Origin of the sequence: Geomonas sp. RF6 (genome assembly GCF_021044625.1) — a bacterium.
Classification (GTDB): Bacteria; Desulfobacterota; Desulfuromonadia; order Geobacterales; family Geobacteraceae; genus RF6.
In genome coordinates this window covers 2,504,873-2,562,543 of record NZ_CP087999.1, presented here as the reverse complement: position 1 = coordinate 2,562,543, position 57,671 = coordinate 2,504,873, and the positions used below count along the sequence as shown (strand labels likewise).

Genomic DNA, 57,671 nt, shown 5'->3' with positions numbered 1-57,671 from the left:
TAGAGCTTCTCGTATTCCCGGGCGATATTCCCCCAGGTGAATCGCTCCTGCCAGGCAGCAAATCCCGCCTGCGCCATGCGGCCCCGCTGCGTGCCGTCACGGTAGAGTTCTTCAAGCATCGCGACGGAGCCTGCGATCTCGGCGTGGGAGCGTCCCTTCCGGTCCTTCGTCGTCGGCAGCACCCGCCCCCCACCAGACCACTCCACGATCTCGCGGGCGTTCCCGACATCTGTGGTGAGAAAGGGGGTACTAGAGGCCATGCATTCGAAGAGCACCAGCGGTGAGCATTCTATGTTCGAAGGGAACAGGAACGCATCGGCTGCCTGATAGGCAGCCACCGTCTCCTGGCGCGGCAGCGAAGTCACGATGATCCGCTTCCCGTCCTGGCGCCGTGGCGGCCAGGCATTGAAGAACCTGCGCTTCAGCTTGCAGGCGGTGGCGCACCCGCCGCCAAAATCGTTGGCGGCAACGAGAAGCGTCGCATTCCTGATCCTGGCGTGGGCGAAAATTCTCATCGCCTCGGCATGCCCCTTGAGACCAGTGTGAGAGCCGACGTGCAGGATCAGGAAGTGGTCGCGCGGAATTCCCAGCTCTGTGCGAATGTCGATCTTTGACGGCGGGAGGAACTCATCCTCGGATGCGCCGTTGGGGATGAGCCTGATCCGTGTGACCCCACAGTCGCGGGCAAAGTCGATATCCCTGTAGTCGTTGGAGAGAAAGACGTTCATGTCGTACTGTGTCAGCCACTGCCGCATGCCAGCGAAGTACGACTGGAACCGAGGGTGACTCAACTCGGAGAAACCTGTCGGGACAAAGACCTTTTTTGCGTCGATCTGATCCAGCATGGTGATCATTGCGTCCGTCGTCCACTGCTGCGCGGCAAAGTTGGTTACCACATCGAACCGGCTCTCGCGAACAAAGGTGCGGTACCGCTCCACATCGCCGGTGATTCCCAGCGCAAGCTTCCCCGCGACCGCGAACTCCTCTATGCGTACACCGTTCACCACCTTCTCGGTGCGACCAGCGAGGCTCGTGGTCGCCACTGTCACCTCGTGGCCGAGGCGGACCAAGCGCTCGGAGAGCTGCTTAACGACCTCCTGCATCCCCCCCACGGAGGGGTGGTAGAACTCCACAGTGTGCAGAATTTTCATGGCGCGGTGAGCCCTTCCTCGATAACAGAGACCATTTGGCGGCACATAGCATTGGGTGAGAAAGCCTCTCCGATCCGCCTGCGGTTCTCCTCGCCCGCTGCCTGGCGTAACTGAGGATCCGCCATAAAATCGACGACGAGTCGGGAGAGTGCCTCCGCATCACCTACTGGAAACAGAAATCTACCCCCTTGTCCGACGGCCTCTTCAATCCCCGGGACAGCGCTGCCGACGATCGGTAGTCCCGCTGCCATGCATTCCAGAAGAGAATTGGGAGATCCTTCCGACTTGGAGCTCATAATGCCCAGATCGCTGGCGGCGAGGAGGCCGGGGACGTCCGTGACCTGACCGAGAAAACGGACATGCTCCTCGATGTGGAGATCGCGAGAAAGCTGCCGCAGCTCTTCATAGCGGTTCCCGTGGTATCCCGCCATCACGAAGACAGGGGATGTCCCGGGCACTCTTCCCAACACCTTCTTCCAGGCGCGCAACACAGTGGCGTGGTCCTTGTCTGCGTGGAGGTTCGCCACCATCACCGCGACAAACTGATCTTTCGAAGCCTGCAGCTCAAATCTCCACTCCGCTCTCGTCCGGAGAGGAGCATCCAGCTGTATTCCGTTGTGCACGACACGGATCTTTTCCCGGGGTGCACCTAAAAAATCAGTGAGATACTTTGCTCCATGACCGGAATTGGATACGAACAGCGGAGTCTTGCGGACTGCCGCCTGCTGCCAGAAGAACCCCGGGGTGTGCCCCAGAGTGTCACGCTGGTTCCAAATTGAAAGAGAGGCACCAACCTTTTCCCAGAGGAGGCCGCAGATGAAGCTTGGCGTTACGGTAAAGGGGAGGAGGATGTCAGGTTTCGCCAGCGAGAGCGTTTCCTTGAGGGTTCGCACCGTCCTCAACCGCTTCAGCGGGCTCGTTTGCCAGGGGACAGGAACAATGCGCCAGGGGATGCCTTCCTTGTCGCAAAAAACTGTGCCGAGACCTTCTCCCGCTACCCCCCACACCTCGACCTTTGCACCACATTCCCTCTGGAGATAGGCCGCAAGGCGCAGTCCTTGACGCTCCGAGCCGCCCATTTCAAGACTGGGGAGATAAACGACAACTCTTTTGTCAAGAATAGAAGTCACCCCCGACCCGCTCGCGCTACCACCGCCAGGAAATCTTCGACCTGCGCTTCTTCCGGCCACATATGCCCCTCGTGCCAGTTCAGTTGCCTGTCCCAGTGCCCGGGACAGTTGAAAACTGCAGTATCGACAAAGGTGTAGCTGATCTCGCAGATTACAGGCTTCCCCGCCTTGTACAGGAAATCGTATGCCATCGTCTGGAACCCAGCTCTCTCTGAGACCTCGAAGGCAATATTTAAGCACGCCGGGTCGATTTCACCGGGGGCCCAGTCGATGTTTCCGCTCCCCGAGGCGCGGAAGTCGTTGGGGCGGTTCATGCGCCGAAACGCGAAGGCGCGATCTCCTATGACCGTCACGCGCGTATCGAAGGCATTTCCGGGGAGAAACTCCTGAAAGTAGACATAGCCCTTCTCGGGTTTCCACCAGAACTCGGGCAATCGTGGGAAATCGCCCGTTCGGGCGTATCGGAGAGCGTCTGCGACCCTCCGCACCCTCGCCTTGGCCTCCCGCCGTGTTCTTGGCAGAACAGGTCCACGGTACTCATTCATGGTCATTGGGAAGATTCCTTCACAGAACATCTTCCGGATCAGTTGCACCGCGTGGGCAGAACTATCTACTTTCAGCACGTTTGAGGCCCCCGCACCAGCCGCGAGTTTGAATACTGTCGGGTAAATAGCGCTGCGGGCCCAACTGATTGCAGCCTCTATGTCCCAGAATACTGACGCGTCCGGTTGTGGGGCATCAAGCGTTTTCAGGAGGTAGTATTGAGCCACTTTATCGTCGAAGTGCCAGGACATCTCCTCCGACGGAAAGACGGGGATGCCGAGGTACTTGTCGATGGTGTAGAGGATCATCTTTGCAGACTGCTTGTGATCCTGGGTGTGAAACCAGCGCCACATAATGCCGTCGCACTTATGAGCCTGCTCCAAAAAATCTGGCGCCAGCAAATCAAGGTCAACGATCTCCACGTTCTTTGCCATCAGGAACTCAATCCACCTGTCCGAGTAGCTTGAACCCCACATGTGATCTGGATGGATACCTATCCTCATTCCGCGTCTCCAGTCATCTCGATGTGCCCTCGCCAGCCAGCGGAAGGGTGGAAATCTTTACCGAACCATCGTGCCACGTCATGCAGCGTTATCTCTTCCCCCTCAAACAGCACACGGCAGTCTTCAGGTGCATGCGTTACCAAGGGATATCTGAATGCTCCAAAAGCTTCACGAACGGTGGGGATCTTCCGGTAGTCGAAGTGCATAAGACTAGCGCCTACCAAGTCGGAAAAGACGGAGGAATCAGAGAAAGTAAGGACTCCGAGCACGAGGGGAGACGGCGCGAGTGGCCCCTCGCCTTCGCCGGCAATCAAGGCGTCTGTCAATGAGTACACCTTTCGCAGAGGCGTGTCAGAGAGAGTCCCGTCGCTGCGGCCATAAAGCAACAGGCGATTGAGGTCCAGGGTCATTCTCCAGACCGTGTCGTTTCCATGCCACCCGCCCTCGATTTCTGGATTTCCGATAAGATTCTGAACCCGCTGAAGTTGCCCTGATCGCTTGAGCCATTTTGCACACTGGGGGGTTCCAATTCCCCGATTTGCCTCATCATAGCAACGCTCGATCATCCTTTTGATCAAGGACCACCCGGCATAACAATCGCCACCACTTGCACTCCCTCCGAGCCTGTGGTGCGGCAGGAACTCTTTGTTTCCATTGATGCCAACGAGGTTTTTCATCGCCCCGGTGAGACCAGCTTTCTTGTGAGCCTTAAGCTTCGGCATGTTAATGACAACGTCTGCTTCAAATGGTTCTTTGGCGACGAAGTATTCGTGCTTTCCCGGCCTGTGGTGCAGGGAAAGCAGGTCCGGGTGATAACACGTGATCCGGAAGCGGCTATCGGGAGTTGAAACAGGGTCTAGCAGGCTTTCCTTTCCCAAGTCGAACAGAATATAACGATCATCACCGCGAACTTCCAGATCCTGCCCCGCAACATATCCCCCTTTGCGGAGAATGGTGCGTCTCAAATCTATGACCTCGACAGGACACCCCGTCAGATCTGCCAAATCTTTTATTCGAAGGCGCAAGTCGGAAGGGACGAGCGCGGAAAAGTCGCACTGTTGTATTGGAGCATCCGCAATGATGACTCTGCTCGGTTTTGCTTTCAGGACTTCCTGAAGTGCAGCCAAGATGAGATTGGGGTGCGTCACGAGGCAGTCGTTGCCAAGCCCGCTAACATTTTGGTCGTGGACCCAGTTTGGTTTCAACAGAACAGACATCCCGGGTGAAACAATGTCTGAAAAAGGGGATTGCGCATCTGTCGCACCCCAGGCACAGAGGCAGTCGGAGATGAGGGTTCTGAGTCTTTCAACGTCGTACAGGTTCCCTTCTTCACTGCTGTGTACTGCGAGCCCGACTTTCTCTTCTGAACTAGTCATGCGCATCCTCGCTCGTACTCAAGACATACCGTCTGTATTAGATCCAGCATATGTGCCATCTGAGTCCGAGCGTCTTCATTCTTCTGCAGATACTCGTAGTTCGTTTCCCTCGTCGCATGGAGGTAGTCAGGGTCATGCAGATACGACTTCACTGCGTCGGCAATTTTCACAGGATCTGCGCTGCTTATCAGGCGGGCCATAAACCCACACCGAGTCATTTCCTGATACTCAGGATTGTCTACTATGACTGGTACAGCTCCAGCAGCAGCAGCCTGCAAAACACTCGAGGAGCGCATATCACCCCGCCCCAGTAACGATACGAATACATCCGCAATGGACATAAGGTCGGCAAATACTGTTATAGGGATATCTTCTTGCAGAATCGTAAACCGGCTTAGCAGTCCTCTCTGCTCTATTGCCAGCAGTGCACTCTCTACATGCGCCTCAGTCCCGGCACCACCGACCATGACAAAATGGAGGTCTGCCCGCTCCTCTGCCAGGGCCATAAAAGCATCCAGAGCTGCGAAACAGCCCCAAGCAGGGCGAAACCTACGGGGATTGCAGATGACAAAGGCGTCGGACGGGATGGAGAATCGCTCCAAGATATGCCTACGATTTTGTGCCGAGGCTCTTTGGAATAGAGAGAAGTCCGCGCCCCAGGAGACGGGGATAACTTTGTCGCTGGCCACCCCGAATCTAGCAGTTATGTGCTTAGCAGCTGTAACTGAAGAAGGAAGCACAAGATCCACATTGTGCAGAGCGTATCGGATTAGCCTGAAATAAACGGGCGAGGTTTCCGCAGACAGAAATACATCGGCCCCCCACGGAAAGAGGAAGGATGGAACATCCTTGCAGTATGCTGATGGCAATCCATAGCAGCCAGCCTCATGTCCAAAGACGAAACGAGGCCGTAGTGTTTTTGCTGCTTTTGCTGCGGCAAACGATTTAAGGACATTTTCTACAAAATACGGTTCCCACGGATCGGGTTCCTTCCGCCCGGTGCGCCGCCTGTAGTAGGGCTTGTAAAGGCGGACTAGGAGCATTTCGCCCCAGTGCAGGACACGGTAAAACTTCAGCAATACTCTTACTATCGCGGAGTGGAACCGCCTCGTGCTCACGATGGGGATGCCATCTTCTGTGATGGCATCCTGATCGAGGTCGTGAGTGACGATGGCCACAGCAATTCCTAAAGATCTCCAGTAGCGCGCCAAGTGAAGAGGGAATATGCTGGACGATGTTCCAAGGAGTACTGCAGGCCCCAGCGAATTATAGGAGGTGGCTCTTTTAGACATTTCCGAGAATTGCCCGTCTAATGATCTGACAAATTTTGCCTACTTCAGTGACGCCTACTGACGTTCCGTTCGGCAGTGACATGACCGTCTCTGATAGTCTCTCGGTGTTCGGCAGCAGCAGATGTGAATGAGGGAAGTAAGAGCGGTATGGCTCCATCCGGTGACATCCCGGATAGAAGTATCGCCTGGCCATGACGTTGTGGGAGTGCAGCACCTCCACCAGTTTATCCCTGCTTATTCCTGCGACGGCCTCGTCCACCTCAAAGACGATATACTGAAAGTTGCACTTTTCCGCCTCATCGTAGACTACCGGATGCAGTCCTGGCAGTCCGGCAAGGCCCTGGATGTAGCTTCTGTAGTTTCTACGATTAATCTCAATGACGTTGTCAAGGCTCTCCAGACATGTCAGGCCCATTGCAGCACATATTTCAGTCATCTTGCCATTGGTCCCAATGTAGATGACGTTATCGTAACCGGAGAACCCGAAGTTCTTCATCAGGCGGATCTTTTCCGCAAGTTCGTCGTCGTTAGTGGTAACGGCGCCACCTTCAAACGTGTTGAAAAACTTCGTCGCGTGGAAGCTAAAAACCTCAGCATTCCCGAACCTGCCTATCATCTTTCCCCCGTGGGAGCAGCCGAAAGCATGTGCGGCATCATAAATCAGCTTGAGGTTGCGGCGGTCTGCTATTTCCTGGAGTGCCTCGACGTGACAAGGCCGACCCCATACATGTACCCCGATTATCCCAGTGGTACGCGGAGTAATCATACGTTCAACGGAAGCTGGATCGAGAGTCTGCGTCTTCCGGTCAATGTCCGCAAAGACAGGAGTTATTCCCTGCCACTGCAGGGAGTGAGCGGTGGCGACAAACGTGAAAGAGGGAACGATTACCTCTCCATGAAGCCCCAGGGCTCGAGCCGTTATCTCCAGCGCAATCGTGGCATTGCACAACGCGATGCAGTGGCGCACCCCGAGCATCTCCGCGAGCTTCTGCTCGAGTTCCTGCACTAAAGGGCCATTGTTCGTGAGCCAGTTGCGATCGAACATGTCGCCGACACGGGCGAGAAAACGGTCACGGTCGCCGAGGTTTGGACGCCCCACATGGAGTTTTTCGGGGAAAGTAGGGGTAACGGGAGAAACGCTAATTTTCTCTTCTTCTTTCATCACAGTCCTTCTGCCTCACTATGTATTCGGGCGGGAACGCCGTAGGCAACGACCCCGTCCGGGACGTCGCGCAGCACGACAGAACCGGCGCCGACCAAGGCGCCGGCACCGATCGTTACTCTATCCTTAACAGTCGATCCGATTCCCACCCACGCGGCCCTGCCGATCACTACCCAACCGCCAAGAGTAACTCCAGGACAGATATGCGCTCCGTCGGCTATCACGCAGTCGTGGTCGACACTCGCACGAGTGTTGACGATGACATTCTCGCCAACGTTGGAGCCTGAATTAACTACCGCCCCTGCTGCGATGACCGTCCCTTCCCCTACCACTGCGTCAGCGGCCACTACAGCTTGCGGGTGGACTGCGGTGGCGATTGAGAAGCCTGCCTCACGCATTTCCGCCGATAGCTTGAGGCGTGCTGAGCAGTTGCCGAACCCGAAGATGACGTGCGTCACACCGCGCTCCTTGAGGGTTTGCACTATGCGGGTGCCGGTAAAAACGGGCAGCCCCAGAAACTGCCGTGGCTGCGGCTCAATGTTGTCAATGAAGCCTTCAAGGGTGAAGCGGCGCTCCAGTCTAACTATGTCAGCGACGACGCGCGCATGACCTGAAGCGCCCCATACGACTAATTTAGGTCTCGTCCCGGTCATAGCACATCCTTTGGCAGGCTTACCAGAATTTGGGCCACAAAAGTGCCCGTGTCATCATTTGCCCGCCCCTGCGGAGTGGCTTTATCAGGAAGCACACACCATGAGCCGACACCCAGTACGAGAGAAGTGAGGCGACAGCTGCCCCGGTCCCGCCGTAGTGCGGGATGAGGACCAGGTTGAGCGCTATGTTCACCACGGCAGCGACCGCATTCACACCCAGGAGTATCCATGTCCAGTTCATGGCGAAGAGGTACGCACCGCGTGCCATGGCCAGGTTGATGAAGAGGTCGCTCCAAATGAGAATGATGAGCATTGGCGCGGCGCCTGAGTACGCCTTGCCGTACAGCAGGTTGATCACGAATGGCCCGAGGAAGGTCACCGGGATTGCAACTGCGTACCCGGCGAAGGCGAGAAAGTTGAAGAGCTTTTGCAGCCTCTTGTAAAACTCCTCCTCGTCTACCTCTTTTGCCTTGATGATGTTCGGAAAGACCGACGCGATGATAGCGGAAGGGAGAAAAAACCAAAGCTCCGCTACCCTCACGGCCGCCGCATATACTCCGAGTTCTTTAGGGTTGCTGATCTGCCCCAGTATCACTTGGTCGACGCGGAGGCAAATCATGGAGACTATCCCACCCAGAAGGACGGGCCACCCGCTGTGCACCAGTTCCTTCGCCAGGGGAAGCCTTGCCTTCCACCTCCTGAGACAGCCGTTCTTCCGGTAGTAGGCATAGAGCAAGGCGATGGCGCCGATGCCAATTTCTACAAGGTTGGTAACCGCGAATGCGACGAGGGAGGCTTTGGCGAAAATCAGGACGAGCCTGACTAGCGCGGAGATGAGAAATCCTGCGCTCCTGGCATAGACCACGTACTTCGACATCACCTTCGACTGGAACCAAAGGTCCGCGGTGTCGAAGGCGCCGATGGTGAGGGTCCAGCCTATTATCGCCACGATGACATGGGTCAGCGTCTCCCCCGGCTTGATGGCGATGACAATGCCCAACATCACAAGGTAGCAGACAAGCCCAGAGAAAAAGCGCAACACAAATGCTGTACCGAGGAACTCATCGCTCCTTTCCGGATACCTCACGAGGTCGCGGATGACTATGCTGTCGATGCCGAGACCGGCAATAGCACCAGCAAGCCCTGCTACGGATCCTGCGTAGCTCATGATTCCGAACTGCGCGGGCCCGAGATAGCGAGCAACCCATACGCCGACAAGAAGGCCTATCCCCATCCGCAGGAGCTTGTCACCCACGAGCCACCCGCTATTCTCCACCGCCTCCTGAAAGACGTGTCGACTCTGGAATCGCTTGCGCAGGAAAAGTGGAAGATAACGGACCCACATCCGGTCGGACGCTGCTCCGCCATCCGTCTCGACACAAGCTTTCTGTTCCTCGTTCACATTTTCTCCGGTGCTGAGGCTTGCTTCAGAGCGGACATAGACCAATTCCGGCAGCCTCAGCAGCGTCCCTGCTATACATCCCTTTCACATCTACCAGCACCGGGTCATCCTCCGAAGAGTAACCTGAAGCCTGTACCTAAAGCGCGTCACCTAATCCCACAACGTATTGACTTTGTGCCCCCTGCAGTCGAGGAAGTCGTGCAGCACCTTTGCCTCGAATTCTGCGCGGAAGGCGGGGTTGTGGTCGTGGAGGACGATGCCCCTGTTGGTGATCTCTTCCAGAAGGAGAAGGTCGCCGGTGCCGTTCAGCACCACCAGATCCACATCCTTCCTGTCCAGCGCCTTGCAGCATTCGAGGTGAATCTCGTGACGCGGGTCGTGCCCCGCTTCCCACGCTTCCGGATGGAGCAGGACCGCGACGTTGATGTCGCTCGTCGCATCGGCCTTGCCGGTGGCCTGCGAGCCGTACAGGTAGCTGGCAACAACCCTCTCCCCTGCCTTCTCAAAAATCGGCTTCAGCGTCGCCTTTATTTCTGCTGCACCAAATTCCCCTTTGAAACTCATTTCACTACTCATGACATCCTCTCCTTCGAAATCGAAAAACATATTTGAACCGCAAAGACGCAAAGGACGCAAAGAAAAGCAAGGCCCTGGCTTATTTTCTTCTCCTACTCTGCCACTGCCGCCGAGGCGTCATAGATGGCGGCCGGCTCAACTCCCAGTCGCAACAACTCCTCGCGCAGTGCATCGCCGCGCTTGAGAGAGGTTATAACTATCTTTCCCGGCGCCGCGGCGAGACCTTCCCCAGGCGCGAGCACCGGCTGCTCGAAAAAGAGCTGCCCCGCGCCGCACTGGTCCATCACCAGCTCCAGTTCCAGTCCGACTTCCTTTAGCGAGAGGTAGGCGATCTCGGCGGTCTCGTCAACTCCGCAAAAGGCGACGCGGCGCGTTCCGTCCGCGGCGAGGCGGCGGAAGAGGCGCAGGTAGTCCTGGCGCGCAACGGTGTACAGGCCGGAGAAGTAGCTCAGGTGCTGGTAGGCGAGACGGCTTTTTTCGGCGAAGCCTTTCGGCGTGAGGAGGTAGGCGTAGCGGTTTTTCGGGAAGTTGGCGACGCGGACGTACCCTTTGGCCACGAGGTTTTTCAGGTAGGAGTTGACGAGTCCCAGCGCGATGCCGAGCCGCTTCGCCAGTTCCCTCTGGGAGAGCTGCTCTTCCCCCGAGATCTCTGACAGAAGCAGGAAAAATCGGTAGCTATCAAGGACCTTTTCATCGTCAGCGTTCATTCGCTGAACACTACAATAATCGATCTCAGGAATCAATTAAAAATGTAGACAAAACGGCGGTACACCCAACGCAAAAAAGGCTGAACACCCACCGCAAAGGCGCAAAGGACGCAAAGAACTGCGCGCAAAGGAAGGTCAGGTCTGAGGGGGCTTTTGTTCGGATTCCTCGAACGGTGTGATCTTCACCTCCCCTGCACTGATCAAGAATACATCAGCGATCAGCGGACCTGCGCAGACATCACTTTTTCCCCTGGAAGCCTACTTTGCGGATTTTCCTTTGCGGTCTTTGCGACTTTGCGGTGGGTGCTCCGAGTTTAGGCTTGGTTGGAATCGCCTCCGCCTTTTGAACACCCACCGCAAAGACGCAAAGGACGCAAAGAACTGCGCGCAAAGGAAGGATGATCCTGAAGGTGTGCTTCATCCGGGGTTAAGGAGAAGTGCCTAGAAGGGCAAATCCCCCCTGTCCCCCCTTCGCAAAGGGGGGGACGTTAGGCCTCCTGCAGTGCTTCGTGGCAATGTACCCACGCTCCACCGAATTCCGGAATGAACCTTCGCATGGAACGCTATAGCCTCGTTAGTCCTTCCCACTACATGTCATTGCCGGCTGAACCAGTGTGCACCCAAAAAGACCACCGCGGTCCGCCCACGCGACGGCGGGTTTCTTTGCGGATTTTCCTTTGCGCCCTTTGCGGCTTTGCGGTGGGTGTTCATGTTTTAGCTTTTGATTCCCGTGCAGGTGCCTTATCCCTTGTGCCTACTTTGCGGATTTTTCTTGCCACCCTTAAAAACCTGATCTTTCCAATCGCTCCTGCAGTAATCGTTGGATCCGTTGCCCATCCGTCGCTGTTACAACATGACAGGGTCCGTTGAACGTGCGAGATAATAATCTGCGCGAATCTGTGTAATCTGCGGATAAAACAAAAGCAGTGTACACTGGTGCGGCTTTGCGGTGGGTGTTCGAGTCGTTTCTACCGCACCGGGTGGGCGGGCTTTACTTCGGGCTCGTCTTTCGTGACAAACGCGGCTAGGGCCTTCGATTCCTTGCTGGCGGGCTCGGCCGCCCTGAACATCCGCAGACCGGCGACGCGGGGGACCTCTGCACCTACATCCAGTACGAGCGCCTTGCTCTTGTGATGCGCTACCAGCTGGGCCAGTTTCCAGAGAGGACCGCCGTCGGCTGCGCCGCCGGTGAGGGAGAGATCGGTGACGATGGGGAAGGAGAGATAGAGAGGGAGCACCCGCAGCGCGTTTGGCACGCTGTGCACGTACACCATGGAGGCCTTTGCGGCGATGGAGAGAATGTACCAGAAATGGAGGAAGAGGTTCACCCGGTGCACGATGACGCCGGGGCTGACCTCCTCCCATTCGGGGAAGATGTGCCCCTTGAGGCTGATGTCGAGGTACGCCCTGCTGTGGCCGGCAAGGACCATGTCCACGATGGCGATTCGCTCCATCGCGCCGTCGGCCTCGATGGACTCGTCAGGATATGCGGAAACGACAAGAATCATTCCCCACCACCCTACCGCTGCAATGTCTTCCGGTATACCGCCACCAGCTCGCGCCCGCGGGCCTGCCACGAGTGCTCGGCTATGGCCTTTTCCCGGGCCAGCTCACCCAGCTCGGCTCGCAGCTCCCGGTCGCCGGCAAGCCTCCCGATCGCCCCCGCGAGTTCCGCCGCATCCCCGAGCCGCGCGTAGAGCGCCGCGTCCCCCAGAATCTCCCGGTTCACCGGGGTGTCGAAAACGACCGTGGGGAGCCCGCACGCCATGTAGTTGAAGAGCTTCCCGTTCGCCTCGGTGAGGGAGACCTTTGCGGAAACGGCGATGTCACCGGCGCACAGATAGAGGGGCGCTTCGTCGTAGGGGACCCTTCCAGTAAAGGTTACCATGTCGGCGACCCCCAGCGAGTCCGCCTTCGCGGGGTATCCACCTTCCGGAAAGCCCATGATGAGAAAATGAATCTTCGCCCCCGCCTGCTTCAAGAGCGCCGCCGCCTCCAGCAGGAGGTCGACACCCTGGTACACGCTCAGCACCCCGAGATACGAAACGATTGGACGGTCGTCAGGGAGGGAAAGCCTCTTTCTCACGATCTCCTTCGGCTGCGGTGCGAAAGTGTCGGTGTCGACGCCGTCCAGGAGCGGTTGCAGCCGGTCCGGCCCCACCCCTCCCTTTGCCAGGAGCCTGGCTGTCGGGGTCGAGCTGGTGATCACGTAGTCGGCGCCGTGGTCGATGCGGCGCTCCAGGAAGGAGAAGAAGCGCTGCAGGAGCGACCCTTCCTTCACAAAACCGTGGTCGACGATCTCTGCGGTAAGGCTCCCCTGGCAGTCGAAGACGAGGGGGATCCGCAGGATCTTCTTCAGGAAGATCCCGATGAAGGCGCCTTCGTGGATATGCGCGTGGATGAGGTGCGGACGGAAGGAGCGCGCGACCTTCAGCGCCTTCAAAAGGAGGAGGATGTCGAGGTACGGCTTGTGCCACGACGGCCCCGCCGCGAGCTTGCGGTACCAGGGGATCTGCGGGATGCGTTCCGTAGGGATCCCCGGGATGTCGCGCCCGATGTGGTAGGTGACCAGGCGCAACTCCACTCCGCAGCCGATTGCTGCGCGCGCCTCCTCCAGGATGCGCACATGACAGCCGCGATCCGCAAAGAAGGGGGTCGGTGCCAGCACCAGGACGCGCAGCGCGGACTCAGACAAAGTTGATCTTTTCCTTCACGTTGTAGATCTGCTTCCCCTGCGCCTCGTAGTAGGTGCGCGCGGTGAGCTCCCCCAGGAGTCCGAGCACCAGGAACTGCACCCCCATGAAGAGGAGGAAGGCGGTGAGGATGAGGAGCGGGTTGCGGTTCATATTTACGTGCTCGAAAAACTTCATGTACATCGTCACGAGGCCCGTGGCAAAGCCCGCGCCGAACGTGTAGATCCCCCACCGGCCGAAGAGCTGGATCGGCTTCGTCGAGTAGGAGAGGAGAAACTTGACCGTCAGGAGATCGAGAATGACGCGGGTGGTGCGGGAGATGCCGTACTTGCTCTGGCCGTGCAGGCGCTCGTGGTGGCGCACCGGCATCTCGGTGACCTTTGCGCCGACCTGGTGGGCGAGGGCCGGGACAAATCGGTGCATCTCGCCGTAGAGGTTCACGTCCTCCAGCACCTCCCGGCGGTACGCCTTCAGGGTGCAGCCGTAGTCGTGCAGGTGCACGCCGGTCATGTGCGAGATGAAGCCGTTGGCGAGGATCGACGGCAGCCTGCGGTTGATGAAGGTATCCTTGCGGTCCTTGCGCCACCCCGAGACGACGTCGAAGCCGTCGTGCATCCGGTCGAGGAGCAGCGGGATGTCCAGGGGGTCGTTCTGCAGGTCACCATCCATGGGGACGACGACGTGGCCGGTGGCGCAGTCGAAGCCAGCGGACATGGCGGCGGTCTGGCCGAAGTTGCGGCGGAAGCGGATGACTTTTACCCGCTTGTCCTTCGCGGCGAGGAGCTTCAGCTGCGCGAAGGAATTGTCCGCAGAGCCGTCGTCCACGAGGATGAGCTCGTAGTCGATGGTGGTAGGGGCAAGGGCGTCGGTGACGCGCTGGTAGAGAACCGGGATGTTCTCCTCTTCGTTGTAAATAGGTACTACTACACTAAGATCCAAACCAGACTCCAATCTATAAAATCTTTAACTTCCACCGCAAAGACGCAATGGAGAAAACAAAGTCAGAATCAAAAGCAGATTGAACCGCAAAGACGCAAAGGGCGCAAAGAAAGGCTTTAAAGGCTTAAGAAAACCAGAAGGTGGTGCATGGAAATTCGGGACTGCAGTTTTGGTTTTCCTTTGCGTTCTTTGCGCCTTTGCCGTTACCGTTTTACGCCTCTATGCCTTCGGTTTTCCTTTGCGGATTTTCCTTTGCGCTCTTTGCGTCTTTGCGGTGGAAGTTTAGCCTTTGATCTCCGCACCAAACGGCTTCACCGTCCGCACCTCGACCGGAGGCGCCTCTCCGGCTGCCTTCCTGAACCGCGGCGTGAAGAGTCCGCGCCAGATCCCCGCTCCGTACAAAAGATGCAGCGTCGGGAAGACCCCGATCAAACGCCAAAAGAGCGCCAGCTCTCCGCGCGACACGACAGCCGCTGCGGCAAGGCACCCTGCGAAATAAAGAAGCGCCGGCGCGAACCAGATCCCCGTCAGGAAAAAGGGCGCCGCCAGGAGATACAACAGAAAAAACGCGGGAGCCATGGCGGAGGGCTTCACCCTCCCGGTCAGGAGCGTCTGCTCACCGCGCCCCCTGCCGTAGCCGTACATCTGCCGCACGAAAGCGCGGTAGTTGGGGCGCTGGCTGCGATGCACCGCAAGCTCCGGGTCGTGCACCAGCAGGTGCCCGCCGTGCACCAGCCGCTCCATGAGCTCGTTTTCCTCGTTCGGGTAGAGCCGCTCGTCCAGCCCTCCCAGGGCGAGAAAGGTGTCGCGCCGGAAGGCGAGGTTGCACAGGATAAGCTCGTGGTCGCCGGTGTGGCGCGCCTCCCCCGCACAGCGGTAGCGGTTTCGCACCCCACCGCCGCCGAAGCGGCAGGCAAAGGCGGCGCCGATGGCGCGCTGGATCGGGGAGTCCGTGCTCGGGGTGAGGGAGGGGCCGCCAACCGCCGCGACGCGCGGATCGCGGAAGTGCTCGAGGGCGCGCTGCAGAAAAACGGGGGAGACCTGCGAGTCGTCGTCCAGGAAGAAGAGGATCTCCCCGCCGGCCTGGCGCGCCGCCAGATTTCTCTGCGCGCTCGGGCGGGTGCCGTAGGCGACGAGCACCTCGAAACGATCCGCGGGGTACGTCGCCACTGCGAGCCTCTCCAGCGCCCGCACCGCCCCTCCCGGCTTCACCGGGATGATGACGGAAACCCGCAGCGCAGGAGCCGGTTCAGGCTCCCCTGTCGCGGAGGTATCGGGATCGGCGGCGCGCAAGGCCCCGGCGCTAGTTGACAACGGCATTCACCCGGTCGTATTTGAAGGTCCGGTGGCACCCCACGGAGCAGCTGCCGCCGGTGGAGGTCGTCTGGAAGCGGATCGGAATGTCCCAGGTGCCGAAGCCGGGGGCCTTCGGGTAGACCAGGCGGTCCTGCGCCGAGGCGTGGGGGTTGTGGCACATCCTGCAGGAACGCCCCTTCCCCACCTTGTTCACGTGCACCGAGTGGAGATTCCGGGTGCCGTTCCTGAAGTTCGTGGACTTCTCGGTCGTGGTCTCGGAGGCGAGCGCGGGATCGTGGCAGGAAAAGCAGAGGGGGAAGGCATCCCCGCTGAAAGGACGGTACAGCACGTTCGGGTAGTCGGCCTTCAGGAGCTTTTTCCAGGCGGAGGCGTGCGGGGCGTGACAGTCGACGCATTTCCCTTCGCCGACCGGCTTGTGCAGCGATTTCCCCACCGCGATCTTTCCATCGTGGCAGGAGAAGCAGAGCGCACTCCCTTCCTTTCTCAGGAGCCCCTTACCCTCGGACTGGTGGGCGTCGTGGCAGGAGAGGCACTCCCCCTTCGCCACCGGCGGATGGCCGTGGGCGCCGTCGAAGTGGTCCTTCGGGTGGCAGCGGAAGCAAAGAGCCGGAGCCGGGTCGCGCAGGAGGGACTTGTTCTCGCCGCTGTGCGGGAGGTGGCAGGCGCTGCACTCACCCTTGCCGACCGGGCCGTGCAAAAACTTCTTCGTGAGGAGGGAACCGTGGCAGACCCCGCAGAGCTTCTCCTTCGGGACGATGAACCCCATGGAGCCCTTCCCGAGGGGGTGATCGTTGGAGAACTGCTGGTGGCAGTCGAGGCAGGCAGCCTTGGCGACCGGCTTGTGCACCACCGATCCGGTCACCACTTTCCGGTGGCAGATGCTGCACTTGAAAGGCTCAGCAAAGCCAATGCTCGGCGCGAGTACCGCGCCGAGCAGGCAGAAAAGGGCGACCAGATGGTAAGTGCAGGATCGTGGCATCGCTACCGGACTCCTTCAGATCATTGGTTATTTCCCGTAGCTGTGCAGGCCGGACAGGAAGAGGTTGACGCCCAGGTAGCAGAAGATGGTGGCGGCAAAGCCGATCACCGAGAGGATCGCGGCGCGGCGCCCGACCCAGCCGCGGGTGATGCGGGCATGGAGGAAGGCTGCGTACACGAACCACACGATGAGGGACCAGGTCTCCTTCGGGTCCCAGCTCCAGTAGGTGCCCCAGGCGTAGTTGGCCCAGGCGGCGCCGGTGACGATGCCCAGCGTCAGGAGCGGGAAGCCGATCATGATGGCGCGGTAGTTCAGGTCGTCCAGCGCCCTGATGGAGGGGAACATGGAGAGAAGCCCCCCTGCCGGAGCGCCGACGGCGGTGCTCCCACCCCCCGCCTCCAGTTTCTCGCGGATCAGGTACATGATGGAGATGCCGCAGGCGACCGCGAAGGCTGCGTAGCCGAGGAAGCAGGTCACCACGTGGTACAGGAGCCAGTTACTCTGGAGCGCCGGCACCAGCGGCTCGATCCCGCTGTCGAGCGCGAGCTGCGCCCAGGCCATCCCCAGAAGCGCGAAGGGGACGACGAAGAAGCCGACCGCGCGGTAGCGGTACTTGAAGTCGATGATCAGGAAGATGAGGATGATGGTCCAGGCGAAGAAGACCACCGACTCGAAGAGGTTGGAGAGGGGCGCGTGGCCGTGACCCTGGTCGTACGACTCTTTCCAGCGCAGGCCGATCGCCACCGTCTGCACGATGAAGCCGAAGAGTGCCGCGTAGGTGCCGGAGAGCCCCACCCCCTTGTTCCTGGAGGCCAGGAAGGCGAAGAAGAGGCAGGTGGAGACCAGGTAGGCCATGGTAGTTACGTTGAACAGCAGAGAACTGGACATTCAGTATTCCTCCGAAAAGGTTCAGTTACGGTTGGGACTGGGGTACGACTACCCCTCTGCCAGCTTCTTGGTGAGCTCGTCGAAGCTAAGCTCGAAGCCTGCCTGATTCTTGCTGGCGGAACCCCCCACGGCGACGCCGTGCTCGGAGACCCGGATCCAGACCCTCTTGTGAGACATGAAAAACGCCATGCAGATGCCGATGACCATGAGGAAGCAGCCGAACCAGACGACAAGAACGCCGGGGTCCTTCGCCACCTGCAGCCCGGTGTAGTACTTCTGCTCCATCCCGGCGAAGGTGAGGACGAGGTCGCCGCCGTGCTGGGCGTTGAACGACTCGTACTGCTCGCCGAGGATGACGAAGGACTGCGGAGCGCCGCCGGCGGGGGTGAACTCGACCTGGGCGCCGGGGCCGTCGAAGTCCTTCATGAAGGGACGGACGTCCTGGGTTGCTTCCATGACGGAGAGCTGCGCGCCGCCGGGGAGGGAGACCCTTTCACCCTGACGCACGGTGAGCGGGGTCGCAGCGCCACCCTTGCGGTCGCGGACCGTCAGGTGGTAGGTCGCCCCCTCGTTGCTCGGGCCGTAGCTCGACTGGTAGAAGGTGATCCCCTTGTAGGTGAGGGGGCGGTTCACGACGATCGGGACGTCCTTGTAGCCGTTGACCGGCTGGCCGTTCTCGAGGACGGTAAGGATACTCTTGAACTCCTTCGGAGCGCCGGTGTCGTAGAACTCGACGGAGAACTTCTCGCAGCGGACCGCGAAGCCGAGGTCGACCGCCTCGCCGCTACGCTTCTCCACCTTGGAGATGGCGCCCCCTTCCGGGATGTTCACGTACGCCTTGTAGCCGAAGAAGGAGCCGAGGAGCGCGCCGATGAAGACGAAGATGATGGAGAAGTGCACCACGTAGACGCCGAGGCGGCACCAGGCGTTCTTCTGGGCGAAGAGGTGGTACTCGTTGCCGTGCTCCGTGACGACCGGGGCGGCGAACTCCGAGGAGAGCTTCGCCACCAGGCGGTCCTTCAGCTGCGCCGCGCCACCCTGCATCTTGAGGTGCTTCACCTGGGTGAGGGTGCGCTCGTACTTCTCGTCCATGACGAGGACCGGCTCGGAGATGATCTTCCAGACGCGGGGGAGCCTCTTGATGGAGCAGCAGATGAGGTTCACCGTCAGGAGGTAGAGGAGGAGGATGAACCACCAGGAGTGGTACATGTCGAAGAAGCCGAGAGAAGTATAGAGGCGCAGCTTCGTATCGGAGATGGTGGCGAGGTATTCCGCGGGGGGCGGCCCCTGGGGGATGACCGTACCGATAATGGAAACGATAGCCAGCCCGATGAGCAGGAAGATCGAAAGTCTCAAGGAGCAGAAGAAATCCCACAGCTGCTGTGCAAATCCGCGATTCGTCGTTGTCAAGGCAGTCTCCCGGTAAGAGTCATGTCACAAAAAAGCAAGTGCGCATTATAGTCAAATTGCAGGCAAGCGCAAAATAATATTTTCTAACGTAAGGCGGGATGGAGCGGCGCGGGATGGGCGGCTTCAGGGAGGAATGTCTTGGCGTCGCTGGACGGGTTAGCGAGCAGGCGAGGCGTGTGCTGTTTACGCAGGTTCATCGGACAAATCCGGGCAGTTTCGACCATTTCGCACTAACGGCTACAGGTGACCTTACGTCCCCCCCTTTGCGAAGGGGGGACAGGGGGGATTTGCTCTTGTTACCCTTTGCTGGCACATCCGAAATATCTCTTCCAGAACCGCAGCCGTTTCCAGCAACACCTGCCGGTCGTCGAATCTAAGCACCATCAACCCCTGTTCCAGAAGAAAGGAGTCACGGGCAGCATCACTTTTGACATTCTCATCCTGGAGGTGCTGGCTGCCATCCAGCTCAATCACCAGCAGGGGTGAGGCAGCGTAGAAATCAACGACATAGGGGCCGAGTGATTTCTGCCGGTTGAACTGGACGCCAAGAAGTTGCTTGCCCCGTAGATGAGACCAGAGCAGTCGCTCAGCATCTGTCATCTGCTTGCGCAGCTTGCGGGATGGTCCCTTCAAGTGGTGGTCGTAAGGCCGAACCAAGGCAAATCCCCCCTGTCCCCCCTTCGCAAAGGGGGGAACTCTAGGTCTCCTGCACCGCCTCGTCGAAGTATAACGAGCTTCGTCCATGCGACCAGCAGCTTGGTGCATGCGACCACCAGCTTCGTGCACGGGAACACCAGCTCTGTCCATGCAACCACCAGCTTCGTCCACGCGACCACGAGCTTCGTGCACGCGACTACAAGCTTCGTCCACGCGACTACAAGCTTCGTGCACGCAACCACCAGCTTCGTCCACGCGACCACGAGCTTCGTCCACGCGACCACGAGCTTCGCCCACGCGACCACGAGCTTCGTCCACGCGACCACGAGCTTCGCCCACGCGACCACCAGCTTCGTGCACGCGACCACCAGCTTCGTGCACGCGACCACGAGCTTCGTCCACGCGACCACGAGCTTCGTCCACGCGACCACCAGCTTCGTCCACGCTACCACGAACTTCGTCCATGCGAACACGAGCTTCGGTGCTCGCCACCACGAGCTTCGGTGCACGCCACCACGACTTTAGTGCACGCGACCACAGGCACACGTTCCGAAGTGGCAAAGGGCTTTTTCCTAAATCCCGCGGAGCCACGATACTCGTCGTGGCCGCTCATTGGTGAATGCCGGAGCCGGTATGGTCTTCCCTCGAAGGGCGAGGCGAGGCCGTTACGTCCCCCCCTTTGCGAAGGGGGGACAGGGGGGATTTGCTCTTTGCTGGCACATCCGGAGAACCTCAACCGTTTCCAGCAACGGAATGACCGAAAGATCCATAAAAAAAGGGGCAACGATCGCTCGTTACCCCTTTTCTCTCAAAGCCTTGCGGCTAAATCAGGTTTCCTACTTCTTGTGGCACTCGCCGCACTTGGTCGGGCCGGCCTTCTTCTCGACGTGGCACCCCTTGCACAGGGCGTGGCCTTTTTCCTTGTCGATCACGATCTTGCCGGGAGCACCGGCGCCGTGGCACGCTTTGCAATCAACCTTGGCCGCGTGATCCTTGTGGTTGAAGGCTACGTTGCCGTTCTTGGCGGGGTAGACATAGCTGTCGGCAGCCATGGCGGTAACTGCGAAGGCAAGGACGACGGCGACTGCAGCAACAATCTTTTTCATATTTCTCCCTCCTGAAATGGATAACAAACTAGGGAAGTAATACGACCCCTCATTGGATCTGTCAAGTCAAACGACTAAAATTGCCGCCTCAGCGCGGCCACGCTCCGATTACTTCTGCGCCTGCTGCAGGGCGTTGTCCTTCTGCTCGACCTCTGCCGCCATCCGCGCGCGGAACTCGGTGAGCTGCCCCGCCAGAGACTGATCACTCAGGGAGAGCACCTGGACTGCGAAGAGTGCGGCGTTTTTCGCGCCGGCCTTCCCGATGGACATGGTCGCCACCGGGATCCCGCCAGGCATCTGCACCATGGCGTAGAGGGCATCGACGCCGTTCAGTGCTCCTCCGGGGATCGGTACCCCGATCACCGGCAGGGTCGTTTCAGCGGCGACCACCCCGGCAAGATGAGCTGCCATCCCTGCTGCGGCGATGATCATCTTGATCCCGCGCCCGGCTGCGTCGCGGGCAAGGGCAGCGGTCCGCGCAGGTGAGCGGTGGGCGGAGGAAATCCGCATCTCGTAGCCGATGCCAAACTCCTTGAATACCTTTGCAGCTTCTTCCATGACGGAAAGGTCGGAGTCGCTCCCCATTACTATCAATACTGCCGGCTCACTCATCTTTGATGTCCCTCTTGTGGAAAGGCCCCCTGCTCTCGGAGGGGGATGGATGGTTGCGTCGTTGTCGAAGCATTTCCTGCGCCTGTCGATGGGGGTGTGGCAGGCTGCCCGCGTGAATACTCTTTTGAAATGCTATCGCATAAAACCTGTTGGCTCACTCCCGATCGCCGACACGGGAGGGAACGCTCCCTATCCCTGCCTCTTTACCGCTTTGGCGCCGATGTCGCGGCGGTAGTGGACGCCGGGCCAGGAGATCTTGTCGACGGCGCGGTAGGCGCGGTCGATCGCCCCCTGCACCGTCTCCCCCATGGCGGTGACGCCGAGGACGCGGCCGCCGCTGGTGACGATATTGCCGTCCGCGCTGCGCGTCCCGGCATGAAAGACCACAACCTCTTCCAGGGTCGCCGCCTCTTCGAGGCCGGCTATAACATCACCCTTGCGGTAGTCGCCGGGATACCCCTCGGCGGCCATGACGACGCAAATGGTTGCCTGGTCGTGCCACTCGATCTCCACGCCGGAGATGTCGCCGGAGGCAACGGCCAGAAGAACCGGCACCAGGTCAGACTTCATCCGCATGAGAAGCGGCTGGCACTCCGGGTCGCCGAAGCGGGCGTTGAATTCCAGCGTCTTCACGCTGTCGCCGTCGATCATGAGCCCTGCGTAGAGGACGCCGCGATAGGTTCTTCCTTCGGCAGCCATCCCCTCGACGGTGCGGCGCATGACCTCTTCCATCGCCTTGTCGTGGATTTCCTTCGTGACGACAGGCGCGGGGGAGTAGGCGCCCATGCCGCCGGTGTTCGGCCCCTTGTCGCCGTCGAAGACCGCCTTGTGATCCTGGGCGCTGGCGAGCGGGATGATGCGGGAGCCGTCGGTGAAGGCGAGGAAGGACGCCTCCTCACCTTTCAAAAACTCCTCGATGACGACGCGGGCACCCGCAGAGCCGAAGGCGTTGCCGGAGAGCATGTCGGTGACCGCCTCGACCGCTTCCTCGCGGGTCTGGGCGATGATGACCCCCTTCCCTGCCGCCAGGCCGTCGGCCTTGATGACGATGGGAATCCCGGTGCTGTCGATGAAGTCGATCGCCTCCTTCACTTCGGTGAAGACGCCGTAGGCGGCAGTGGGGACCTGGTATTTGTGCATCAGGTCCTTGGCAAACGCCTTGCTCGCCTCGATGATGGCGGCGTTTTTCCTGGCGCCGAAGACCTTCAGACCGTGCTCCTCGAAGAGATCGGTGATCCCGAGGGAAAGGGGGAGCTCGGGGCCGACCACGGTGAGGTCGATGGCATTTTCCTTCGCAAAGGCGAGGAGCCCCTCGAGGTTGTCCACCGCGATTACCACGTTCTCCGCGAGCTGCGCGGTGCCCGGGTTGCCCGGCGCGCAGTAGAGTTTTTCCACCAGGGGAGACTGGGCGATCTTCCAGACCAGCGCATGCTCCCTGCCACCACTACCTACAACGAGTACTTTCATAGCTTCCCTCTATCTAAAGTTGGTCAGACAATTCCGGGGTGACGTCCCCTCCCCCCTGGCGGGGGAGGGACAGGGTGGGGGGGAAGGTGCCACCATTTCAGCAGATGCCAGCTTCACCCACCCCCTGTCCCCCTCCCGTCAAGGGATGGGGGACGTTGAGCCCAAGTTCATCCCCATTCCCCGGAGACCTTTATTACACGTAATCCCCCCCCTTCCCTTGCGGGAGGGGAGAGTACCGGACTAGTGCCTGAAATGCCTCATCCCGGTGAAGACCATCGCGATGCCGTGCTCGTCGGCGGCGGCGATGACTTCCGCGTCACGCATGGAGCCGCCCGGCTGGATGACGGCGGTGACCCCTGCGGCGGCCGCGTTGTCGAGCCCGTCGCGGAAGGGGAAGAAGGCGTCGGAAGCCATGACTGCACCGGCGACCGGGATACCTGCGTGCTCCGCCTTGATGGCGGCGATGCGCGCGGAGTTGACGCGGCTCATCTGCCCTGCGCCGACGCCGACGGTGGCGCCGCTCTTCCCGTACACGATGGCGTTCGACTTCACGAACTTCGCCACGCGCCAGGTGAAGAGGAGGTCTTCCATCTCCGCGTCGGTCGGCACTCTCTTGGTGACCACCTTCAGCTCGTTGAAGAGGGCGAGGTCGGTGTCCTGCACCAGGAGGCCGCCGTTCACGCGCTTCACGTCGAGGCGCGGAGCGGGAACTTCCGGCCAGTAGCCGCACTCGAGGACGCGCACGTTCTTCTTCTCCGCGAGTACGATCTTGGCGGCCTCGGTCACAGCCGGCGCGATGATCACTTCCACGAACTGGCGGTCGATGATGGCGCGCGCCACCGTCTCGTCGAGCTCGCGGTTGAAGGCGATGATGCCGCCGAAGGCGGACTCGGTGTCGGTGCGGTAGGCGGCCTCGTACGCCTCGAGGGTCGTATCGGCCACCGCAACGCCGCAGGGGTTCGCGTGCTTCACGATGACGCAGGCGGCCCCTTCGGAGAACTGCTTCACGCACTCGAGCGCCGCGTCGGTGTCGGCAATGTTGTTGTAGGAGAGCTCCTTACCCTGGAGCTGGCGCGCAGTGGCGACGCTCGCCTCGGAGACCTTCTTCTCCACGTAGAACGCACCCTTCTGGTGCGGGTTCTCGCCGTAGCGCATCCCCTGGGAGAGCTTGAACTGCAGCGTAAGGGTATCCGGGTAATCCGCGACCCCCTCGCCGGTACGGGCGCCGAGCCAGTTGGAGATGGCGGCGTCGTAGGCGGCGGTGTGCTGGTACACCTTAACCGCGAGGCGGAAGTTGGTCTGGCGCGAGACGTGCCCGCCGTTGGCGCGCATCTCCTCGAGGACCGCCTGGTAGTCGGCGCAGTCGACGATGACGGTGACGTCGCGGTTGTTCTTCGCCGCGGAGCGGAGCATGGTGGGGCCGCCGATGTCGATGTTCTCGATGGCGTCTTCCATGGTGCAATCGTCATTGGCGACGGTGGCCTCGAAGGGATAGAGGTTGACGACGACCATGTCGATCGGCTCGATGCCGTGCTCGGCCATCTTCGCGGTGTGCGCCGGGTTGTCGCGCATGCCGAGGATCCCGCCGTGCACCTTCGGGTGCAGCGTCTTCACCCTGCCGTCAAGCATCTCCGGAAAACCGGTGAACTCGGAAACGTCCTTCACGGGGATCCCGGCATCGCGCAGCAGCTTCGCCGTCCCGCCGGTGGAGAGGATCTCGATCCCAAAGGTTGCCAGTTCCCGGGAGAATTCCAAAACCCCGGTCTTTTCCGAAACGCTGATCAGCGCACGCCCTATCCTTGCCATAGTCCACTCCTTTTTATTGGTGCTCTGCGGAATTCCGGGGGCACCTCGTTCCCAAGCTCCGGCTTGGGAAGCGCACTTGCCCGGGAGGCTCCGCCTCCCAGAACCGCGATTGATCTTTTATGTGCTGATGCGGATGCAAAGCTGGAGCTTTGCGCCCAAGTGCGTTCCCAAGGTGACCTTGGGAACGAGTATATGAAGGTCAGGCAAAATCGAGCCTGCCGAGGAAGAGCCTCTCGAAAGCTGGCGTCCCCGAAAGGGGAATTACCCGCACCCGTGCGGCCAGTTCATCGACCTTTTTCGCGCCGTCCTTTTCCACCAAGAAGCGCTCCACGCCTGCCAGCGCACCGTCCCGGGTAAATCCGGAGACTATTACCATCTTTTCCGTGAAAACTCCAATTTTTTTTAGGACCGCTGGCGGCAGCACGGCGCCGAAAGAACCGGTCAGCACGACCTCGGAGAGGGAGTCGAGCGACACGCCGGCGCGGGAGACGAGAACCTCCATCCCCGCCCGCAGGGCGCCCTTCGCCAGCTGCAGGGCGCGGATGTCTTCCTGGGAGAGATAGACGCTCCTCGAGGCGTCCCGGTAGAGGAGAAAGGAGGTGACGCCGTCGATGTCGACGACGCGGTTGGCGAGATTCGATTCTATCTCCGCGGCCGGCCGCAGCCGCCCGGACGGCTCCACGACGCCGCAGGAAAGAAGCTCCGCCACGCACTCCAGGACGCCGGAGCCGCAGATGCCGCGCGGAGGGGCACCGCCAATGGTGCTGAGGGCGACCCGCTCACCTTCGATCTTCACCCCGCTCACCGCTCCGGAAAGCGCGGCCATGCCGCAGGAGAGGTTCCCCCCCTCGAAGGCGGGGCCCGCCGCGGCGGAGGTGGCGAGGATCGTTTCGCCGTCGCAAAGGGCCATCTCCCCGTTGGTGCCGAGGTCGAGGTAGAGTGTGGGGCCTTTTTCGGCGAGCTGACGGGAGAAGAGAAAGGAGACGAGATCTCCGCCGACGAAGCCGCCGGGGAGGGGAAAAAGGTAGGCGTGAAAGTCGCGGGACCAGCCGAGCGCGCGGGTGGAGGTGCGTCGCGCCTCCTTGGAGATCGGGAGATACGGCGGGTGGATCAGGCGGTCGACCGGGAGCCCGAGGAGGATCTGCTCCATGGCGCTGTTTCCCGCAAGTGCTATTCCGGCGAGCTCGTCCTCCGCCCCCCCGGCGCCCGCGAGGAGCTCCAGCGCCAACCGCTCCAGTTCCGCCCCCGCGCTCTTTTGCATGGCGGCGAGGGTCTCGGGGGAGCGGCCGGCCTCCAGGCGGGCCAGCACGTCGGCCCCCCAGGCGCGCTGGGGGTTCATTGCACCGAGTGCCGCTATCCGGGCGCCCTTTTCCAGGTCGACAAGCGACGCGGCTATGGTGGTGGTGCCGAGGTCGAAGGCGACTGCGAATCTCTTAATAGAGGACAATGGGGGAGCCTCCCCGTGGCACGACGTCGCCGATGGCGGTCGCGAAGACGCCGGACTCGGCGGCGCGGGAGAGAAAGCGCTCGGCCCCTTCGGGGGAGAAGGTGATGAGGAGCCCCCCGGAGGTCTGCGGATCGAAGAGCGGGATGAGCGGCTCTCCGGTGATGCCGGATACGAAGCCGCTGTAGTGGGCCCGGTTGCGGTAGCAGCCCGCGGGGACCATGCCGTCCGCGACGAGGGTGGCGATGTCGTTCATAAGCGGGATGCGGGAGAGCTCGAGCATGAAGGTGAGTTTCGCGCCGAGCGCCATCTCGCAGGCGTGCCCGATGAAGCCGAAGCCGGTGACGTCGGTGGCGGAGGTCGCGCCGCACTCCACCATGAGTTCCGCGGCGGTGCGGTTGAGGGTGCTCATCCAGGAGATCGCCTCCAGCTCCAGCGATTGCGGCACCATCTCCGCCTTTATCGCCGTGCTGACGATCCCGGTACCGAGCGGCTTGGTGAGGATGATGCGATCCCCTTCCTTTGCTGTGCAGTTTCGCACCACGCGATCCGGGTCGACGAGGCCCGTCACCGCGAGGCCGTACTTCAGCTCGTCGTCCTCCACCGTATGCCCCCCCACGAGGCAGGCCCCCGCCTCCTTTATCGCCTCCAGCCCGCCCGCCATGATCCGGGCCAGCACCGGGACCGGGAGGACGCAGGAAGGGAAGAAGGCGAGGTTCATGGCGGTCACGGGGCGCGCCCCCATGGCGTAGACGTCGGAGAGGGCGTTTGCCGCAGCGATGCGGCCGAAGGTGAAGGGATCGTCGACGAGAGGAGTGATGATGTCGGTGGTCTCCACCAGGGCGAGCTGGTCCCCTATGCGGTAGACCCCCGCATCCTCGCCCCCTTCGATCCCCACGATGAGGTTCGGATCGTCGGAGAGGGTGATGTCATGAATGGCTTCTTCCAGGCCCGCCGGGCCCAGCTTTGCGGCTCAACCCGCCGCCTGCACCATCGTTGTCAGTCGGATCTTATCTGCTGTCATAGTCTCCACTCGAAATCACAAAAACGGAACATCAAAATCGAACATCCAAAGCAAACATCCACCGCAAAGGCGCAAAGGGCGCAAAGGAAAATCCGCAAAGGGAACCTAGAACCTTGAACGATTCAAGCAAAGCCCCCTGACTTATAGGGCCGTTCTTTGCGCTCTTTGCGTCTTTGCGGTTAATTTCGCCTTTTGCCTTAAAACCAAAAACCCTCTCACCGCAAAGACGCAAAGGCGCAAAGGAAAATCAGGAAAGAGAAAAGAAATGCTTGACCCCTGCTTTTATATTTCTCCGCTTTTCTTTGCGCGCAGTTCTTTGCGCTCTTTGCGCCTTTGCGGTGGGTGTTGCCTTTGCTTTTGCCGTAGGTTTTGCCTTTAAGGCAGGTACACCCTGGGCACCCTCTTGCTTATACCGCAAAAGATCTCATACGGGATCGTCCCCGCACGGTGCGCGAGCTCCTCGGCGCTGATGCAGTTCCCCGCCGGGTCGGCGCCCAGAAGGGTCACTTCGTCCCCCACGCTGACGCCGGGGACGTTCGTCACGTCCAGCATGATCCAGTCCATGCACACCGTTCCCGCCACCCGCGCCCGCTCCCCCCGCACCAACGCTTCGCCGCAGTTGCTGAGAGCTCTCGGGTAGCCGTCGGCGTACCCCGCGGGGACGCTGGCGATGAGAGCGCGCGTCTGCGCCTGGTAACGCCGGCCGTAGCTTATGGAGGTTCCCGGCTCCACCCACTTCAGCATAGCGACCTTGCTGCGCAATCTCAATACCGGCTGCGGGGCGACCTTCCCCTTGAACTCGTCCGACGGCAGGGCGCCGTAAAGGACGATCCCCGGGCGCACCAGGTTGCAGTACGGGAGATCCATCCCAAGGAGTGCCGCGCTGTTCGATATGTGTATGTAGCGGGGGGAAAAACCGAGGCGGCGTGCCTCGATGATGGCTGATTCGAAACGCTCCGCCTGCAGCTTGCTGTACGCCTGCCCGTCGGCATCGAGCTCGTCTGCGCTGGCAAAGTGGGAGAAGACCCCCTCGAGGTCGAGATTTTTGAAGGTCTTCAGCTCCCTGAGGAAGTGCGCGGCGTCGGCGGAAGGAATCCCCAGTCGTCCCATCCCGGTGTCGATCTCCAGGTGGACCTTCGCCTTGCGGTACAGCTTGCGCGCCGCCTCGTCGAGGGCGCGGGCCTGCTCGAGGGTGAAGAGCGCGGTGGAGAGGTCATACCCTATGCAGCGCCTTTCCTCGCCGGGGTAGACTCCGCCGAGGATGAGGACCGTGCGCTGCAGGCCGGCCCGCCGCAGCTGCACCCCTTCGGCGAGAAAAGCCACGCCGAAAGCGTCGGCCCCGAGCGTCTCCAGCTCCTTGCAGACATCGAGAAAACCGTGGCCGTAGGCGTCGGCCTTTACCACCGCCAGGATTCCTGCCGACGGCGGTGCCATCTTCTTCACCAACTGATAGTTGTGCCTCAAGGCGGAGAGCCTGATCTCTGCCATTGTCGGGCGGCCATCCGTTTGCATCTGAAAATTCCCGGCCCCAAATAGATTTTGGCTGAAGCGCTCGGCGGACCAGATAGTGGAAAGCGGGAGCTCACACTCTTATTCGCTTTCCAACCTCTGGCACTCAGTCTTTGCCGGGCATTCAGCCATCGACTTTTTCTACCACTTCTGCAGTACGCTGTAAAGGCAAAAACCTGAAAAGTGTTGACAATTTGGGCCCATTCCATTAACTTGCCCTGAAGTTAGAACTGCCAGCTGGGGGAGTTCGCAAGAGCTGAGACAGGCACTGCCTGAAACCCTTTGAACCTGATCCGGGTCACTCCGGCGTAGGGAAGCGGCGCGTGTCTCCCAGGCAGCCCGATTGGAGCCGTGACCTCTTCGTCACGGTTTTTTTATTCGCCCACGCAAGCAATAGTACCGCCAGAAGCGGCACCTTTGGCCAATCACCGGGCGACAGCGGGAGCTCCGCGCGCAAGTCTCTCCGTGAGGACCTCTACAGGCAGGGAGTGGGCATGGACAGACACGAAAGATCGCTGAAGCTCGTGGTGGACCACAGCAGCACCGAGCGCCGCGTCTGTGGTCTCTACCTCATCACGGACGATGGGGACCGGCTGCTGGAGCGGGTGCGCGAGGCGCTGTCGGGTGGCGTGAAGATCGTCCAGTACCGCGACAAGATCCGCGACTACTCCGACCGGGTGGCGCTGGGGAGCGAGCTCAAATGGCTCTGCCGCCAGTACGGCGCGACCTTCATCGTGAACGACCACGTGCAGCTCGCCCTGGAACTCGACGCCGACGGCGTCCACCTCGGGCAGGACGACGGCGATGCCGTGGCCGCCCGCAGGATGCTCGGCGACAAGCGGATCATCGGTGTCTCCACCCACAACCTGGAGGAGGCGCTGGCAGCGCAGGAAGCGGGCGCGGACTATGTGGGACTCGGCGCGATCTTTCCCACCGGGAGCAAGGACGTCCCCCGCACCGTGGGGCCGCAGATGGTGGCGCAGGTGAAGGCGCAGCTGCGCATCCCGGTCGTGGCGATCGGCGGTATCTGCCGGGACAATGCGGGCGCGGTCATCGACGCCGGCGCCGACGCGGTCGCCGTCATCTCCGCGATCCTCGGAGCGCGCGAGCCGGCACTGGCGGCCACCGAGATCTGCCTCCTTTTCAACCGCACCGCCCCTTTCCCGCGCGGCAAGGTCCTCACCGTTGCCGGGAGCGACTCCTGCGGCGGCGCAGGGATCCAGGCGGACCTGAAGACGATAACGCTCCTCGGGAGCTACGGCGCCTCGGTCATCACCGCGCTGACTGCCCAGAACACGAAGGGGGTCTCCGCGATCCACGCGCCCCCCGCGAGCTTCGTCGCGCAGCAACTGGAGGCGGTGCTGACCGATCTGCAGATAGACGTGGTGAAGGTGGGGATGCTCTTTTCCGCCGACATCGCGCTGGCGCTCGCCCAGGCGCTGCAAAGTTACCAGCTGCGCATGCTCGTCCTCGATCCGGTCATGACTGCGAAAGGGGGGACCGAGCTCCTGGCGAAGGTGGCGCTAAATAGCATGAAGCAGCGGTTGATTCCCGCCTGCTACCTCTTCACGCCGAACGTCCCGGAGGCGGAACGGATCACCGGGATGGAGATATACGATGAAGAGGGAATGGAGCGGGCAACGAGGAAGCTGCACCTCATGGGCGCGAGAAACGTCCTTCTGAAGGGGGGGCACCTGACCGGCGGGACGGTGACGGACATCCTCTTTGACGGGACCACTTACCACCGCTTCTCCGCGCCCCGCACCCTCACCCGCAATTCCCACGGCACCGGCTGCACCCTCGCCTCCGCGATCTCTGCCTATCTCGCGCAGGGAGAACCACTGCCGGTGGCGGTGCAAAAAGGAAAGAAATTCGTGACCGCAGCCCTGAGGCTCGCCCAGCCGCTCGGAAAGGGGCACGGTCCGGTGAACCATTTTCTGGCAGCCAGGGAGCAGGCGGGCCAGTCGATAGAGAACCAGGAGTAGCCATGACACAGCTTGAGTACGCCCGGAAAGGGGTAATAACCGAGAAGATGAGGACCGCCGCGGCCGCCGAAGGGGTGGAGCCGGAGTTCATCCGCGCCGGCATCGCCGAAGGGACGATCATCATCTGCCACAACAACGTCCACACCAACGGGATTCCCCTCGCCGTCGGGAAGGGTCTGCGCACGAAGGTGAACGCGAACATCGGCAGCTCCGCCGACGACACCGACATCGAGAAGGAGCTGGAGAAGGCGCGGGTGGCGGTGGCAAACGGCGCCGACGCCATCATGGACCTCTCCACCGGCGGCCCCGTCGACGAGATCCGCCGCGCCGTCATCGCGCATACCAGCGCCTGCATCGGCACCGTCCCGCTGTACCAGGCGGCGCTCGACGCGGTGCGCAGACAGAAGAAGGCGATTGTGGAGATGACCGTGGAGGAGATGTTCCAGGGGATCCTGAAACATGCCGAGGACGGCGTCGACTTCATCACCGTGCACTGCGGTGTGACGCGGGCGACGGTCGAGCGGATGCGCCGCGAGGGGCGGATCATGGATGTCGTCTCGCGCGGCGGCGCCTTCACCATCGAGTGGATGGCGCACAACAACCAGGAAAACCCGCTTTTCGAGCACTTCGACCGCCTTCTGGAGATCGCGAAGGCATACGACATCACCCTTTCGCTCGGTGACGGCTTCCGTCCCGGGTGCCTCGCCGACGCCACCGACCGCGCGCAGATCCACGAGCTCATCCTGCTGGGCGAGCTCACCCAGCGGGCGCAGGAGTTCGGGGTGCAGGTCATGATCGAAGGGCCGGGGCACATGGCGATCAACCAGATCGAGGCGAACATCCTCCTGCAGAAGAGGCTGTGCCACGGCGCGCCCTTCTACGTTTTGGGGCCGCTGGTGACCGACATCGCCCCCGGCTACGACCACATCACCTCCGCCATCGGCGGGACGATTGCCGCCGCCGCAGGGGCCGACTTCCTCTGCTACGTCACCCCGAGCGAGCACCTGAGGCTGCCGACCGTGGAGGATGTAAAGGAAGGGGTGATCGCCTGCCGCATCGCCGCCCACGCCGCCGACATCGTGAAGGGGGTGAAAGGCGCGCGGGAAAAGGACGACAAGATGGCGGCCTGCCGCAAAAAACTCGACTGGGAAGGGCAGTTTGCACTCGCCATCGACCCCGAGAAGGCGCGCCGCCTGCGCGCCGAGTCCGGCGTAGCCGACCACGGCGCCTGCACCATGTGCGGCGAGTTCTGCGCCTACAAGGTAATGGACGACGCCACCGAGAAGGAAAAGAAGCAGGCAGCAGTGTAGGGTGGACTGGCTCCGCAGCAGGGGACTGGCTCCGCAGGTGCCAGTCCCCTTTACCCCTCATCCTCTGCCCCCTCATCTTCAGCCCGCACACCCGGTGGCACGTCCCCTCCCTTTCAAGGGGAGGGACAGGGTGGGGATGGGGTTCGCCTTGACCCTTGCAGAGCCGCCCCCAGCGCCCGTCGGCGGCAGAATCTAATTGACGAGCGGTACTTTTTCCGGTAAAAGTCTAGGGCGGCTAAGAAGGGGGCACACCTCCTAAGGCAGCGAAAAGAGAAGACAAGCCGATTTAGCTCAGTTGGTAGAGCACATCACTCGTAATGATGAGGTCGTCGGTTCGATTCCGACAATCGGCTCCAAACAACAATCCGACAGGAAACAGTAAAACGCGAAAGGCCCCGAAATCACGGGGCCTTTTTTGCGTATGTTGTCCAGAGATGTCCATGTGGACCGAAGGAAATCCGTAGCACTTTAGGGCAATTTTGGGGGTATCCTCTTTTAGCTCCCAGCCTGATACCACCAAAAACATAGATACCACCAAAAGCCGGATACCACCAAAAGACGGATCCACCAAAAAGGAGATCGGGCAATGCCAAAGCGGATTCAGCCACTGTCGGACTCTCAGGTGGAAAGTGCGACGCCGAGAGACAGGGACTACAAGTTGTCAGATGGCCAGGGCCTGCATCTGCTGGTTACCAAGTCAGGCGGGAAGTTATGGCGCTTCCAATACCGTTTCGACCGCAAGCAGAAGCTTCTCGCCCTCGGGGCTTACCCCGCTGTCCCATTGGAACAGGCGCGGGTATTGAGGGACCAGGCAAAAGAGCACTTGGCGCATCACGTCGATCCTGGCAGTGTGAAGAAGGCAGAAAAGGCAGCTAAGGCACAAACACCTCTTAATACGTTTGAAATGGTGGCTAGGGAGTGGTACGAGAAAAACCAGTCTCGCTGGTCAGATGCTCCCGACCTTTTATCCCGCCTCGAAAAGGATGTGTTTCCATTTATCGGCAACCATCAAATTTCCGAAATTACAGCGTCCGAAGTTCTGGCGGTCCTGCGTCGAATTGAGCTTCGGTGCCTCAATATGGCGCACCGTATCAGGACTGCCTGTGATGGAATCTTCTGCTATGCCTTTGCAACAAAAAGGGCTCTCTTCAACCCTGTCAATGACTTGCGTGGAGCTTTGCAGAGTAAGTACAAGAAAAAGACGAGATGGGAATCTGTACCTCCTGCTGAGCCTAAAGAAGTACAGGCCGTTCTACGTTTGATCGATGGGTACGAAGGCTCCCGTATCGTTAAATATGCCTTGCAGTTTGCTTTCCTTGTATTAGCTCTCCCTGTAGAACTTCGACACGCGAAGTGGATCGATATCGACTTCGAGACAAAACGGTGGCATGTCCAACCTGAAAGGGCGAACGAAGGAATCTCACGTATTGTCCCTCTATCAAATCAAGCTATGGCCATCCTGCGGAATGTTCGGCCTCTAACTGAAAAAAGTGAATACGTTTTCAGCTCTGCCAGATCGCACACCCGTTGTATTAGTAATAGCGCAGTCAGTGCTGCATTACGGGTAATGGGGTTTGAAGAAGAACTCATTTTTGGAGAGCGATTCCGTTCCATGGCGCGGACGGTTCTTCAAGACATCTTCAAAGTGAGCCCGCATATCATTGCGCAACAGCTTGAGGAGAAAACAAGTCGCTCGCACAAGCAGGGGTACGACCAAGCAGAGGATTTAGCATTACGACACGGCATGATGCAGATGTGGGCTAACTACTTGGACGCACTCAGAACTGGAGCGGAGCGACACGCGCAAGAGGACATGACGGCCTGAACAAATCTATATTGCCAAGATAATGACTCACATTTACAGCGCTGCCCCCCCGCGAAAAAGATTTAGCTACCGAAAAGGCGGCAACTCCTTCATGTGTAGAGGCACCGAGAACCCTGCTTCGGATAATGCCTTGTTGTCACACCTGAACATACCTGCAGCATACCCTAAGGCTTTGCAAAAGGGGGAGTAGTGGGGGGCGCATCCTTGATAGACTAGTAGTACCGCCTACTACCGTCCGGGGCTTTTGTTGATGCAGCCTTTATTTTCCCAGCAATACCATCTAGATTAGGAGCCTGCGACGTTAACCCGAATAATGGGCCAGTAGATTTTATGTCAGACAGGACCAGCTCAAACGCAGCCCCCTTCTGCAGATTATCTTAGCCGGATGGCCCCTGTCTACTCGTGAGGGGGTTGCCAGCCAGCTATCGAACATCTTGGCACTGCGTCATCTCTACTCTAAAATATTAATGGGGTTGCGGACGGTAACGGCGGGTACGGCGCCGCTTGGAGAGAGCGTCCATGAACCAATTCGATGTTTCAGAACATGTAGCGGATCCGGAAAGGCTGGCAGCTTTGCGGGCTGTAGCCCTTCTGGATACGCCGACGGAGGAGGCATTCGACCGCCTTGCATGGCTGGCGACGCGGAGCTTGCATGCGCCAGTAGCGCTCGTATCTCTGGTAGATGCCGACCGCCAGTTCTTCAAGAGCTGCATCGGCCTGCCGGAGCCCTGGCAAGCCCAGCGTGAGACACCTCTGACACACTCATTCTGCAAGTACAACCGCGTTGCCGGGAAGCCGCTGGTGATCGAGGACGCGCGACAGGACCCGCTCTTCAGGGACAACCTCGCGGTTAAAGACTTAAACGTCATCGCCTACCTCGGCATGCCACTGGTAACCGCCGATGGGTACATCCTCGGATCCTTCTGCGTCATCGACGGTAAGCCGAGGCAATGGACGGAAGAAGAGATTTCCATAGTTGCCAAGCTGTCCTATGCCGTAATGACGGAAATCCAGCTCCGAACGGAAATCGCCGTGAGAATCAAGGCCGAAGAAGCCCTGGTGCTGGAGCGCGCCGCTTTGACTTCCGAGGTTGCGGCGCGTCTCGACGCGGAGGAGAGGCTGAAAGCCCAGCACGGGGAACTGCGCGAAGCCTACGAGAAGCTGCAAAAAGAGACGGCGGATCGGCTGAGCGTATCAGAGCAGCTCAGGCTGCGCGAGCACATGCTGCTGCAGCAGAGCCGACTGGCAGCGATGGGGGAAATGATCAGCAATATCGCTCACCAATGGAGGCAGCCGCTGAACCTAATGGCGCTGCTCGCACAGGACATACCCGCCACCTTCAGTGCGGGCGGGGTGGACGATGAGTATATCAATGGTAACGTCGGCAAAATGATGGCGGCGATAAACCACATGTCCGAGACGATAGATAATTTCCGGCATTTTTTCAGCCCGACCAAGGCGAAGGTGCCGTTTTGTATCGCAGAGATGGTCCACCGGACGGTTGCGCTCCTCTCCGCCGTCCTGGACGGCGCCGAAATCAAGGTAACAGTCTCGGGCTCGAAGCCGATACTTACGGGGTTTCCACGGGAGTATTCCCAGGTCATCCTCAATATCTTCATGAATGCACTGGATGCCTTTGCCTCGCGGCAGGTCAACGATCGTGCGATCAGGGTGGAGATCGGTTCCGAAGGCGAGAAATCGATGGTCCGGATCACTGATAACGCCGGGGGAATACCGGAGGACATCGTGGAAAAGATATTCGACCCGTACTTCACCACGAAGGAGCCCGGCAAGGGCACGGGCATCGGACTTTACATGTCGAAAATGATAATCGAAAGGAGCATGAGCGGGTCCTTGATGGTGGAAAACGTCCCCGGCGGGGCCAGCTTTATCATTAAGGTTTAGCCTCTACGGCAGGGTGAAGTAGAAAGTCGCACCCCGATCGGGCTCGGACTCGGCCCAGACACAGCCTCCATGCCGACGGATGATACGCTCGACTGTAGCGAGGCCGATACCGAAACCTATGTATTCCTCAACTCCGGGAAGCCTCTTGAAGGGAGCGAAGAGTTCGCCTGCCTGCGCCATGTCGAACCCCATGCCGTTGTCCCTGACGTAAAACGTCTCCCTTCCCTCGAACTCCGTGACGCCGACCTCGATGACCGCGTCGACACGCATGCTGGTGTACTTCCAGGCATTCCCGATGAGGTTCTGCAGGACCGCGCGTATCAGTCCGCGGTCGGCATGGGTCACCATCCCCTCAGCAGCGCGGAAAGTAATCCCGCGGCCCGGGGCGTTGAATGTGACTTCCGCTGCGACGTCTTTTGCCATATCGGTTATATCAATAAGCTCGCGACGCAATTCCACTCTTGTTGAATTTGAGAAGTTGAGCAGGCTGGTAATGAGGTCGTTCATCGCCAGCGTTCTCTGGTAAATGCCGCGAACGTGGTCTTTGCATTCCTCACTAAGCGCCTCTCCGCAAAGCATCTCAACAGCCTGGATTAAAAGCCCCATGCGGTTGAGCGGCTGGCGCAGGTCGTGCGAGACCATGCGGTTGAACGCCTCGAGCTCTGTGTTCGCCTCCTTAAGCTCCGCCACCTGGCTCTCCAGATCTCGATTCAGCCGTTCAATTTCCTCCTGCGCACCTTTTAGATCGGTGATGTCCTGGACCATGCTGAGCAGATAGCGATTGTGGTCGAAATCAATGATCTCGGCCGAGTAGAGGCCGGTGAAAACGGCTCCGCTTTTCCCCCGATAGGTGATCTCGAGGTTGCGGATGGAACCCGCATGCTCCTCGACCGCCCGTATTATCCGGGCCCGGTCCTGTTCATCCCCCCACAGGCCGATCTCCTGAGTCGTTCTCCCCAGAACCTCAGCCCTGGCATACCCCAGAAACTGCAGCGCATTGTCGTTCACATCGATTATTCTGCCCTCTTCGAGCGTAGTGATGCCGATCAATGCCGGGGCGAAGTTGAATATTTTTGCGAACCGCCCCTCGGAACTTCGGGCGGCATCCTCAGCCGTTTTCCTTTCAGTGATGTCGCTGAAGAGAACGGCCAACTCCCCCTTCTCCGGGGGACCATGCCGAAAAGCGTACACCTCGAACCACCGATCCAGCTGCGAGGCGTGACTTACAAACCGTGCAGGTTCACCTGTGAGCGCCACTCGCCCGTATGCCTCAAGCCACTGCTCTTCGTGCATAGGGGCCAAGTCGCGCAGGGTTTCTCCCCGCGCGTGCAGGCCGGTATATCGCTCGAATGCCGCGTTGGTCTCGAGAAAGAGATAGTCGATCGGCTTTCCGCTGTCGTCGAAGATCATTCTGATGATGCAGAAGCCCTCGACGATGGAATTGAACAGGGTGCGGTAACGGTTTTCGGAGTACTTGAGAGCCAGAACCTCGTCTCTGACCTTGTATTGGCGTTGTCTTCTCCTGAGCGCTGCGCCAATGCGGGGAACCAGTGTACGGGCCTGGGTGGGACGAGCGATATACTCGACATCCCCGATAAAGCAGTCGCAGTCTGGGGAATTGTCTGTGTCATCGGTTAAAAGAATGAAGAGGGGGAGGTAGGACCAGGAAGGTTGCTTTTCCAGTATGTCTCTTAGCAAGGGCACCACTGCTGGAGTAAGCATCTCCGTCCCCACGATGGCGGCACCAGCTCCAGTCTGGAGGACAGAAATGAAGTGATCTGGCGCCACGCAGACGACAGACGCTACGCCGGCCTCCTCAAGCGCCTCGTGGATCATCTGGACGTCTTCCGAGCTCTGCAGGTAAACAACGACCTTGCCTTCGACGCTACTATGTCTGCCATCGTTCCCGTTCAAGATGTTCCCCCTCAGCCACATCGAGAGCATGACTGCCCACGCTAATTCAGAGGCTTATCCTATCGCGTTGTGCGCTTTGAATCAATTAATAAATAACAAGGTGGAAGCTCGTCCCACTGGCCCTGTAAGCCTCATGACCGGGGGACACCTCAGCCTATGCCTCAATGCCTACTTCTGGGGAAATCCCATGCCGTTTCCTTCGCTGCCGGTTACACCTCCAAGCAACTCCATCATGGCGGCGGTCTACTTGGTGGCCATCACCAGCTCGACGAGAATGAGCAACGGGCGAGCATACACGTTGAGCTGCCGCATCTCCTCCGTTGTTGTCATTCCTTTGTCCAAGTACTCGGGCGGACCTCCGAGTTCTGTCTCAGACTGTTCGCTGCTCTTGAACTCCTAGAAAAGCAGTAACCGAAGGTCGGTTTACCCGCCCCTTTCGCTTTTCCACAGACACTGTTGAAAAACCCCGCGCCCCCTGTTGAAAACGATTCTGGAGTGCCCGTATGGAAGATGCATCTACCGTATTGCACAAATAATGGGCAGACGTCAACAGCCTCGCCCACTGCGCGGAGTGGGCGCTTTCGTCTGGCTCTTCCGGGTTTTCCGTGGTGTAATCTGAATGTGCTTTGGTGGACTTGACCCCCCTGAAAGAGTGGCGTCATGCGAGATACCGAGCTGTATCGTCACCTGCTGGCCTTGGAGTTGCCGTGGCCGTTGTTCACCTTGACGTCGCAGCGCAGCTGCGTCGATGTCTACATGCAACGCATCGTCTTCAACACGGACGTGCCGACGCTGATGCACATGTTCAACCACTCAAGCCAGAAGCAGACCCTATCCTACCTGAGAATCCAACCTAGCGAGGTCAAGTAGGCGTACTTGAGGGAGATCTGGACTCTTGTAAACGTCGTCGCACCCTGGAGTCGCCAATTAGAAGCGATTTCCCCCTAATAATGCAAAACGCCGTAAACTTTTAGATATAAGACGATTTACGCGGCGTTCGCCTCGGCGAGACTGAAGAAGGTGCGGTGGCGCAGCGCCGCCAGGATGAAACGCTGCACGATTCGGACGCCGACCTCGACCTTCGACTTGCCCTTCGGACGCCGCACGCGGACGGGGACGACGGCGACCTGGTAATGCTTAGCCAGTGCGGCGTAGGTGGGATTTATGTCGGGCTCGTAGCGGCAGGTCTTGGCGACGCCGCTTTTCAAATTATCCGGGATGAGGCACTTCGGCACGGCCTCCATAAAGGCGAAGGCGCGCACGTGGGAGCCTATCCAGTCGGGGAGCGCCTGGCTCCAGGTGGCCTCGGCAAAGGTGTAATTGCTGGCGCCCATCACCGCCACGAATACCTGGGCTTCCCGGAACTCGCCGGTAGCGGCGTCGACGATGGGGAGCGTGCGGCCGCAGTAGTCGACGAACATCTTCTCTCTGGCGCGGTGCTCCTGGCGCATGGAGAGGTCGAGCTTCTTGCGCCACTGTCGGAAGGGCTCACAGAACTGGCTGTATTAATACCGTTTGGGATCGCACCCCTTGTACTCCTGCCACAGGAGCATCAGGGTCACGTCCTTGTCGGTGGTCAACTCGTTGTGGAGGTCGCGCCACTTCGGCTGCAGTCGGGAAAAGGTGGGGGAAGTATTGCTGGGGGGATAGAGGAGTTTTTCGAGGGCGGCATCGTCCAGGACGGCGGGAAGAGGCCAGGACAGCTTTGCCATGAATGCGCGCCTGACGGTGTCGGTGACCGTGGTCTTGCTGACGCCGCAGCTCTGTGACACGGAAGCCCTGCTCTGGCCGCAGGACCAGACAAGGCTGAGGATGTCTCGTACTTTTCGCATGGTAACTCTTTCCTTAGGCATCGTGCCCTCCCTCATGAAATGAGGAGGTACGATACCGGTTGAGTTACCTCGCGACTACCCTAAATCAGCCGGTCGCAATGCCTCCGGAATGGCGGTCGCAATACCGTCGGAATGCCGGTCGCGATCAGATCGGAATGCCGGTCGCAATCGGCCGGAATACGCACCCAGGGGGTAACGGTGGACAGCTGTGGGCCTATGACGGGGAATGTAGGCGAAGTGCTTTCGAGGAAGGTATGCTAAATGAATGCAAAGCAAATTGACAACGCACTCGTAAGTCATGCTTTATGGAGAGCGCGGCTCACCGCGGCTCTTGCTATCGGAAGATTGGATATGTCACTCGCGCAAATTCAGGCTGATAATGAATGCGACTTCGGCAAATGGCTTTACAGCCCCTTACTCGCCTTCCAGGAAAAACAATCCGAACACTACCGGACGGTTAAAGAACTTCATGCCGAGTTCCACAGAACAGCTGGTCGTATTGCCACACTAGCAATTGAAGGGAAAAGAGCCGAGGCAGAACACATGATGACATCAGGAGGTTAGTTCGCAGACATATCCGCAAGGTTGGCTTCTGCCATGCTCATGTGGAAAAAAAGCGTTTCTTGAAAGTGTTTCGCTCTCTGAGTAGGCCCGCTTTGAAGTACAGGGACGTCCTACAGTTGCGTGATAAAAATGCCCCTTCCCCCCCCCTGCTCACGATAGATGACATAACCGAGTCCAGCAGAAGATCCGCAGCTAGTGGCAGCAGTAGAGGCAACCGAGTCTAGATACTGTAGTGTAAAAAGTAAAAGAGGCGCGGCTATATCTTGCCGCGCCTCTCTCGTCATTTTAATACAGGTGTGGTAGTAGGTTTACTGGGAGATCGTGGTAGCATCCTTAACGACAGAGTCCTTTACTCCCTTGGCTTCTTTCGCCGTCGCTTTCATTTTCTGACCTGCCGCATCGGCGGAGGCTTTTGCCTTCAGCTTCGTTGCCTTCGCACTATCCTTTACTTCCTTTTTCTTAGCGTCGGCAGCAGCTTTTTTCTTGGAAACCTTAGCCTTTACTTCCGCACTCTTGGTGGCGGTCTGGGCCTTGGTATCAGCTTCTTTTTGGGAAGCAGTGCCTACAGCGGTATTCGCTTTGGTTAAAGCGTTGTCGGCTTTTTCGAACACATCGGCTGCGTACGCAGATGCGGAAAGACTTCCACAAAAGACAAAAGCAACCAGCATCGACATCTTCCTCATACAACACCCTCCTTTTCCCTTACAAGATTTAATTGCAGTGCTGCAACCCTTCGACTGTGCTTCGGCTGCTGTTCACTCACTATTTCCTTAGGTCTACCACGCTTCAGCGAAGGCCATGTCGTTGTACAGCGTTTCCAACTTGACCTTATGCCCCTGCTCCATGCGCGACAAGGCTTCAAACATATCCTTTTGAGGGCCGTCTGAACTGACGGTCGCAAGCCTAGAGTACTTGACCATTGCGTCTTCTTCCTTTTTTATTGCCAGTGCAATGGCTTCTGACGGTTTCATCCAGATGCTCAGTTTCGGGTCGTCAACCGCCTGGGCGATATTGTAGTCGTGACCTGGATCGAAACTCATCTTCTGGGGCTCGCTGAGAAGATTCTGCAGGAACTCACGGTGCTTCAGCTCCTCTTCGGCGAGGTCTTTGAAGATTGCCTTTAGAGTAACGTCGGCCACTTTTCCCGCGGCGGAGCTGTAAAAATCAAATGCTTCAATCTCGTTGTCGACGGCTGAGGCGACGATCTCCTCATACCCATACACGCTCATACAGTTACTCCTTTTTGGGGTTCACTTCGAGACTCAGGCGACTGCTGCCCCGCACGCCCTGCATCGACGGGCCTGCGCAGGAATGCTTTCGAGGCATTCAGGGCAGCTCTTCACAGGGGGTGCCGGAGGCGGTTTCAGGAGCGCCTTCGTGATCAGGAATACTATCAGGGCAATGAATAGGAAGTCAACCAACGTCCCGAGCAGGTGCCCATATGCGATGGCGCTCTCACTAGCCTTCCCCTTGATATCAACGACTGTGCGCATAACCCATTTCGCCTCCCGCCAGTCCCCTGCCGGCAGGATCAGGCCAACGATCGGCATCAGGAGATCATCCACAATTCCGGACACAACCTTCCCAGTGGCCGCACCAATGATAACCCCTACAGCCAGGGCCAACGCATTCGACTTCGTCAGGAAAGCCTTGAACTCTTGCAGCATAGGTTCCTCCTTTTCGTTCGTTGGTGTCTATGGTACGAAAAAGCGGGCAGAGATCATTAGTCCCTGCCCGCTGTACCTGACTACTTCTGCACGCAGTCGAAGTTTGCCACTATCCTGCGATTGTTCCGGCGCCCCTCCGCGGTGGCGTTGCTGGCAACAGGCTTGGAGAAGCCGTACCCTTTCGCCTGGAGGCGGGATGGGTCAATACCGAATTCCTTCACCAGGTAGTCCTTGACGCTTTGGGCGCGACGCAGTGACAGCCTGTCATTCATTGCCTTGCTACCGACGTTGTCAGTGTGTCCTTCTATCACGCCCTTGACCTGAGGATATGTCTTCATGAAGTTTGCGACCTTCTCAAGCTCGGGCCGGTACTGCGCGGGTATCGCCGCCTTCCCAGTAATGAAGTTGATATCCAGCGTCACACACAATTCTTCCGCTTTCGGCGCCGGAGGCGCCGGCGCCACCACCGAGATGTTAGCGGTATCATGTACCGTGCCCCCATCTCCGTTACAGGTAAGGGTGTACGCGGTGTTGTCGGAAGGGGTGACGCTCATCTCCCCCTGCGTTTTCACCGGGCCGACACCAGGCTGCACATCGCAATTAGTGGCATTTTGCGACGACCACTGGAGTTTGGCGGACTCCCCACGCGAAACGGAGGCAGGAGTTGCGGTGAGAGTGGCTTTTGGTGCTGGCGCTGCAGGCGGAGCTACAGGCAGTGCGATCGCTACCTGTGCAGCACTTGTCGTGGAGCCGCCGGGGCCATTGCAGGAAAGAGTGTAGGAGGTATCCCCTGCCGGTGTGACGGTCATGCTGCCTTGCGGACGGACAGCACCCACTTCCGGGGCTATTGAGCAGTCTGTAGCGTTTTGCGACGTCCATTTCAGGGTTGCGCTCTCTCCTTTCCTGATGGAAGAGGGTGCCACTGACAGGGAAGCTGTCGGAACCGCAGCCGGAGGCGGTACGGAAGCGGCTTTTTCTGCTGCTGCAGGAGCCGGAGCCGGAGCGGGGACAGCTTTTTCGCCGCCGAAGAGGAAGGAGAGGCCAGCGGTGTATTCCCAGTTATACATAGTTTTTTCGCCGAAAACGAAGAGCTGACGGACATCGCCGCGTAGGGCAACGGAGTCGGTCAGAAAGTACTTCAAGCCGCCGCCGACGTTAGCAGTCGCGGCCGTGTTCCTGCCGGAGTTACTGTAGAGAAGCTCGTTGCCGTCGCGGTTGTCGAAGCTCCCGCCGTGGCCGATGGTCATCCCCCCTCCGCCGGCAGCTAGATACGGCACCAGAGGACCATCGGCCAGGAAGTTGTAGAGAAGGTCCAGACGGTACGACACGGCATTCACACTCCTCTCGCCTCCCCGCGTCCTTTCGCTCGACAGGTAGTCGCCTACGGCTTCAACCCCAAGGTTTTTGGTGATGTCGTAGCCAAGGCGCAGCCCGTACACGGGCGCAGTTTTGAGGTGCTGCTCCCCATCGAAAGTGTACCCGCCCACGAACGGCGACACGGAGAGTGCACCTGCACGCTCTCCAGCAAAAACCGGTTGCGCCACTGCAGTTATGGCGGCAGCCATCAATACCGATGAGACTACTTTTTTCATACATCCTCCTTTTGGATTACATTCCATCTACTGATGCTGTACTAATGAGCACTCACTGGATATCACTAGGGAATACAAAAGTCAATGTGAACCTCGGATTGAAGGTTTCTGAAGCGAATGGGTCTTGACTGGCAGATGCGCTAGCACTGGGGACTCACATGATGCAGGCTCACCTTTGTAAGCTCTGGTTCACGCCCACTGTGCTGCTTTCTGTTGCAAAGTTCGCAAAAATTAATTAAAAGAATTTTGCATTACACTGCAGCATAGGCGTATCCCATGCCGTTAGGCTAAGGAGCCTCCTGTTTTTCGTGCCGTTATCCGAATTGTGACAAAACCGAGGAGACAGCATGGAAGTGTCAAAAAAGACAAAGGATCTACCCACCGGTATTCCAGGTCTCGACGAAATTTTACGAGGAGGCTTGAAAGCGGGCAAGATGTTCCTTCTCTCCGGAGCTCCGGGTACCGGGAAGACCACCTTTTTCATGCAATTTCTCGCAGAAGGGATTCGAAGCGGCGAACAGTGTCTCTATGTGGCTGTTGCCGGTGGATGCGAGGACCTCGCCGACATGGCACGGGACGCTGGCATTTTCCTGGATCCCGCCTTTTTCAGCACCCACTCCGTAGAGATCTCGGGTGAAATCATGGAAGGTCCCGAGCAAAGGATCTTCCATTCTGCGGAAATGGAGCCATCGGGGGCGATGATAGATCTGCTCGCAGAGGTCAGGCGTGTGAAGCCGCTGCGTCTCGTCATCGATTCCCTCTCTGACCTGCGACTTCTCTCCGAGGACCTGGTTAGCTTCCGTCGCTTCGTCCTTGCACTTCGTCGGGAATTCGCCGGCAACGAGTGTACCGTCCTTTTCACCAACAACATCGGGCAGAGCGATCTTGACACGCACATGGAGACCATCTGCCATGGTGTCATCCGGCTCGAGCAGGTAGCGGCCGAATATGGGCCGGTACACAGGCGCCTACTTGTTCAGAAAATGCGGGGCAGGGGGTACCGGAGTGGTTGGCACAGCTTTAAGATAGAGGCAGGCGGTCTGCGCGTCTTCCCAACCCTCACCGTAGACCCCCTCCGCTCTGAAAAGAGCCAGAGGGAGATCATTCCCACGGGCAACGAGGAGCTTGATCTCCTTTTCGGAGGCGGTATTGACCGTGGCACCACTACCGCGATCATCGGGGCCTCCGGCACTGGCAAGACAACGCTGGCCAGTCTATGCGTTTATGGACGGGCCCAAAAAGGGGAACCGGCTGTAATCTATTTATTCGAGGAGACAGAGGATTCGCTCAAGGAACGGGCGGCGGGATTGGGGATGCCGATGGACGACTTCATCGAGCAGGGACTGGTCATTCTCCACCAAGTCGATGTCGCGGAATTCTCTGCCGGTGAATTCGTCTGGAAACTTCTTCAGGACGTGGAGGAACGAGGTGTACGGACCGTCGTCATTGACACATTGACCGGGTATATCGCTGCTATGTCCGCCGAGAAACAACTGCACGCCCAGTTGCACCAGCTTTTGACTTATCTTGCACACAAGAAGGTGTCGACGTTCCTGATCATGGAACAGCATGGCATATTCGGCACAGAGAGCGGCGACGTAAGCAGTATCAGCTACCTTGCCGACACGATTCTTCTCCTGCGTTACTACGAGCACCGGGGCGCGATCAGGCGGGCCATCTCTGTAGTCAAGAAGAGAAGGGGAGCCCACGAAACCACGATACGGGGATTTACTCTCACCGCCGAGGGTATCTCTATAGGAGAGCCGCTGGTGAAAATGCAAGGGGTTCTGACTGGGGTGCCGAACCTTGAAGGGTAGCGGAGGTCCATACCACGGCAAGGATGAGCGGGTGATCTTACTCCTGCCGAAAAGCCGGGACGCGGAGTCGGTTCCGCGGGTGCTAGAGCAGGTCGGAGTGGCTTCGCTTGTGTGCGCGACTGAGGATCATGCCTGCGCCGAAATTGAAAAAGGGGTAGGAGCACTCATCATAGCCGAGGAATTGCTCACGCACCGGGTCGCTTACCGTCTGCGGGAGACGTTGGACCGCCTCCCCGCGTGGTCGGATATGCCGATCATAGTGCTTTTGCGGCAGGGCCCGCAGACAAAGAGCGTCCGAAACATTCTGCTGCTGCCGGGGGATGTGACACTTATAGCGCGCCCCCTGCGGGTAAATACGTTTGTGGCACACGTACATTCCGCCCTGCGAAGCAGGCGGCGCCAATATCTGGTGAGAGACCAGATGCTGGAACTGGAGCGGTCCGAGAGCCGCTACCGCACCCTGTTCAATTCCATCGATGAAGGCTTCTGCATAGTAGAAGTCATCTTCGATGAGAACGACAAGCCCGTCGATTACCTCTTTCTGCAAACCAATCCATCGTTCTCGAAGCATACCGGGCTCATCGACGTCCAGGGGAAGAGGATGCGGGCACTTGCGCCAGAACTCGAGGAGCACTGGTACGAGATATATGGACATATCGCTCTGACGGGAGAACCGGCGCGTTTTCAGCAGGCAGCAGCACAGCTGGGCCGGTGGTATGACGTCTTTGCCTTCCGCTACGGAAACGCGGAACGCCGGCAGGTGGCAATACTTTTTACCGACATTACAGCGCGAAAGCGGTGGGAGGACGCGCTAAGACGCTCTGAGAACAAGTTTGCCACCATTTTCAATTCGGCCCCTGCTCTTGTTGGCATAACCACTCTTAAAGATGGTGAAATCATCGATGTTAACGAAAGCGCCCTCCGCTTTCTTGGGTACCGGCGGGAGGAAGTGATCGGCAAAACCACACGTGAGCTGGGGTTGTGGGGCGATCAATCGGATCGCGTGACAATGTTACAGGCCATGGAGGAACAGCGGGGGATCCGCAATCTTGAAGTCAACTTCAGGGGAAAATCAGGCCAGACCTATACTGGACTCCTTTCCGCCGAGTTCATCGATGTCGACGACACCAGATACCTGCTCATCATGGTGCAGGACATCACGGGGAAAAAGCTTGCCGATCAGGAAATAGAGCGGCTAAATGCGAGCTTGGCCGCCCAGGTTGCGGAACTGAAAGGAGCAAACGAGGAACTGGAAGCGTTCAATCGAATGGTCTCCCACGATCTCCGTCAGCCGTTGAGTAGTATGGGCCTTACCGTTCAGGCACTTGAGTTGCTGTGCGGTGAGAACCTGGACGAGGCGTGCAGAAACTACGTCCAGTCGATTCACCATCGCGTAATCGTGATGAATGATCTCATCAGTACGCTTCTGGCCTTTTCCAGTTCCACCCGCCAGGAACTGCGACGGGAAACCATTAACCTGAGCTCGATGGCGAGGGGCGCCGCTGAGGAAGTGAGGTTGAACGAGCCCAATCGGAGGGTGATCTTCCGTATTGCCGAAGGGGTGACGGCGGACGGAGATGCTAGCCTACTGCGAGTGGTTCTCGCCAATCTCATCGGCAATGCTTGGAAATACACAGGGCCGCGGGAAGAAGCAGTCATCGAATTTGGTGTGACTGAGATAGAGGGCCAAGAAACCTTTTATGTGAAAGATAATGGAATTGGATTCGACATGGCAGATGCCGATGGGCTTTTTGCACCGTTCAAGCGTCTTCCTGGTGCTGATACCTTCAGAGGCTTTGGTATCGGCCTGGCAACCGTCAATCGCATAATTCAGCGGCACGGAGGACGGGCGTGGGCAACAGCTAAACGAGAAGAGGGCGCAACCTTTTACTTTACGCTGCCATAGTAGCGGATTTTGACCGGTCAACCACGTCTCGCGGCCATACAGCGGAACACATGAGCCATGGCTGTCGAAAAAGCGTGCTGGTATTCTGTGAAGTTCTAGTATCGCTACCTCCGCGGCTAATCACAAAGGAGATTTTATGTACGTTTTGCGGGGCCCCAAGTGAAAAAAAGATGTTTCAAGCGCTGCATCGGCTCTTCTGTTTACGATGAGTTGCTTATTCTTCAAAGCCAAGTTGACCGATACCACAGCCTGATAGAAGACTTCATCAAGCTGCGATGCACCGGTTGCGATATACCAGGCTACACAAACTGTTTAGATCGGGATGCTGCATCTGAATGTGGGGACGACACAGCGGAGTAAAGGGGTGTCAACACCGAGTACATTTTACGCACCCAAACTCCCCTTGAACTATTTCTCGTTGAGTTCCGTTGGCTGATCTAGAATGCTTCGGACTTTTTTCAGGAGTTCTGCGGGGGGGAAAGGTTTGTGAAGCAAAGGGACCTCCCCAGGGACTACTCCGCGCATAATGACAACGTCCTTCGTGTACCCACTCATAAAAATGGCTTTTATACCAGGGTGCAGGTTCTTAATCTTCTCGTAAAGCGCTTTGCCGTCCAGCTTCGGCATCACAACGTCCGTCGCCAGAAAGTCGATTTCCCCTTCATGTGCGATAAAGTGCTCCAGGGCATCCTGCCCGTCCCCCGCCTCAATGACCCGGTACCCAGCCTGCTCCAGGATCATTTTGTGTAGCTGCCTTACCGCTTCGTCGTCCTCAGCGAGAAGTATGGTTTCCTTCCCGCCCTGTACTGGGTATTCCTCTGCAGACACTTCAGCGTGCTGTGGGACCTCCTCGAGCAGTGGCAAATAGATTTGACAAGTGGTGCCGGCGTGGAGGGCGGATTGAACCGCTATGTAGCCGTTATGTTGCTTCACGATTCCGTACGTCACAGCCATCCCGAGGCCCGTCCCTTTGCCGAGAGCCTTTGTCGTGTAGAAGGGCTCGAAGATGCGGCGCTTAGTCTCCTCGTCCATGCCCACACCTGTGTCGCTTACTGAAAGGCAAGCGTAGTCCCCCAGAGCACCGAATCCATGAACGTGCAGGAACCCAGTATCCATCGAAACCTTTGACCCCGCCAGGACTAGAGTCCCCCCTTGGGGCATCGCATCTTTGGCGTTTGTAAGGAGATTCATTAGCACCTGTTCGAGCTGCCCCTGGTCCGCCAGCACTACGAGGTCTTCCTTAGGCATATTTACTGTGAAATCGATGTCCTCTGGGATAATTCGAGCGAATACCTTCTTAAACTCTGACACAGCCTGTTGGAGAACCACTGGCTTCGTCCGCAGTACCTGCTTACGGCTGAAAGCGAGGAGCCGTGCTGTCAGCTCTGCTGCGCGCCCGGTGGCGAGCTGTACTTGGCTGGCGTAACCGCGGAGAACGCTGTCTTCCTCCAGACGTATGGCAAGTATGTCGGAATACCCCATAATAGCCGTTAAGATGTTGTTGAAGTCATGGGCTATTCCTCCTGCAAGTTGCCCCACCGCTTCCATCTTCTGCGCTTGATGTAGTTGCACCTCCAGTTGACCACGCTTCTCCTCTGCGTGATGGCGCTCCGTAACATCCCTGCTGATCCCAATGAGGCCGCAGGCAGTGCCGTCGGGGTCGTAGAATGGCGTCTTCAGTGTTTCTAGAAGCACACGACGGCCGTCCGGGTAGTTTACCCACTCTTCGTACCGGAGAGTCTGGCGTTGCGTCATCATCTGGTTGTCCATCTCACGAAAGAGTGCAGCTGCTTCACGCGGGAAAATATCAAAGTCCGTCATGCCGGTCAGCTCCTGCTCCGTTCTGCCGGCGAATGTTGCGAAAGCTTTATTGCAACCAAGGTAAGTGCTGCTGTGGTCTTTGAAGAAGATGAGGTCCGGGATGGAGTCGAGCAGCGCTCGCAGGAGGGCTCGCTGTTGATCAGAGCTGGCGGCGAGAGCACGATATTCTTCTGCGGCGGAGCGCAGCGTCTCAGTAGCTTCGCGATGGCTAGCCCGCGTCCGTAATGCACCAATCCCATAGGCCAAGTCATTGGCAAGTTGCATCATGAGTTCGACTTCTTCTGGATCGAAGGCGTCCGGCTCCGCCGAATAGATGCTGATTGCTCCATGTTGGACTTCAGAGAGGAGAGGCACTGCAAGAATTGATCGGAATCCGTGCGACTCAGCCCGCTGGCGCCATCCCGCGGTGGGCGGCGCAAGCTCGATGTCAGCTACGTAGGCCGGGGCTCCGGTGCGAATTGCAGTCCCAACGGGGCCTTGTTCGATGTCAGCATCATCCCAGGTTATCTGCAGTGTCTGTACATAACCACCTGTGTCACCAGCCTCCGCAACAGCCCTGAATGCGCGCGGGGCATCTTTTTCGGCGTAAGCGACCCAGGCCAACCTATGCCCACCCTCCTCAACGACTAGCCGACAAATGTCATTGAGGAGTTGTTGCTCGTTGCTCGCCCGCACCAGGGCTTCGTTGCATTTGGTAAGAGCTCGCAGGGTGCGGTTCAGGTGCACCATAGCGTTCTCAGCGCGACGGCTTTCCGTTATGTCCTTGACGAATCCGAAAAGGAAGGACTTGTTATGCAGGGTTATCTTTCCTGCGGAGACCGCCACAGTGAGGTAATGCCCATCCTTGTGGCGGAATGTAGTCACGAGGCTATCTGCAAAGCCCTCCTTCTGCACTGTCTCGATTAGTCTGCGACGATCCCCTTCATTGGTCCAGATCCCCAGCTGCAGCGCGCTCTTTCCGATCACGTCCTCTGCGGCATATCCGGTGACCTTTGTGAACCCCGGGTTGACATCAGTGAAGACGCCATCCTCAAAACCACTTATGGAAAGGTACTCTGGAATTACGTCAAATGCGGCCCGGAATAGCTGATACCCCTCTCTGGCAGCGAGTTCTGCCTTTTTAAGATCAGTGATGTCCTGATTTGTTCCGTACAGCTTGATGATGTTCCCAGCGTCGTTGCAGGCGACCCGGAACCGCACCACCATGTACCGGGTTTCTCCGTCACGCCGAAGAATCGGGTGCTCTACCTGCACCATGTAGTCGCAGTTGCGGCTGGCGAGGGCGCGTTCAATCCCCGCAGGGACCATGCCGGCACACTCTGAAGGTAAAAATCGCATATACTGCTCACAAGAGAGAGAATATCCTCCTTCTCGCTCGGCGGTGGTGCCGTAAAGGGCGTAGAATTCGTCATTAAATCGGAACAGCCCGCTGGCAACATCATATTCCCACTGTACAAGCGACGCGAGTTCAGCCGCGAAGACTAACCGTTCCCTGTTCTCTCGCAACTCCTCGGCGGCCTGCTCGCGCTCCGTAACGTCGCGTATCGCAACTATGGCAACCGTGTCCTCCCGCAACGTGAGGTGCGACACCCGACATTCCACCGGGAAGGCCCTTCCGTCCCTTGCACGATGCCGGATAGCATGGGCGAGATTAGGGGCAGCAGCAACGTCAATGTTCCCGAGGACAGTTATCTTCTGCCCGACAAGCGCGTCACGGGTAAAGCCATAGAGGGAGCAGGCGCTGTGGTTAGCCTCGACTATTGCATCTGTCTCTGTGTTAACCAGTACGACGGCATCGCTTTGCATCTCGAAAAGTTGGCTAAACTTCTGCTCCTTTTCAGCTAGTTGCCGCTCATTCCTGGTGCTTAGACGCACCAGCAAAAAGGCAGCCGAGGAAAAAAGAATCGTAAGCACCACAGCAAAGAGGGCGATCTCGCTACGGAATTTGTCATACACCGCCATGTAGGTGCTCTTAGGTGTGCCAACGTAGAGAGCCCCGATTATATTCCCATCAGCATTTTTGATGGGGTCGTAGGCAGTGAGGGAGGGTACGCCAAGGACAAGAGCCTCGCCGCGATAACTGGTTCCGTGGTTGAAAAGTGCGATCCGTGGTGGCCCCTGCAAGACGGTGCCGATAGCGCGACTACCATCCTGCTTGAGCGCGTTCGTCGCGATGCGACGGTCGCCAAGGAAAATGGTGGCGGTGCCCCCGAAAATCTCCGACACGGTGTCCGGTAACTCATTCCTGCCGTTGAGAACATAATTGCCGACAAGGAGTTGCCCATTCTGCACCGTAAAGCCGTGCCCCTTGCTCGCCAACAATTTTTTGAACGTGCGCAAGTGTTGATCCTGCTCACGCAGCACCCACTGTTCCGCTGACTCTCGTACTTGCTGGAGGAAGAAGACCGTGGAGGTCGCTAGGGCCAACGCAACGAGCAACACATTAAGATATAAGAATCTTTTTGTCTGGAACATGCTCTACCTCTGCAGTCCGCAGCCAGGGGCTTCTTGGCTGCATGTCCAAAGTGATTTTCAGGACGAGGATTTGTGTGTTATAAGGGACCGCCTACATAAGGAACCACCTACTTTGTACCCTCATGTTAGCGCGATAGGCAAATAAATTTGCAGTAGTAGTGAAAGGAGGAGGAGATGAAATCGAACCGCATTGCAAAGGGCATCGTCTGTGCTTCAGCAGTCGCCGTTTTGGCGAGCGGGTGTGCAACAAACCCCGATGGTAGCTACGAATACAAGAGGAGCGCCATCGGCGGAGTGGGGGGTGCCGCGTTGGGTGCTGGTGTCGGCGCGATCTTCGGTGGGGGTAAGGGAGCGGCGATTGGTGGATTGACCGGCGCGGTAGTTGGAGGCGGTATTGGGAACTATATGGACCGTCAGGCCGCTGCCTTGAAGAAGAGTATGCCCGAAGCGGAAGTCGTGCGTGACGGTGACAAGGTATTCGTTGCCTTACCATCAGGCATTCTCTTCGATACTGGGAAAGATGCCTTAAAAGCGTCGGCTAAAGAATCCCTAGCAAAAGCCGCAGCCACGCTAAAAGGCTCAGAGACCAACATCATTATTCAAGGTCACACAGATTCCACAGGCTCCGATGCGATTAATCAGCCATTGAGCCAAAAACGGGCCAACCATGTTCGGGATTTTCTAGTAGCCAATGGCGTACCAGGTTCCCGGATGACGGCCATTGGGTACGGATCAAGCCGCCCTGCTGTGCCTAACGATACTGCTGAAAATCGTGCGCTGAACCGTCGTGTGCAGATGGAAATTAGCCCCAACGAAAAGGCCAGGGCGCAAAACAGCGGCAACAACTAGAGCGTGATTAACGATCCCCGAATCGACTCAGCAGGATAAGCAAGCTTGCAATGAAGTGAGGGGATCGAAAGTCGAGCAATCTTTCCCCTTTTCATCGCAAAGCACCACCCATAAATATTCGAGTAACAAGGCTGCAATGTCGAGCGAGCTCGCCATAGGACCTGAGTATATTGGAATGGACAATGTTACTAACACCGGAAGGGACGTGAAAGAAGGTCGGACCTCCTGTACAACCTCCGTGCTGATGGCCCGTTCGTGTCGTACATCCCTGTCGGTAGAGCCTAGGTCACCTCAACTCCGCGCTGAAAACTTCCAGACGAAGCTTTATTAAATCTTGTTTTAATTTTTACCAGATTCTGCTATATCATCGGCATTGTTATGGAATGGGTATTACATCGCAAAGGAGGCACACCAATGTTTTGTTACCAATGTGAGCAGACAGCAAATGGGACGGGATGCAACATTTCGGGCGTATGCGGCAAGAAGCCGGACGTGGCCGCGCTGCAGGATCACCTCGTCTATGGTCTTAAAAGCCTCGCCCTCTACGCGGACAAGCTGGGGCGGAACCCGGAGATAGACCGCTTCACCATCGAGGGACTCTTCACTACCGTTACCAATGTTGCCTTCGAGCCGGCAGGAATTGGCGCGATGATTAAGCGCTGCTACGAGTTGAAGGAAAAAGCGAAGGCACTTTCCGCGGCGGTGGTTAGCGGCCCCTATGCCGAATGGAAACCCGCCGAAGACGTCGCAGGGATGGCGGCGCAGGGCGAACTGTATGGCCTCAAAACGCAACATGAGGACGATGACACCCGCTCCGCCCTCCACATCCTCATGTTCGGGCTCAAAGGGATGGCCGCGTACATGGACCACGCCATGATCCTGGGCCAGAGCGACGATGATGTGCTGGCTTTCTTCCAACGCGCCTTGGCTGCCACCACCGATTCCACCCTCGGCCTGATGGACTTTGCAACCCTCGCCTTAGAGTGCGGAAAGCACAACCTGACGGTGATGGGCCTGCTGAACAAGGGCAATGTTGGCACCTACGGCCACCCGGTGCCGACACCCGTGCAGCTCGGGACGAGAGCGGGAAAGGGGATACTGGTCTCCGGGCACGACCTGAAGATGCTGGAAGAGCTGCTGAAGCAGACTGAAGGGAAGGGGATCAACATTTACACCCATGGTGAGATGCTTCCGGCCCACGGGTATCCCGAGCTGAAGAAGTTCAGCCACCTCACCGGCAACTTCGGCGGCGCATGGCAGGACCAGGCAAAGGAGTTTGTTGATTTCCCCGGCGCAGTCATATTCAACACCAACTGTATCCAGCGTCCCGCCCAATCCTACACCGACCGCCTCTTCACCTGGGGGCTGGTAAGCTGGCCCGGGGCCAAGCATGTAGAGGGATGGGATTTCTCCGCAGTGATCGAGAAGGCACTCGAATGCCCAGATCTGCCTGAGAATCCGGGCAAGGAGATCCTGACCGGCTTTGGCCACAATGCAGTCCTTGGTGTAGCGGACAAGGTAATTGAAGCAGTGCAGGCTGGGAAGATCCGCCATTTCTTCCTGATTGGCGGGTGTGACGGTGCGAAAACCGGGCGCAACTACTATACCGAGTTTGCAGAGAAGGCACCGGAAGACACTGTCATACTTACCCTCGCCTGCGGCAAATACCGCTTCAACAAACTCGACTTTGGCGATATAGGAGGCATCCCGCGGCTCCTGGATGTCGGGCAGTGCAACGACTCCTACTCGGCCATCCAGATAGCACTTGCCTTGGCGGACGCCTTCAAGTGCGGCGTCAACGACCTGCCTCTCTCACTCGTACTCTCCTGGTACGAGCAGAAGGCGGTGGTGGTGCTCCTGACCTTGCTCCACCTGGGGATCAAGAACATCAAGCTCGGGCCGTCGCTCCCAGCCTTCATCACCCCGAACGTCCTCAGCTTCCTCGTGGACACCTTCAACATCGGACCTATCACGACTGCCGACGCTGATCTCCAGGCAATTCTGGGCTGAGGCTGAGACGTCATATCCAAATCGCCCCGCCGGCACCGGCGGGGCGGCTGTTGAAAGCGATGCGTAATTCTTCCTAAGCTACTTAAGCGGAAGCGCCACTGTCTCCAGTCTGAACACCCGTTTGAGCCTCTCTCAGTCGTTCCGTCTCCTCAACTTCCTGTAGTTGGTGCTGGTAATATTCCGGGACAGACCTGAACATTACCCCGGCGTGCTCCTCGGGCGATGAGGGCACAACGTTGGCAGACAGAGAAAACACAAGAGCTCGATAAGTATGCAGATGATTAAAAGGGAGCTGGGGGCTTAGGCCTCACCGCCCTATCAGCTGTTTATGCCGAATATGAACCTCTAAGGCTCCCATCCATTCCTGTCGATGGATTCGCCATTTCTGCAAGGGAATGGAATTCATTCCTAACTCGGAGCAACGCCGGCACTGCGCCACCTCCCTCCAGAGAAGACGACAGCAGCGACGCCACTTCGCTGCCGTCGGGTCCACGCCGCATCCATTGACAAAATTGCCCTCACAGATCCCCTCTCCTCCTTTTCAAGTGAACGCACTGGCGTCTACTGCCACCACTTAAAATTTCATCACATCATTGAAGCACTTCACGGCAAAGTGGTCGCTCATACCGGAGATGAAGTCAAGGATTGACCTGACGTATTGTATTTCATCAGACGCTGCATAGATAATTTTATTCTTGTATTTTCGCCTACTCCTGAGGTCCAAGTCACAATCGGAGTATTTCAGGAGCCACTCGCAGAAGGTTGGGACGATGGTCGGATATGATGGAGCGATGGCGAACAGCTTTTTGTACAAATCTTTGTTTCTGTAATGCGATAGCAAAAATTCGAAGATTGATTCGAGTACGACGTTAGCATATTTTTTGTAGTAGGTAAGTCTTTTGTGGTAATAGATATTCTTATAGTTAAAGGCCTTAATCAGGTTGATGAATTCTAGATACTCTTTAGAAAAACAGATGCCTTGTTTGGGACTGCTGCAATGACAAAGATCAAGTATAAAGTGATGCATCAGAATGGTGTTATTCACCTCTCTTACATCTATTTTTGTAAGAGTTTTTATTATGGCTGCAAGTTCTCTCAGCTGAGATCTATCGAGGATTCGCAAACTGATCGCATCCTCAATATCTCGACCCAGATAGGAGATCTTGTCAGCTATTTTCACTATGCACCCCTCCCACGTGTAGGGGGAGAACTTGTTGGGCCGATCGATTTCGGACAAGTCGTTGAAGAAATCTCGTGGTAAGATGGCATTTTCGTCTACCTCGCCTGAATGGCAAACGATGCCGTCTCTTACTGCATATGTCAGGTTGAGATTATCCTCATTGCCGTTGGGATCTGGCAGCGTCTCAATGTTGTCTACAAACCACAGAGAGTTCCTCTCATGCCAAAAGACGTCGGTGATGTAGTCTTTGCCTAGGGTCTTGAGGATCGTCTCCCCCTCATGACCAAAAGGCGCGTGTCCAACATCGTGCCCTAACGCAATCGCTGAGCAAAGCTCTGTATTGAGCCCGAGCTCTTTCGATATGGTATAGCTCACGGAAGAGACATGACTGACGTGCTCGATGCGGGTGCAGACATGGTCGTTTTCCGTGGCGAAGAAAACCTGTGTCTTATGCTTCAGCCGCCTATACGCAGGACAATGCAGGAGCCTGTTGTAGTCGCGGGAGAATTCACTGCGGATTTCATCCGGCCGCTTGTACAACTTAGTCATCCTGCTGATGCACTTTTCCCACTTCGGTGAGCCAGGAAAGGCTCCGACACCCTCAAAGCTGGTTCCCATGATCCTCTACACCTCCCCCGGGAACGGCCAAAAGGTCCCGGTAGCCATGACAGCCATAATTCTCCGTGATGTAAATGGTGTGACTATTCAGCATAAAGATTTAGCTTCGCTCGCCTCTCCTCATACTCCGGCATCAGCCGGCCGAGGAGTGCCCAGAAGCGCGGGCCGTGGTGCTTTTCCGCGAAGTGACAGAGCTCGTGCATGATGACGTAGTCGATGCAGTCTTTGGGGGCCTTCACGAGGGAGAGGTTCAGGGTAATCCTGCCCGCCGACGAGAAACTACCCCAGCGGCTCCCCATTTGCCGCACGGTCATGGCGGGGAACCCTATACCTTCCCGCTCGGCCCTTTTATAGCAGGCCAGCAGTCGCTCGTGAAACACCACCTTCGCGTGAGTCCGGTACCAGCCATCGAGAAGGACCTTAGCCCGCTCCGGAGTCGGTTCCGCTTTGGTTGTAACCCGGAGGTATCCCCGCAGACACTTCACCGACTCGGCCTCTCCCTGCTCCAGCTTCAACCGATACTGCCGCCCCAGGTACCGATGCGTCTCCCCGCTCACGTAACGCCGTGGCGGCTGCTTTGGAAGATACCCCTCAAATTCACGTTGAGACCGGCTGATCCACCCGGCCCGCCGCAGGACATACTCCCGAATCGCTTCCGGCGTCGTGCCGTGCGGGGCTTTCACTGTGACGGAAAGATCCGGATGTACGCTGATGGCGAGGGTCTTTCTCTCTGAATACTGGTAACGGTAGGTGATCTCCACGCTACCCCAGGTGACACTGTCGGGATGCATCGGCTATCCGCCTGCCAGTTTCTTCGCGATGGAGAGGCAGCGCTCGATGATCACGTCCATGTCAGCTGTCGAAAGGCCGACGCCGAGCCTGTCTCGCGCCTCGAAAAGATAGTCGTCTATGGCGTTCTGCATGTCCTTCATTACGTCTTCCATGGTGTGCCAGTCGCGGCGTTTCAGGCTGCCGATGATCTCATCGATGGCGATGGCCATTTCGGTGGCCAGCTGTTTGCGCTCCGCCTGCTCCGGGCCGTATCCCTCAAGCACCTCTCCCACCACGCCGTAAAAAGACCGTGCCTCCTTGTAATGGGTGAGCTGATCCGGCAGCTCCGCCTCATGCCCTTGCCTGACCGTTGCCAACTGGTCGGCCACCTTGCGCAGGTACTCGGCGTCGGAGATCCGGCCGCTGCGGTAATCATCGATGGCCTGTTGCACTAGGTCGGCGAACTTGCGGTAGAAGACGGGGTCCTCGTCCATCTTTTCGTGAATGGTCTTCACCAGGCGGCTGGCAATGGTGTCCGCCTTTGCCGCGGCGCCCACCCTGCGCTCCACTTCTTTATCGAAGGCCTCCACATCGAAGATGTTCACGAGCTCGGTCACCACCTCGACGTCAGGCGCCTGGATGTGACTGTCCATAACCTTACGGATCTGCTTCTCGTATTGGCTGTAGTCGATCGTCTCGGCGAAGCGCTGCTGCACCGAGGCCCGCAGGCTGCGGAACAGTTTGAGGTCCTCCTTGTAGGCGCTGATGCGCTCCGCCGGCGTATCCTCGTAGAAGTGCTCGGTGCCGAGCGCCACCGCCAGGGTCTTCTGGTATGCCGTGAGCGCTTCGTAGAAGGCCTGCCGCCGGTCTTCTGGAGCGAGGTGCTGCTCCATCGCCTCGATGTCGCGCTTGTTCCTAACCTCCTTGAAGACGTCCCACAGGTCCGTGTGCCGCTGCGGTAGGGTGCGCACCTCCGCATGCGTGTCGATCACGGCGCCCCCGAGGTCGACGTCGGCGGCGTCGAACCCCTCCAGCTTGTCGTAGGTGTTCATCGCCTGGTTCAGCTCTCCCAGAATGCCGCGGTAGTCGACGATATATCCGAACTCCTTGCCGGTGGCGAGGCGATTCACCCTGGCGATCGCCTGGAGAATGTTGTGCTCCTTGAGCCCTTTGTCGATGTAAAGGACGGTGTTGCGCGGCTCGTCGAAGCCGGTCAGGAGCTTGTCCACCACGATGAGGATCTCCACCCCATCCTCCCGGCCGAAGGAACCGATGAGCTCCTTG

Annotated in this window: 46 protein-coding genes, 1 tRNA gene, 1 pseudogene and 1 riboswitch (2 of these 49 running past the window's edge); of the genes and pseudogenes, 12 read left to right on the top strand and 36 right to left on the bottom strand. The window is 58.4% G+C overall.

All coding sequences use genetic code 11. From position 1 onward, the window contains the following. From LPW11_RS11015 to LPW11_RS10930, 18 genes are all read right to left on the bottom strand, one after another. Positions 1-1,151, bottom strand: partial view of a glycosyltransferase family 4 protein gene (locus tag LPW11_RS11015; RefSeq protein WP_230998175.1) — the 5' portion only. It extends 22 nt beyond the left edge of the window; 1,151 of the gene's 1,173 nt are visible here — the first part of the coding sequence; it begins with the start codon at positions 1,149-1,151; its stop codon lies beyond the left edge, outside the window. Further along, positions 1,148-2,281: a glycosyltransferase family 4 protein gene (locus tag LPW11_RS11010; RefSeq protein WP_230998174.1), complete on the bottom strand. Its 1,134-nt coding sequence runs from the start codon at positions 2,279-2,281 to the stop codon at positions 1,148-1,150. The genes LPW11_RS11015 and LPW11_RS11010 overlap by 4 nt, the downstream gene beginning before the upstream one ends. Further along, positions 2,278-3,327 carry an ATP-grasp domain-containing protein gene (locus LPW11_RS11005; RefSeq protein ID WP_230998173.1) on the bottom strand — a complete coding sequence of 350 codons (1,050 nt, stop codon included), beginning with the start codon at positions 3,325-3,327 and terminating at the stop codon, positions 2,278-2,280. The genes LPW11_RS11010 and LPW11_RS11005 overlap by 4 nt, the downstream gene beginning before the upstream one ends. Further along, on the bottom strand, positions 3,324-4,703 hold the full coding sequence (locus LPW11_RS11000; RefSeq protein ID WP_230998172.1) for a DUF362 domain-containing protein: 1,380 nt from the start codon (positions 4,701-4,703) through the stop codon (positions 3,324-3,326). Before LPW11_RS11000 ends, LPW11_RS11005 begins: the two co-directional genes overlap by 4 nt. Beyond that, entirely contained in the window at positions 4,700-5,881 is a 1,182-nt protein-coding gene (locus tag LPW11_RS10995; protein WP_230998171.1) for a glycosyltransferase family 4 protein, read from the bottom strand. Before LPW11_RS10995 ends, LPW11_RS11000 begins: the two co-directional genes overlap by 4 nt. 106 nt (positions 5,882-5,987) lie before the next feature. Continuing rightward, positions 5,988-7,157 carry a DegT/DnrJ/EryC1/StrS family aminotransferase gene (locus LPW11_RS10990; RefSeq protein ID WP_230998170.1) on the bottom strand — a complete coding sequence of 390 codons (1,170 nt, stop codon included), beginning with the start codon at positions 7,155-7,157 and terminating at the stop codon, positions 5,988-5,990. Next, positions 7,157-7,810 carry an acetyltransferase gene (locus LPW11_RS10985; RefSeq protein ID WP_230998169.1) on the bottom strand — a complete coding sequence of 218 codons (654 nt, stop codon included), beginning with the start codon at positions 7,808-7,810 and terminating at the stop codon, positions 7,157-7,159. Before LPW11_RS10985 ends, LPW11_RS10990 begins: the two co-directional genes overlap by 1 nt. A 19-nt stretch (positions 7,811-7,829) precedes the next feature. Next, the gene (locus LPW11_RS10980) at positions 7,830-9,212 is read right to left on the bottom strand and encodes a flippase (RefSeq protein WP_230998168.1); all 1,383 of its coding nucleotides are present in this window, start codon (positions 9,210-9,212) and stop codon (positions 7,830-7,832) included. Positions 9,213-9,362: 150 nt separating this feature from the next. Then, positions 9,363-9,788: a type VII toxin-antitoxin system MntA family adenylyltransferase antitoxin gene (gene mntA, locus LPW11_RS10975; RefSeq protein WP_230998167.1), complete on the bottom strand. Its 426-nt coding sequence runs from the start codon at positions 9,786-9,788 to the stop codon at positions 9,363-9,365. Positions 9,789-9,880: 92 nt separating this feature from the next. Beyond that, on the bottom strand, positions 9,881-10,495 hold the full coding sequence (locus LPW11_RS10970) for a winged helix-turn-helix transcriptional regulator (protein ID WP_230998166.1): 615 nt from the start codon (positions 10,493-10,495) through the stop codon (positions 9,881-9,883). 968 nt (positions 10,496-11,463) lie between these two features. Next, the gene (locus LPW11_RS10965) at positions 11,464-12,003 is read right to left on the bottom strand and encodes a hypothetical protein (protein ID WP_230998165.1); all 540 of its coding nucleotides are present in this window, start codon (positions 12,001-12,003) and stop codon (positions 11,464-11,466) included. Between the two features lie 11 nt (positions 12,004-12,014). After that, positions 12,015-13,190, bottom strand: a complete 1,176-nt coding sequence (locus LPW11_RS10960) for a glycosyltransferase family 4 protein (protein WP_230998164.1) — start codon at positions 13,188-13,190, stop codon at positions 12,015-12,017. Beyond that, positions 13,183-14,127 carry a glycosyltransferase family 2 protein gene (locus LPW11_RS10955; RefSeq protein WP_230998163.1) on the bottom strand — a complete coding sequence of 315 codons (945 nt, stop codon included), beginning with the start codon at positions 14,125-14,127 and terminating at the stop codon, positions 13,183-13,185. The genes LPW11_RS10960 and LPW11_RS10955 overlap by 8 nt, the downstream gene beginning before the upstream one ends. 282 nt (positions 14,128-14,409) lie before the next feature. Beyond that, positions 14,410-15,441 carry a glycosyltransferase family 2 protein gene (locus LPW11_RS10950; RefSeq protein ID WP_230998162.1) on the bottom strand — a complete coding sequence of 344 codons (1,032 nt, stop codon included), beginning with the start codon at positions 15,439-15,441 and terminating at the stop codon, positions 14,410-14,412. Continuing rightward, a complete protein-coding gene (locus tag LPW11_RS10945; RefSeq protein ID WP_230998161.1) occupies positions 15,431-16,423 on the bottom strand; it encodes a cytochrome c3 family protein in 993 nt (330 codons plus the stop codon). Before LPW11_RS10945 ends, LPW11_RS10950 begins: the two co-directional genes overlap by 11 nt. Before the next feature lie 27 nt (positions 16,424-16,450). Continuing rightward, a complete protein-coding gene (ccsB, locus tag LPW11_RS10940; protein ID WP_230998160.1) occupies positions 16,451-17,311 on the bottom strand; it encodes a c-type cytochrome biogenesis protein CcsB in 861 nt (286 codons plus the stop codon). Between the two features lie 48 nt (positions 17,312-17,359). Beyond that, the gene (gene resB, locus LPW11_RS10935) at positions 17,360-18,721 is read right to left on the bottom strand and encodes a cytochrome c biogenesis protein ResB (RefSeq protein ID WP_230998159.1); all 1,362 of its coding nucleotides are present in this window, start codon (positions 18,719-18,721) and stop codon (positions 17,360-17,362) included. A gap of 249 nt (positions 18,722-18,970) precedes the next feature. Continuing rightward, positions 18,971-19,354, bottom strand: coding sequence for an endonuclease domain-containing protein (locus LPW11_RS10930; RefSeq protein ID WP_269145416.1), 384 nt, complete (start codon positions 19,352-19,354; stop codon positions 18,971-18,973). 126 nt (positions 19,355-19,480) lie between these two features. On the opposite strand from LPW11_RS10930, the gene LPW11_RS10925 reads away from it, so the two are divergent. Beyond that, on the top strand, positions 19,481-19,903 hold the full coding sequence (locus LPW11_RS10925; protein ID WP_230998157.1) for a hypothetical protein: 423 nt from the start codon (positions 19,481-19,483) through the stop codon (positions 19,901-19,903). A gap of 311 nt (positions 19,904-20,214) precedes the next feature. On the opposite strand, the gene LPW11_RS10920 is transcribed toward LPW11_RS10925, so the two are convergent. The 7 genes from LPW11_RS10920 to alr all read right to left on the bottom strand — a co-directional run bounded on the left by LPW11_RS10920 (position 20,215) and on the right by alr (position 28,349). Further along, positions 20,215-20,484, bottom strand: coding sequence for a cytochrome c3 family protein (locus LPW11_RS10920; RefSeq protein WP_230998156.1), 270 nt, complete (start codon positions 20,482-20,484; stop codon positions 20,215-20,217). Between the two features lie 108 nt (positions 20,485-20,592). Next, positions 20,593-21,096 carry a 5-(carboxyamino)imidazole ribonucleotide mutase gene (gene purE, locus LPW11_RS10915; RefSeq protein WP_230998155.1) on the bottom strand — a complete coding sequence of 168 codons (504 nt, stop codon included), beginning with the start codon at positions 21,094-21,096 and terminating at the stop codon, positions 20,593-20,595. Positions 21,097-21,285: 189 nt separating this feature from the next. Continuing rightward, positions 21,286-22,563, bottom strand: a complete 1,278-nt coding sequence (purD, locus tag LPW11_RS10910; protein ID WP_230998154.1) for a phosphoribosylamine--glycine ligase — start codon at positions 22,561-22,563, stop codon at positions 21,286-21,288. A 240-nt stretch (positions 22,564-22,803) separates the two neighbouring features. After that, positions 22,804-24,369 (bottom strand): bifunctional phosphoribosylaminoimidazolecarboxamide formyltransferase/IMP cyclohydrolase, encoded by a 1,566-nt coding sequence (gene purH, locus LPW11_RS10905; RefSeq protein ID WP_230998153.1) that lies wholly within the window; start codon positions 24,367-24,369, stop codon positions 22,804-22,806. Between the two features lie 199 nt (positions 24,370-24,568). Beyond that, a complete protein-coding gene (locus tag LPW11_RS10900; RefSeq protein WP_230998152.1) occupies positions 24,569-25,816 on the bottom strand; it encodes an ASKHA domain-containing protein in 1,248 nt (415 codons plus the stop codon). Further along, on the bottom strand, positions 25,803-26,837 hold the full coding sequence (selD, locus tag LPW11_RS10895; protein WP_230998151.1) for a selenide, water dikinase SelD: 1,035 nt from the start codon (positions 26,835-26,837) through the stop codon (positions 25,803-25,805). Before selD ends, LPW11_RS10900 begins: the two co-directional genes overlap by 14 nt. A 375-nt stretch (positions 26,838-27,212) precedes the next feature. Further along, complete coding sequence (gene alr, locus LPW11_RS10890; protein ID WP_230998150.1) at positions 27,213-28,349, bottom strand: alanine racemase; 1,137 nt, start codon at positions 28,347-28,349, stop codon at positions 27,213-27,215. Between the two features lie 226 nt (positions 28,350-28,575). After that, positions 28,576-28,678: riboswitch (TPP riboswitch) on the top strand. A 162-nt stretch (positions 28,679-28,840) separates the two neighbouring features. On the opposite strand from alr, the gene thiD reads away from it, so the two are divergent. The 5 genes from thiD to LPW11_RS10865 all read left to right on the top strand — a co-directional run bounded on the left by thiD (position 28,841) and on the right by LPW11_RS10865 (position 35,371). Then, complete coding sequence (gene thiD / locus LPW11_RS10885; protein ID WP_230998149.1) at positions 28,841-30,331, top strand: bifunctional hydroxymethylpyrimidine kinase/phosphomethylpyrimidine kinase; 1,491 nt, start codon at positions 28,841-28,843, stop codon at positions 30,329-30,331. A gap of 2 nt (positions 30,332-30,333) precedes the next feature. Further along, the gene (gene thiC, locus LPW11_RS10880) at positions 30,334-31,641 is read left to right on the top strand and encodes a phosphomethylpyrimidine synthase ThiC (RefSeq protein WP_230998148.1); all 1,308 of its coding nucleotides are present in this window, start codon (positions 30,334-30,336) and stop codon (positions 31,639-31,641) included. Positions 31,642-31,921: 280 nt separating this feature from the next. Then, a tRNA-Thr gene (locus LPW11_RS10875) sits at positions 31,922-31,997 on the top strand. Between the two features lie 230 nt (positions 31,998-32,227). Beyond that, positions 32,228-33,466, top strand: a complete 1,239-nt coding sequence (locus tag LPW11_RS10870; protein ID WP_230998147.1) for a tyrosine-type recombinase/integrase — start codon at positions 32,228-32,230, stop codon at positions 33,464-33,466. 519 nt (positions 33,467-33,985) lie between these two features. Next, positions 33,986-35,371, top strand: coding sequence for a GAF domain-containing sensor histidine kinase (locus LPW11_RS10865; protein ID WP_230998146.1), 1,386 nt, complete (start codon positions 33,986-33,988; stop codon positions 35,369-35,371). A gap of 3 nt (positions 35,372-35,374) precedes the next feature. Here the strand turns inward: LPW11_RS10865 and LPW11_RS10860 are convergent, their stop codons facing one another. Then, positions 35,375-37,285: a PAS domain S-box protein gene (locus LPW11_RS10860; protein ID WP_230998145.1), complete on the bottom strand. Its 1,911-nt coding sequence runs from the start codon at positions 37,283-37,285 to the stop codon at positions 35,375-35,377. Positions 37,286-37,945: 660 nt separating this feature from the next. On the opposite strand from LPW11_RS10860, the gene LPW11_RS10855 reads away from it, so the two are divergent. After that, complete coding sequence (locus LPW11_RS10855) at positions 37,946-38,155, top strand: hypothetical protein (RefSeq protein ID WP_230998144.1); 210 nt, start codon at positions 37,946-37,948, stop codon at positions 38,153-38,155. Positions 38,156-38,271: 116 nt separating this feature from the next. Here LPW11_RS10855 and istA read toward each other — a convergent pair. Both istA and LPW11_RS10845 read right to left on the bottom strand, forming a co-directional pair. Further along, positions 38,272-38,778: pseudogene (gene istA, locus LPW11_RS10850) on the bottom strand (IS21 family transposase); the annotation flags it as partial. Between the two features lie 12 nt (positions 38,779-38,790). After that, positions 38,791-39,117, bottom strand: coding sequence for a hypothetical protein (locus tag LPW11_RS10845; RefSeq protein WP_230998142.1), 327 nt, complete (start codon positions 39,115-39,117; stop codon positions 38,791-38,793). 261 nt (positions 39,118-39,378) lie between these two features. Here LPW11_RS10845 and LPW11_RS10840 point away from each other — a divergent pair, with 261 nt between their 5' ends. After that, positions 39,379-39,681 carry a CZB domain-containing protein gene (locus LPW11_RS10840; RefSeq protein ID WP_230998141.1) on the top strand — a complete coding sequence of 101 codons (303 nt, stop codon included), beginning with the start codon at positions 39,379-39,381 and terminating at the stop codon, positions 39,679-39,681. Positions 39,682-39,989: 308 nt separating this feature from the next. Here the strand turns inward: LPW11_RS10840 and LPW11_RS10835 are convergent, their stop codons facing one another. The 4 genes from LPW11_RS10835 to LPW11_RS10820 all read right to left on the bottom strand — a co-directional run bounded on the left by LPW11_RS10835 (position 39,990) and on the right by LPW11_RS10820 (position 42,940). After that, positions 39,990-40,364, bottom strand: a complete 375-nt coding sequence (locus LPW11_RS10835; RefSeq protein WP_230998140.1) for a hypothetical protein — start codon at positions 40,362-40,364, stop codon at positions 39,990-39,992. A gap of 93 nt (positions 40,365-40,457) precedes the next feature. Further along, positions 40,458-40,910 (bottom strand): ferritin-like domain-containing protein, encoded by a 453-nt coding sequence (locus LPW11_RS10830; protein ID WP_230998139.1) that lies wholly within the window; start codon positions 40,908-40,910, stop codon positions 40,458-40,460. 33 nt (positions 40,911-40,943) lie between these two features. Then, positions 40,944-41,348: a large conductance mechanosensitive channel protein MscL gene (mscL, locus tag LPW11_RS10825; protein ID WP_230998138.1), complete on the bottom strand. Its 405-nt coding sequence runs from the start codon at positions 41,346-41,348 to the stop codon at positions 40,944-40,946. A gap of 80 nt (positions 41,349-41,428) precedes the next feature. Beyond that, the gene (locus LPW11_RS10820) at positions 41,429-42,940 is read right to left on the bottom strand and encodes an outer membrane beta-barrel domain-containing protein (protein WP_230998137.1); all 1,512 of its coding nucleotides are present in this window, start codon (positions 42,938-42,940) and stop codon (positions 41,429-41,431) included. 347 nt (positions 42,941-43,287) lie between these two features. Between LPW11_RS10820 and LPW11_RS10815 the strand changes: the two genes are divergently transcribed. Continuing rightward, the gene (locus LPW11_RS10815; protein WP_230998136.1) at positions 43,288-44,757 is read left to right on the top strand and encodes an ATPase domain-containing protein; all 1,470 of its coding nucleotides are present in this window, start codon (positions 43,288-43,290) and stop codon (positions 44,755-44,757) included. A gap of 97 nt (positions 44,758-44,854) precedes the next feature. Beyond that, a complete protein-coding gene (locus LPW11_RS10810; protein ID WP_230998135.1) occupies positions 44,855-46,663 on the top strand; it encodes a sensor histidine kinase in 1,809 nt (602 codons plus the stop codon). A gap of 408 nt (positions 46,664-47,071) precedes the next feature. Here LPW11_RS10810 and LPW11_RS10805 read toward each other — a convergent pair whose 3' ends face one another. Continuing rightward, positions 47,072-50,959: a PAS domain S-box protein gene (locus LPW11_RS10805; protein ID WP_230998134.1), complete on the bottom strand. Its 3,888-nt coding sequence runs from the start codon at positions 50,957-50,959 to the stop codon at positions 47,072-47,074. Between the two features lie 174 nt (positions 50,960-51,133). Between LPW11_RS10805 and LPW11_RS10800 the strand changes: the two genes are divergently transcribed. Together LPW11_RS10800 and hcp are read left to right on the top strand one after the other, a co-directional pair. Further along, positions 51,134-51,808 carry an OmpA family protein gene (locus LPW11_RS10800; RefSeq protein WP_230998133.1) on the top strand — a complete coding sequence of 225 codons (675 nt, stop codon included), beginning with the start codon at positions 51,134-51,136 and terminating at the stop codon, positions 51,806-51,808. A 414-nt stretch (positions 51,809-52,222) separates the two neighbouring features. Further along, complete coding sequence (hcp, locus tag LPW11_RS10795; protein ID WP_230998132.1) at positions 52,223-53,818, top strand: hydroxylamine reductase; 1,596 nt, start codon at positions 52,223-52,225, stop codon at positions 53,816-53,818. Positions 53,819-54,392: 574 nt separating this feature from the next. Here the strand turns inward: hcp and LPW11_RS10790 are convergent. From LPW11_RS10790 to LPW11_RS10780, 3 genes are all read right to left on the bottom strand, one after another. Then, the gene (locus LPW11_RS10790; protein ID WP_230998131.1) at positions 54,393-55,616 is read right to left on the bottom strand and encodes a deoxyguanosinetriphosphate triphosphohydrolase family protein; all 1,224 of its coding nucleotides are present in this window, start codon (positions 55,614-55,616) and stop codon (positions 54,393-54,395) included. Between the two features lie 83 nt (positions 55,617-55,699). Next, on the bottom strand, positions 55,700-56,407 hold the full coding sequence (locus LPW11_RS10785) for a M48 family metallopeptidase (RefSeq protein ID WP_230998130.1): 708 nt from the start codon (positions 56,405-56,407) through the stop codon (positions 55,700-55,702). A 3-nt stretch (positions 56,408-56,410) separates the two neighbouring features. After that, positions 56,411-57,671, bottom strand: the 3' portion of a protein-coding gene (locus LPW11_RS10780) for a type I restriction endonuclease subunit R (protein ID WP_230998129.1). The gene runs 1,961 nt beyond the window's last position; only the last 1,261 of its 3,222 coding nucleotides appear in the window; its start codon lies beyond the right edge, outside the window — the gene reads right to left on this strand; it ends in the stop codon at positions 56,411-56,413.

Coding starts and splice junctions, on each gene's coding strand:
- LPW11_RS11005 (WP_230998173.1), bottom strand. CDS start 3,327: ATGAGGATAGGTATCCATCCAGATCACATGTGGGGTTCAAGCTACTCG.
- LPW11_RS11000 (WP_230998172.1), bottom strand. CDS start 4,703: ATGACTAGTTCAGAAGAGAAAGTCGGGCTCGCAGTACACAGCAGTGAA.
- LPW11_RS10990 (WP_230998170.1), bottom strand. CDS start 7,157: ATGAAAGAAGAAGAGAAAATTAGCGTTTCTCCCGTTACCCCTACTTTC.
- LPW11_RS10985 (WP_230998169.1), bottom strand. CDS start 7,810: ATGACCGGGACGAGACCTAAATTAGTCGTATGGGGCGCTTCAGGTCAT.
- mntA (WP_230998167.1), bottom strand. CDS start 9,788: ATGAGTAGTGAAATGAGTTTCAAAGGGGAATTTGGTGCAGCAGAAATA.
- LPW11_RS10970 (WP_230998166.1), bottom strand. CDS start 10,495: ATGAACGCTGACGATGAAAAGGTCCTTGATAGCTACCGATTTTTCCTG.
- LPW11_RS10965 (WP_230998165.1), bottom strand. CDS start 12,003: ATGATTCTTGTCGTTTCCGCATATCCTGACGAGTCCATCGAGGCCGAC.
- LPW11_RS10945 (WP_230998161.1), bottom strand. CDS start 16,423: ATGCCACGATCCTGCACTTACCATCTGGTCGCCCTTTTCTGCCTGCTC.
- ccsB (WP_230998160.1), bottom strand. CDS start 17,311: ATGTCCAGTTCTCTGCTGTTCAACGTAACTACCATGGCCTACCTGGTC.
- LPW11_RS10920 (WP_230998156.1), bottom strand. CDS start 20,484: ATGAAAAAGATTGTTGCTGCAGTCGCCGTCGTCCTTGCCTTCGCAGTT.
- purE (WP_230998155.1), bottom strand. CDS start 21,096: ATGAGTGAGCCGGCAGTATTGATAGTAATGGGGAGCGACTCCGACCTT.
- purD (WP_230998154.1), bottom strand. CDS start 22,563: ATGAAAGTACTCGTTGTAGGTAGTGGTGGCAGGGAGCATGCGCTGGTC.
- purH (WP_230998153.1), bottom strand. CDS start 24,369: ATGGCAAGGATAGGGCGTGCGCTGATCAGCGTTTCGGAAAAGACCGGG.
- alr (WP_230998150.1), bottom strand. CDS start 28,349: ATGCAAACGGATGGCCGCCCGACAATGGCAGAGATCAGGCTCTCCGCC.
- thiD (WP_230998149.1), top strand. CDS start 28,841: ATGGACAGACACGAAAGATCGCTGAAGCTCGTGGTGGACCACAGCAGC.
- thiC (WP_230998148.1), top strand. CDS start 30,334: ATGACACAGCTTGAGTACGCCCGGAAAGGGGTAATAACCGAGAAGATG.
- LPW11_RS10870 (WP_230998147.1), top strand. CDS start 32,228: ATGCCAAAGCGGATTCAGCCACTGTCGGACTCTCAGGTGGAAAGTGCG.
- LPW11_RS10865 (WP_230998146.1), top strand. CDS start 33,986: ATGAACCAATTCGATGTTTCAGAACATGTAGCGGATCCGGAAAGGCTG.
- LPW11_RS10855 (WP_230998144.1), top strand. CDS start 37,946: ATGCGAGATACCGAGCTGTATCGTCACCTGCTGGCCTTGGAGTTGCCG.
- LPW11_RS10845 (WP_230998142.1), bottom strand. CDS start 39,117: ATGCGAAAAGTACGAGACATCCTCAGCCTTGTCTGGTCCTGCGGCCAG.
- LPW11_RS10840 (WP_230998141.1), top strand. CDS start 39,379: ATGAATGCAAAGCAAATTGACAACGCACTCGTAAGTCATGCTTTATGG.
- LPW11_RS10835 (WP_230998140.1), bottom strand. CDS start 40,364: ATGAGGAAGATGTCGATGCTGGTTGCTTTTGTCTTTTGTGGAAGTCTT.
- LPW11_RS10830 (WP_230998139.1), bottom strand. CDS start 40,910: ATGAGCGTGTATGGGTATGAGGAGATCGTCGCCTCAGCCGTCGACAAC.
- mscL (WP_230998138.1), bottom strand. CDS start 41,348: ATGCTGCAAGAGTTCAAGGCTTTCCTGACGAAGTCGAATGCGTTGGCC.
- LPW11_RS10820 (WP_230998137.1), bottom strand. CDS start 42,940: ATGAAAAAAGTAGTCTCATCGGTATTGATGGCTGCCGCCATAACTGCA.
- LPW11_RS10815 (WP_230998136.1), top strand. CDS start 43,288: ATGGAAGTGTCAAAAAAGACAAAGGATCTACCCACCGGTATTCCAGGT.
- LPW11_RS10805 (WP_230998134.1), bottom strand. CDS start 50,959: ATGTTCCAGACAAAAAGATTCTTATATCTTAATGTGTTGCTCGTTGCG.
- LPW11_RS10800 (WP_230998133.1), top strand. CDS start 51,134: ATGAAATCGAACCGCATTGCAAAGGGCATCGTCTGTGCTTCAGCAGTC.
- hcp (WP_230998132.1), top strand. CDS start 52,223: ATGTTTTGTTACCAATGTGAGCAGACAGCAAATGGGACGGGATGCAAC.
- LPW11_RS10790 (WP_230998131.1), bottom strand. CDS start 55,616: ATGGGAACCAGCTTTGAGGGTGTCGGAGCCTTTCCTGGCTCACCGAAG.
- LPW11_RS10785 (WP_230998130.1), bottom strand. CDS start 56,407: ATGCATCCCGACAGTGTCACCTGGGGTAGCGTGGAGATCACCTACCGT.